41 protein-coding genes (1 of these 41 only partly in view) are annotated in these 44,020 nt (G+C 27.4%); 20 read left to right on the top strand and 21 right to left on the bottom strand.

The annotated features are described in order from the left end of the window. Positions 1 to 181 precede the first annotated feature (181 nt). The 5 genes from CRU91_RS03600 to ruvA are packed head-to-tail and all read right to left on the bottom strand — an operon-like array spanning position 182 to position 4,444. Positions 182 to 670 carry an HIT family protein gene (locus CRU91_RS03600; RefSeq protein WP_113893466.1) on the bottom strand — a complete coding sequence of 163 codons (489 nt, stop codon included), beginning with the start codon at positions 668 to 670 and terminating at the stop codon, positions 182 to 184. A gap of 9 nt (positions 671 to 679) precedes the next feature. Beyond that, positions 680 to 2,116 (bottom strand): Mur ligase family protein, encoded by a 1,437-nt coding sequence (locus CRU91_RS03595; RefSeq protein WP_113893464.1) that lies wholly within the window; start codon positions 2,114 to 2,116, stop codon positions 680 to 682. Beyond that, positions 2,103 to 2,822 (bottom strand): alpha/beta fold hydrolase, encoded by a 720-nt coding sequence (locus CRU91_RS03590; protein ID WP_113893462.1) that lies wholly within the window; start codon positions 2,820 to 2,822, stop codon positions 2,103 to 2,105. Before CRU91_RS03590 ends, CRU91_RS03595 begins: the two co-directional genes overlap by 14 nt. A 4-nt stretch (positions 2,823 to 2,826) precedes the next feature. Continuing rightward, the gene (locus CRU91_RS03585) at positions 2,827 to 3,867 is read right to left on the bottom strand and encodes a D-alanine--D-alanine ligase (RefSeq protein WP_113893460.1); all 1,041 of its coding nucleotides are present in this window, start codon (positions 3,865 to 3,867) and stop codon (positions 2,827 to 2,829) included. Positions 3,868 to 3,886: 19 nt separating this feature from the next. Next, a complete protein-coding gene (gene ruvA / locus CRU91_RS03580) occupies positions 3,887 to 4,444 on the bottom strand; it encodes a Holliday junction branch migration protein RuvA (RefSeq protein ID WP_113893458.1) in 558 nt (185 codons plus the stop codon). A 107-nt stretch (positions 4,445 to 4,551) separates the two neighbouring features. On the opposite strand from ruvA, the gene CRU91_RS03575 reads away from it, so the two are divergent. Then, positions 4,552 to 6,738 carry a methyl-accepting chemotaxis protein gene (locus CRU91_RS03575; protein WP_113893456.1) on the top strand — a complete coding sequence of 729 codons (2,187 nt, stop codon included), beginning with the start codon at positions 4,552 to 4,554 and terminating at the stop codon, positions 6,736 to 6,738. A gap of 11 nt (positions 6,739 to 6,749) precedes the next feature. Here the strand turns inward: CRU91_RS03575 and CRU91_RS03570 are convergent, their stop codons facing one another. From CRU91_RS03570 to ppnP, 4 genes are all read right to left on the bottom strand, one after another. Beyond that, complete coding sequence (locus CRU91_RS03570; protein ID WP_113893453.1) at positions 6,750 to 7,100, bottom strand: hypothetical protein; 351 nt, start codon at positions 7,098 to 7,100, stop codon at positions 6,750 to 6,752. 54 nt (positions 7,101 to 7,154) lie between these two features. Further along, positions 7,155 to 8,216, bottom strand: coding sequence for a tRNA pseudouridine(13) synthase TruD (truD, locus tag CRU91_RS03565; RefSeq protein WP_113893451.1), 1,062 nt, complete (start codon positions 8,214 to 8,216; stop codon positions 7,155 to 7,157). Between the two features lie 9 nt (positions 8,217 to 8,225). After that, positions 8,226 to 9,068: a thiamine-phosphate kinase gene (locus CRU91_RS03560; protein WP_113893449.1), complete on the bottom strand. Its 843-nt coding sequence runs from the start codon at positions 9,066 to 9,068 to the stop codon at positions 8,226 to 8,228. A gap of 112 nt (positions 9,069 to 9,180) precedes the next feature. Then, complete coding sequence (gene ppnP, locus CRU91_RS03555) at positions 9,181 to 9,495, bottom strand: pyrimidine/purine nucleoside phosphorylase (protein ID WP_113893447.1); 315 nt, start codon at positions 9,493 to 9,495, stop codon at positions 9,181 to 9,183. Positions 9,496 to 9,596: 101 nt separating this feature from the next. On the opposite strand from ppnP, the gene CRU91_RS03550 reads away from it, so the two are divergent. Next, positions 9,597 to 9,866: a hypothetical protein gene (locus CRU91_RS03550; RefSeq protein ID WP_113893445.1), complete on the top strand. Its 270-nt coding sequence runs from the start codon at positions 9,597 to 9,599 to the stop codon at positions 9,864 to 9,866. A 3-nt stretch (positions 9,867 to 9,869) separates the two neighbouring features. Then, on the top strand, positions 9,870 to 10,484 hold the full coding sequence (gene recO / locus CRU91_RS03545; protein WP_113893443.1) for a recombination protein RecO: 615 nt from the start codon (positions 9,870 to 9,872) through the stop codon (positions 10,482 to 10,484). On the opposite strand, the gene CRU91_RS03540 is transcribed toward recO, so the two are convergent. Further along, positions 10,479 to 11,309, bottom strand: a complete 831-nt coding sequence (locus CRU91_RS03540) for an HDOD domain-containing protein (protein WP_113893441.1) — start codon at positions 11,307 to 11,309, stop codon at positions 10,479 to 10,481. The two genes, recO and CRU91_RS03540, sit on opposite strands and share 6 nt — an antisense overlap. A gap of 21 nt (positions 11,310 to 11,330) precedes the next feature. After that, complete coding sequence (gene ychF / locus CRU91_RS03535; RefSeq protein ID WP_113893439.1) at positions 11,331 to 12,434, bottom strand: redox-regulated ATPase YchF; 1,104 nt, start codon at positions 12,432 to 12,434, stop codon at positions 11,331 to 11,333. A 170-nt stretch (positions 12,435 to 12,604) separates the two neighbouring features. On the opposite strand from ychF, the gene CRU91_RS03530 reads away from it, so the two are divergent. Together CRU91_RS03530 and kcuS are read left to right on the top strand one after the other, a co-directional pair. Next, positions 12,605 to 14,704 (top strand): carbon starvation CstA family protein, encoded by a 2,100-nt coding sequence (locus tag CRU91_RS03530; protein ID WP_113893437.1) that lies wholly within the window; start codon positions 12,605 to 12,607, stop codon positions 14,702 to 14,704. 2 nt (positions 14,705 to 14,706) lie between these two features. Then, positions 14,707 to 14,904, top strand: coding sequence for a KCU-star family selenoprotein (kcuS, locus tag CRU91_RS03525; RefSeq protein WP_113893435.1), 198 nt, complete (start codon positions 14,707 to 14,709; stop codon positions 14,902 to 14,904). A 127-nt stretch (positions 14,905 to 15,031) separates the two neighbouring features. Here the strand turns inward: kcuS and CRU91_RS03520 are convergent, their stop codons facing one another. Then, on the bottom strand, positions 15,032 to 16,246 hold the full coding sequence (locus tag CRU91_RS03520; RefSeq protein ID WP_113893433.1) for a PepSY-associated TM helix domain-containing protein: 1,215 nt from the start codon (positions 16,244 to 16,246) through the stop codon (positions 15,032 to 15,034). Positions 16,247 to 16,257: 11 nt separating this feature from the next. After that, complete coding sequence (locus CRU91_RS03515; protein WP_113893431.1) at positions 16,258 to 16,923, bottom strand: DUF4198 domain-containing protein; 666 nt, start codon at positions 16,921 to 16,923, stop codon at positions 16,258 to 16,260. 143 nt (positions 16,924 to 17,066) lie between these two features. Between CRU91_RS03515 and CRU91_RS03510 the strand changes: the two genes are divergently transcribed. The 6 genes from CRU91_RS03510 to CRU91_RS03485 are packed head-to-tail and all read left to right on the top strand — an operon-like array spanning position 17,067 to position 22,682. Next, the gene (locus tag CRU91_RS03510) at positions 17,067 to 17,192 is read left to right on the top strand and encodes a FeoB-associated Cys-rich membrane protein (RefSeq protein ID WP_113893429.1); all 126 of its coding nucleotides are present in this window, start codon (positions 17,067 to 17,069) and stop codon (positions 17,190 to 17,192) included. Beyond that, a complete protein-coding gene (locus CRU91_RS03505) occupies positions 17,158 to 18,027 on the top strand; it encodes an ABC transporter ATP-binding protein (RefSeq protein WP_113893427.1) in 870 nt (289 codons plus the stop codon). Before CRU91_RS03510 ends, CRU91_RS03505 begins: the two co-directional genes overlap by 35 nt. Continuing rightward, positions 18,027 to 19,640 (top strand): DUF4857 domain-containing protein, encoded by a 1,614-nt coding sequence (locus CRU91_RS03500; protein WP_113893425.1) that lies wholly within the window; start codon positions 18,027 to 18,029, stop codon positions 19,638 to 19,640. Before CRU91_RS03505 ends, CRU91_RS03500 begins: the two co-directional genes overlap by 1 nt. Before the next feature lie 10 nt (positions 19,641 to 19,650). Then, a complete protein-coding gene (locus CRU91_RS03495; protein WP_113893423.1) occupies positions 19,651 to 19,875 on the top strand; it encodes a FeoA family protein in 225 nt (74 codons plus the stop codon). Beyond that, positions 19,872 to 22,328 carry a ferrous iron transport protein B gene (gene feoB / locus CRU91_RS03490; RefSeq protein ID WP_113893421.1) on the top strand — a complete coding sequence of 819 codons (2,457 nt, stop codon included), beginning with the start codon at positions 19,872 to 19,874 and terminating at the stop codon, positions 22,326 to 22,328. The genes CRU91_RS03495 and feoB overlap by 4 nt, the downstream gene beginning before the upstream one ends. Positions 22,329 to 22,376: 48 nt before the next feature. Further along, positions 22,377 to 22,682, top strand: coding sequence for a hypothetical protein (locus tag CRU91_RS03485; protein ID WP_113893419.1), 306 nt, complete (start codon positions 22,377 to 22,379; stop codon positions 22,680 to 22,682). A 221-nt stretch (positions 22,683 to 22,903) separates the two neighbouring features. On the opposite strand, the gene CRU91_RS03480 is transcribed toward CRU91_RS03485, so the two are convergent. The 6 genes from CRU91_RS03480 to ispG form a co-directional block, all read right to left on the bottom strand. After that, complete coding sequence (locus tag CRU91_RS03480) at positions 22,904 to 24,940, bottom strand: TonB-dependent receptor (RefSeq protein ID WP_257118822.1); 2,037 nt, start codon at positions 24,938 to 24,940, stop codon at positions 22,904 to 22,906. 306 nt (positions 24,941 to 25,246) lie between these two features. Then, complete coding sequence (locus CRU91_RS03475) at positions 25,247 to 25,492, bottom strand: hypothetical protein (RefSeq protein ID WP_113893415.1); 246 nt, start codon at positions 25,490 to 25,492, stop codon at positions 25,247 to 25,249. 18 nt (positions 25,493 to 25,510) lie between these two features. Further along, positions 25,511 to 26,908, bottom strand: coding sequence for a class II fumarate hydratase (fumC, locus tag CRU91_RS03470; protein ID WP_113893413.1), 1,398 nt, complete (start codon positions 26,906 to 26,908; stop codon positions 25,511 to 25,513). An 85-nt stretch (positions 26,909 to 26,993) separates the two neighbouring features. Then, a complete protein-coding gene (locus CRU91_RS03465; RefSeq protein WP_113893411.1) occupies positions 26,994 to 27,389 on the bottom strand; it encodes a type II secretion system protein in 396 nt (131 codons plus the stop codon). A gap of 65 nt (positions 27,390 to 27,454) precedes the next feature. Further along, a complete protein-coding gene (gene dnaB / locus CRU91_RS03460) occupies positions 27,455 to 29,926 on the bottom strand; it encodes a replicative DNA helicase (RefSeq protein ID WP_113893409.1) in 2,472 nt (823 codons plus the stop codon). Continuing rightward, the gene (gene ispG, locus CRU91_RS03455; RefSeq protein WP_113893407.1) at positions 29,926 to 30,987 is read right to left on the bottom strand and encodes a flavodoxin-dependent (E)-4-hydroxy-3-methylbut-2-enyl-diphosphate synthase; all 1,062 of its coding nucleotides are present in this window, start codon (positions 30,985 to 30,987) and stop codon (positions 29,926 to 29,928) included. The genes dnaB and ispG overlap by 1 nt, the downstream gene beginning before the upstream one ends. A gap of 113 nt (positions 30,988 to 31,100) precedes the next feature. Between ispG and CRU91_RS03450 the strand changes: the two genes are divergently transcribed. The 8 genes from CRU91_RS03450 to CRU91_RS03415 are packed head-to-tail and all read left to right on the top strand — an operon-like array spanning position 31,101 to position 40,679. Continuing rightward, entirely contained in the window at positions 31,101 to 33,164 is a 2,064-nt protein-coding gene (locus tag CRU91_RS03450) for a sensor histidine kinase (RefSeq protein ID WP_113893405.1), read from the top strand. Between the two features lie 58 nt (positions 33,165 to 33,222). Continuing rightward, on the top strand, positions 33,223 to 33,927 hold the full coding sequence (locus CRU91_RS03445; protein WP_113893403.1) for a CvpA family protein: 705 nt from the start codon (positions 33,223 to 33,225) through the stop codon (positions 33,925 to 33,927). 12 nt (positions 33,928 to 33,939) lie between these two features. After that, entirely contained in the window at positions 33,940 to 35,454 is a 1,515-nt protein-coding gene (gene lysS, locus CRU91_RS03440) for a lysine--tRNA ligase (RefSeq protein ID WP_113893401.1), read from the top strand. 21 nt (positions 35,455 to 35,475) lie between these two features. Next, positions 35,476 to 36,480: an SPOR domain-containing protein gene (locus CRU91_RS03435; protein ID WP_113893399.1), complete on the top strand. Its 1,005-nt coding sequence runs from the start codon at positions 35,476 to 35,478 to the stop codon at positions 36,478 to 36,480. Between the two features lie 10 nt (positions 36,481 to 36,490). Further along, on the top strand, positions 36,491 to 37,903 hold the full coding sequence (locus CRU91_RS03430; RefSeq protein ID WP_113893397.1) for an anthranilate synthase component I family protein: 1,413 nt from the start codon (positions 36,491 to 36,493) through the stop codon (positions 37,901 to 37,903). Positions 37,904 to 37,912: 9 nt separating this feature from the next. After that, complete coding sequence (locus CRU91_RS03425; RefSeq protein WP_113893395.1) at positions 37,913 to 38,695, top strand: pyridoxine 5'-phosphate synthase; 783 nt, start codon at positions 37,913 to 37,915, stop codon at positions 38,693 to 38,695. Further along, the gene (gene pdxA / locus CRU91_RS03420) at positions 38,692 to 39,615 is read left to right on the top strand and encodes a 4-hydroxythreonine-4-phosphate dehydrogenase (protein WP_113893393.1); all 924 of its coding nucleotides are present in this window, start codon (positions 38,692 to 38,694) and stop codon (positions 39,613 to 39,615) included. Before CRU91_RS03425 ends, pdxA begins: the two co-directional genes overlap by 4 nt. Further along, a complete protein-coding gene (locus CRU91_RS03415; RefSeq protein ID WP_113893391.1) occupies positions 39,612 to 40,679 on the top strand; it encodes an AAA family ATPase in 1,068 nt (355 codons plus the stop codon). The genes pdxA and CRU91_RS03415 overlap by 4 nt, the downstream gene beginning before the upstream one ends. Before the next feature lie 85 nt (positions 40,680 to 40,764). Here CRU91_RS03415 and CRU91_RS12200 read toward each other — a convergent pair whose 3' ends face one another. After that, positions 40,765 to 41,472: a flagellar hook-basal body complex protein gene (locus CRU91_RS12200; protein ID WP_257118823.1), complete on the bottom strand. Its 708-nt coding sequence runs from the start codon at positions 41,470 to 41,472 to the stop codon at positions 40,765 to 40,767. Positions 41,473 to 41,604: 132 nt separating this feature from the next. Then, the gene (locus CRU91_RS03405) at positions 41,605 to 43,893 is read right to left on the bottom strand and encodes a flagellar hook-basal body complex protein (RefSeq protein WP_113893389.1); all 2,289 of its coding nucleotides are present in this window, start codon (positions 43,891 to 43,893) and stop codon (positions 41,605 to 41,607) included. Between the two features lie 123 nt (positions 43,894 to 44,016). Between CRU91_RS03405 and CRU91_RS03400 the strand changes: the two genes are divergently transcribed. Further along, positions 44,017 to 44,020: the beginning of a helix-turn-helix domain-containing protein gene (locus CRU91_RS03400; protein ID WP_113893387.1), read on the top strand. Its footprint extends 470 nt past the window's final position; the window shows 4 of its 474 coding nt (coding positions 1–4); the start codon lies at positions 44,017 to 44,019; the stop codon falls past the right edge of the window.

The following is a 44,020-nucleotide window of genomic DNA, read 5'->3' as shown; positions in this document are numbered from 1 at the left end:
ATCATTGATGCTAAAGCTGAAATGAAAATCTTTCTTTTCATCTTAAATCCTTTGTATTAATTTTGAGAATTTGTTTCTCTATATAGTAAGACGATTTAAATGAAAAAAATGGACAATTTTTACAAAATAATTTTCAAATTTGTTAGCTGGAGTTACTTTTTGTAACAAAAAATGGATAAAATTAGATAAAATATTTTATTGAATTTATTTTTAGCTTCTCAAATATTTCATCAAAATTTGCAGGATATACTCTAGTTCCACCAATTGTTGAGATAAAATTTGTATCTCCTACCCATCTTGGTAAGACATGATAATGTACATGTTGTTCTATACCTGCACCAGCAGCCTTACCCAAATTCATACCAATATTTACACCTTCACAAGGCATAATCTCTTTTAGAAGTTTAACTGCTTGTCTTGCTCTAATACTCATTTTTAGCCAAGTAGTTTCATCTAAATCTTCAACATTGCAAGTATGAAAATGTGGAATAACCATAAGATGTCCAGGGCTATACGGAAATTTATTCATCACAACATAACAATAGTCATCTGAAAATAGAACTTGAAGTTTTTTATCATCTAAATTCTTACTAATATGACAAAAAATACAACCTTCAATTTTTTCTTCTACTACATAATTATATCGCCAAGGTGCATATAAATGTTCCATATTAAAGCCTTAAATAAAATTTGGTGCATCATTTGCAAAAAGGATTAAATCACCATTTCTTGTAGTTCTTGCCAAAGTTGTTTCAAGCATAGTTTTATCTTTTAGTACAAATACTTTCTCTTCATCTATATTTGCTTTTAAAATATTTGCATTTAAACTTCCAGTTATTATGACAAAATCAAAAACTTTATCTATTTGTTTTGCTAAAAGTATATTTGCACTATCAGTTGATTCTACAAGCCCTGGAGTTATGATAACTTTTCTTCCTATATAACTTGAACATATATTTACAGCTTCTAACATACCTTCTAAATTTCCATTAAAAGAGTCATCTATTATGATTTTACCATTTGCTTCTATTTTTTGAAGTCGATGTTCAACTTGTGGTAAAGTTGTAAATGCTTCATTTATCTCTAAAACACTCATTCCTAAATAGTTTGCTGTTAAAACAACTGCTGCTAGATTTATAGCATTGAAGCTTCCTAAAATAGGAGCATAAAAATGCTCAATTTGTCCATTTAGTTCCATATCAAACCAAAGTCCAGACAAATCACTCTTTACTATATGTAAATTATTTGGGAACTCTTCTATTTTTTCATTTAAAGTTGCACTTGCACTATTATGAACAAATGCTTTTTGAAGTTTAGAAGACAATAAAAGCTCTTTTTTTGTATTTTTTATATTTTCTAAACTCTTAAAATACTCAATATGTTGTTCTCCAACACTTCCTATGATAGCTATTTGTGGTTCTAAAAAATTTGCTATTGTTTTTATATCACCTTTTACTCTTGCACCTGCTTCTGCTATATATATTTGCGTATCACTTGGTAAATCTTTATTTACATCAAGGACAAGCCCTGCAATAGTATTTACACTTCTTGGTGTTTTATATGTTTTAAATCTATTTTTCAAGACATGATATAAAAAGTTTTTTATCGATGTCTTACCGTAAGAAGCTGTAATGGCAACTATTTTTAAATTTTGATTTAAAGCTAATTTGTTTTTTGCTCTATTTTTATATATTAAAAAAAATAGTTTTTCTAAGCTATTTGACAAAATTAAAGCTACAAGAATAGTAAAAAACAAAGATACATCTGTACAAAAACTATCATCTAAACAAACAGATATTTGTACGAAAACAATCAAAAGTAAAATAGCTAAAAATCTTTTCACCCTTGAAGTTAAAACCAATTGTCTATCCAGTTTTTTATTCCATAAAATAAAACTTACTAAATATATAACAAAGAAATATATCTCAAAATATGGACTTGGAATAAGATAAAATAAAACTATTGGTGATAGAAAAAATGTTATGTGCCACTGCCATTTGTGGTGTTTAAATATAACTCTACCTAACTTATAATTATACCACTGCAAATTGGTAATCAAATACCAACCCAAACTCATAACTAAAACTATTTTTGTAACAATACTAAGATATTCCATTTTCTATTCTTTCAGATATATTTTTTGAATTCTTTAAAAAGAAATAGTGGTCACCACTATATGAAGTAAATTTTGAATTTTTTATCAAACTTGCTATTTTTTTGCCAGATTCTAAAGAAGTTGCAGTATCTTTTTCTCCCCAAAAAATTAAAGCATTATTTTGAAAATTTGAAAAATATACTGAAAAATCTTCATTTACAACATTTTTAAAAGTTGCATACATATTTTCACTCATTTTATCCACATCTTTGCTTCTAAAAACTTTTGTAAAGTTTTTTAAACCAAAAATATTTAAAAGTTTTGCAAAAAATATTTTTAATTTTACACTTAAAGGTTTTTTTTCTAAAATACCTGCACTACTAAGCAAAACTAAATTCTTTGGATTCAGCAAAGTCGCCACTTTCCCACCAAAAGAGTGACCAGCGATAATATCTTTTGAACTATCAATAAGTGTTAAAAACTCTTCACAAATTTTTGCATAATCTTGAGTTGTTAAAACATATTTATTTTGGCTTTTTCCAAAACCTGACATATCAAGATATATATGCCTAAAATCTTTTAGATAACTTGAAAAAGCACTTTTCATGACTTCTTTATTCGAACCCCAACCATGTAAAAATACTATATCTTTTTTTGCATTTGCATTTACAATATCATAAGATATTTCAAAATTTCTATTATCTAAAGTAAAGCTTTTTAGTGCCAAAAGACTATTTTCCTTTAGTTGCTTGGATTTTGTTTACATATTCATAAGTTATAGGAATATGTTTTTTTGCTGGTAAATTTTTTACTAAATTATTGAATATTGTATTGAAATCTTCAAATAGATAATTTGCCATTGAGCCAGGAATTGAATTAATCTCATTTAAATAAACTTTATCATCTATTACAAAGAAATCGCATCTTATGATTGAACCTTCAAATAAAGTATTGTAAAGTCTTTTAAAACTCTCTTTTATTTCATTATTTAACTTTTCACCCAAATCAACTTCTTTTGCTTTTGAAGTTCTTGAAAAATCAAGATATTTTTTATCAAAATCTAAAAATTCAGCTTTTTGTGGTTCTTCTATAATTGAAAAAACAAACTCTCCATTTATTTTTGTACCAGCTAAATTGTACTCTTTTACTCCACTTACAAATGGTTCGATAATAATTGCATCATCAAATTCAAAAGCTACATCTAAAGCATATTGTAATTCATCTTGATTTTTTACAATAGATACTCCAATAGAACTTCCCAATTTTACAGGTTTTAGAATAACTGGAAACATATCAACTTTTATATTATCATTTTTTGTAAAATATTTATAATCAAGTGTATTTACTTGAACACTTGTAGCATAACCTTTTGTAATAAATTTATTTGAACTAACAACACAAGCTTCAGTTCTTGGAGCAATAAAAGGAATATTGTAAAAATCTAAAACAGAAGATAGTATCCCATCTTCTCCATCTCCACCATGAGAAAGATTTAAAACAACATCAAAATCTATATTTTGCTCTTTTTTAAATAAACCAGAAATCTTATAAAATCCACCTTTTTTTAAAAAAGCTTTATCAAATTTTTTATATTCACCACTACTAAAAAGTTTTGAATTTATTTTTGAAGATGGAATTTCATATAAATCTCTATCTTTATCTATAAAAATATATGCTAATTCATTTTTTAAAACATCTTTCATCGCAATCGAGCTAACTATTGAAATTTCATGTTCAAAGCTAACACCACCAAAAACTATTGCTATTTTCATTCATCTTCCCTTTTATAATCTATTTTTGTAATTTTTTCAATGCTTCTCGTACAAGTTCACTAGTAGTTGTAGAACTACAAGTTTTAAGTACATTAGATACTAAATCTTTTTTAAATCCTAATGATTCTAAAGCTAAAGATGCTTCTAAATTTGTATTTGAGAATTCATCATCTAAGTTATTATCCACTATAAATCCACTTAACTCAACCAAAATTCTACTTGCACCTTTTGGTCCAATTCCTGGAACTCGTTTTAACATATTTACATCATTATTACTTACAATCTGTGCAAAAGAAGTAGGAGTAAAAGTTGAACAAATAGCAAGTGCTACTTTTGGTCCAACTCCATTTATTTTAATCACTGTATCAAAAAGCTTTTTTTCATTTATATCCAAAAATCCATATAAATTTTGTGCATCTTCTCTTATGATATGAGTGATTTCAAGTTGTACATCATCTGAAATGATTTTTGAACTACAATTTAGAGATACAAAAACTTCATAAATAACTCCATTTACATTAACCTGAAGTTGTGTTGGTTCTTTTTTTACTATTTTTCCTATTAATCCTACAATCACGTTACTATATTCCTAAAAAATAATTTATTAAATTTATTTTGTTTTCTTAATACATTTTAAATAAAGTTCATTATATAATAAATCCACTTAAAAAATAAGGGTAGGATATGTTTAACTTTATCACAAAAAGAATTAGCAATAAAATAATATTTGCACTATTTTTATTGATGTCTGTTAGTAGTTCAATAATTGTATATTCAACAACAACAAAAGTTACAAAAGATTCTATAGCAAATGCTAAAGATAGTTTAGAAATGTTAAATGCATCCATATTCCAAACCTTAAGAAATACTATGAATACAGGGGATCCAGCTTTAATAGCACAAGCAGAAGAAGAAGCTAGACAAATAAAGGGCGTAAGTAATCTTACAGTTGCTAAAAGTAAAGCTTTGTTAGAACTATATCCTTCAGATATTCCGTTTACTAATAATAAAGAAATTTTAGATAGTTTTAATTCTAAAGAGAACCAAATAATACAGAAAAATGATGAAAATGGTCATACAATTAGAATGATAAAACCAATGATTGCAACAGCTGAATGTATGATGTGTCATGCAAATCAAGAAGTTGGAGATGTTATTGGAGTTATGGACTTAACATTTTCTTTAGAAGAGACAGATAATAGAATAGCTGGTTTACTAAAAGAAATTTCATTAGCTTCAATTATTTTAGGTTTAATTACTATTGGATTAATTTTTATCATTGTTAGAAAAGCTACAAGCCCTATATCAAATTTAAAAGATGGATTTGAAAACTTACTACATTCAAATGATGCAAATATTACTTTAAGCGTAAAATCAAATGATGAAATAGGAGAAGTTGCTGATTTATTTAATTCTTATATGGATAAAGTTAGAGAAGGATTAAAACAAGATGAAATAGTAATAGATGAAGCAAATGATGTAATAGAAAAAACTGCAAATGGATTTTTTATTTATAAAGTTCGCAATACAGCTTCAAATCACCATGTTGAAGATTTAAAAAATAAACTAAACATTATGATAGAAAAAACTAAAGAAACACTAGATAAGATAAATGATACATTAAGACACTATGCTGAATCAAAATATGACTATATTTTAAAAGATGATAATATATTTGGAAATTTAGGTTCTTTAGCAAATGGAATAAAACTTGTAGGAAATAATACTTCAGAACTTTTAGCAATAGTTATGAATACTGGTAATGCTTTAAAAAATAGTACTCAAACACTTTCAGATGCTTCTGGTAAATTAGCTAGCTCTTCAAATGAACAAGCTGCTTCTTTAGAAGAAACTGCTTCTGCACTTGAAGAGATAACAGCTACTATTCAAGCAAATACTAAATCAACTATTCAAATGTCTAAATTGGCTCAAGATTTGAGTGATTCTGCTAAAAAAGGGCAAGATTTGGCTCAAGAGACTGCGAAATCTATGGATGATATAAATGTTCAAGTTAGTTCTATAAATGAAGCTATTGAAGTTATTGATCAAATTGCTTTCCAAACAAATATTTTATCTTTAAATGCCGCAGTAGAAGCAGCAACAGCAGGTGAGGCAGGAAAAGGATTCGCCGTTGTTGCACAAGAAGTAAGAAACCTTGCATCAAGAAGTGCAGAAGCAGCTAGAGAGATAAAAAATATAGTAGAAAAAGCAACTTTAAAAGCTAATGAAGGAAAAAATATTGCAAACAATATGATAGAAGGTTATTCGGAATTAAATAACAATATTTCAAATACTTTAGTAACAATTGAAGGTGTTGCAAATGCTTCTAAAGAGCAAGAAGTTGGTATTTTACAAATAAATGATGCTATTAACTCTTTAGATTCATCAACACAAAAAAATGCTCAAGTAGCTGATGAAATATCTAATATGGCTACTTCTATTGCTTCAATGTCTAGTTCACTTGTAACAGCAGCTTCAAGAGCTTCGTTTATTGAAGATAGTTTAAATAAAGTTTCTGATGTAGATTTAGTATTTGATACAGCTTTATTAAAAGTGAATCTTTTAAAGAGTAAAGATGAAATTTATTCAAAACTTGGTAATTATCAATCATTTACTATAAATGATAATAGCTTTATAAAAGATTGGTTAAATAACAATCAAAATTCTAATAAAATAAAAGATAATGACACGATAGAAAATATTAAACATTTAGATACTATATTTAATAAAAGTTTACAAGAGCTAGTATATTCAAACTCAAATAGAGAAAAAAATGAAATATTAAATAGCAAAGCAAGTAAAGTTGAAAAAAGTACAAACGATATCTTTAATAGTTTAGATAGTATAAAAGTTGGTAATAAAAAAGGTTAAATCCTTTTTTATTATTGCATACTTTTTATCAGTTCCTCTAATTCATCAGCATTTAAACTATCTTCTTTAGCATATATAGTTTTTCCACTACAAGCAAAATTATACTGTGATTTGTCAATATTGTTATTATCACATACAAAATTTACAACTTTTTCTAATGTTTGTCTATGCAAATCTTGTCTTTGTAAAAGTCCAAAAATATTAGATACAAATTCTTCTATTTTTTCTCTTTTATGAATTGGCATGTCCAAATCATCAACTATTTTAGAAATATCCTCTATATTATTAAAAATTGAGATAGAATCATTCTCTGTCTCTTTTATGACTTCACATAATTCTGTAATAAGCTCTTCATATTTCATTCTTTTCCCTTGTTGTAAATATAAATTCATATTAACTAAATATATCTTAATTAGTTAGTGTATAATCTCTGCAATTAATTCTGTTGCATAAGAGCCTTTTGGAAGATAAAACTGTAATTCCATCCAATTTTTATCCTCTTTATAATTACTTTCACAATTTTCAGGAAAAATCCAAGCAAATCTTCTAGCTCCATCTTCTGGTATTTCAACTTGAAACTCTTTTTCTATTTCAAAAGCTAAATTTTCAGATATTTTTACTCTTTTACCACTAAGAAGTCCCGTTGGAACTCTATCACGAAGTAAAAATTTTTCACCCTCTTCTTCAACATTCTCTATTGTAAATATTTTTCCAAATGGATAATGAGATAATAAATCTCCATTTAAAAGTTTAAAAGGATGTTTTTGAGTTTTAGCTCTTTTTACATCTTCAAGAGTAAAATTTAGCTTTTCATAAATTTCTTTTGGTTCAAATGTATCTATTAATTTTGAAATTTCTATTCTTTTTGAAAGCCAAGAATTAAACAGATAACTTTGATAAGCATTTATATACATCTGCTTTAGGTTTCTATTTCTCTCTTTCAATTTTCCTTCAACTATATCTTTTCCTTTTAAATAATTATCCCCATTGATCCCAAATCTTTGAAATCCAAAGTAATTAGGCATACCAAAATTTACAATTTGACTCAAAGCTTCTTCAATTTTTCTTTTTTCTACCAGCCCTACCCTTTTAAGTCTTATAAAAAAACTATTTCCTTTTAAATGCCCTATTTTTATCTTATTGTTATGATATGTTGTTTCAAGTATTTTGATATTTTCATGAGAAAAGTCTTTTAAAGCTTCTTCAAATTTTCTATGTATTGAAATATGCTGTATTGTCATAGCATTTTTATCTTTCAATCCTGCATATCCAAACTCTCTTGTACTAGAATTTAAAAATCTAGCCAATATCTCTATTGCATCCCAAGTTGCTAAATCTTTTTTTCTTAATTTTATTATCAAGTGTTCTCCACTTCCACTAAATTCGTAAAGTGGTACTTCTGTAACAACAAAATCATCTTTATTTTGTTTAAATACAACATCTATTTTTGAATGATTTAAATATCTCTGTAATTGCAAATTTTTTCCTTATTCTTTAAAATGGTGATTTGAAAAACTACTTCTGTAGCTTCCTTTTATTGCTCTTGCAAAAATATTTATCTTTGTTTTATGTTTTTTTGCAATATCTTCTATCTTTTTTAAGTTTTTTTGAGAAACACAAAATAGTATCTCATATTCTTCTCCTGAAGTTCCAACTTCTTCTTTTATTTTTTTAAATATTTCAAATCCAACATTTGAAGCAATAGAAAACTTTTCTAAATCTAAGAAAAGTCCATCTGAAATATCCATAGAAGCGTTTATATATTTTGAAGCTTCATAAAAAAAATCTGATCTCAAAATAGGTTTTATAAACTTTGAATTTTTTTTAATTTTTTTACCACTCAACAAGCTTTCTAAATCTTTTTTAGAATTACCAAGCTTTCCAGTATAAAAAATATAATCACCTAATTGGACACCTCTTCTATATATTGGATTGTTTGTTTTTGAAATAATTGTAATAGAAATATCAAGTTTAGAATTCTCAATAGTATCTCCTCCAATAATTTCAATATTAAAATCCTTTGCAGCTTTTTTGAATCCATTTGCTAATTCTTTTAAATCATTTTCGTTGAAACTATTTGGAATTGCAATGCTTATAAGAGCATATTTTGGTCTTGCATTCATCGCTATTGCATCTGAAATATTTACAATCATTGATTTATAAGCAATTTGTTTTAGGCTTATAAAACCTTTGTCTATCCACTCTTTTTTAAAATGTACATTTTCAAAAAAAGAATCCATAGAGTAAACAAATCCATCTATAAAAGCCCCATCGTCACCAATATATTTACTATTTGAAATATGTTTTATAAAATAATCTTCTTTATTCATAAAAAGATTATATCAAAGCTAAACAAAAAATTTGAGATTTTTAAAATATTGAAGTATAAAAATTTAAAAGCCTACTCTACAATGCGACTTTTCGCATTGTTAGTAAGAAATATTAAGCTTTAACAAAAGAGCAACAATAATCAACTAAACTATTTACTTTTAGTTTATATTTAGAGTTCGCAGGAATTTCAAAAGATGCAGGTCCTTCGAATACTTGCCACTCTTGTGCAGGTAAAAGTAGTTCTAAATTTCCTCTTTGTATATCAATAATTGATTTATTTACAGTATTTAATTCATATTCACCATCAAGCATTATTCCTAGAGTTTTTTTAGAACCATCTTCAAATGTAATCGATCTACTAGTGATATTTCCACCATATAAAATATTTGCAGCTTTAGCTATTGAAACGCCTTTAAAATCTGCCATTTACTCTCCTTAATTGAATTACTAATAATTATATCAATAAAATATTAAAAAAGTAGTATTCTTTTGTTATAATCAAAAAAAATTTAACAAAAGGGTGTAAAATGAGTATTCAAAAAGAGTTAGAAACATTAATAAAAGATGATGTTTTAGTTGAAATTGAAGATTATATTGATGATTTATTTGAAATTATAGCTTCAAAAAAAGATGATGATGAGATTAAAGCAGAATTATTAGATATGCAAGAAATGAAAAAAGAGTTTGAATCTTTGCTTGTAGAGTTAGAAAATGGTGAATTATCTGATGAAGAGTGTGAAGAATTAATAGAAGAAATTAATACTATGAAAGAGGATAATTTGATAGAAGAAGATTGATGAATGCAAGGATATATAATCGATATAAAACCTGTAAAAGATGATGATTTGATAGTTACAATTCTTTGTGAAAATGAACTTGTAACATCGTATAGGTTTTATGGAGCTAGACATTCTAATATAAATATTGGATACAAAATTGATTTTGAATTAGAAAAAACTAAATCAAATATTTCAAGACTTAAAGATGTTATGCAATTAGGATTTCCTTGGATATTAAACATTCAAAAAATGTATTGTTGGCAAAGGTATCTGAAACTTTTTTACGCACATTTAAAAGATTTAGAAGAATTAGATGGATTCTATTTCTATGTACTTGAGAATTTAGTTAAGAAAATAGAAAAACAAAATGTTTTAAGAGCAATAATTGAGTCATACATATATATTTTGGAATATGAAGGACGTCTACATTTTGATTTTGAATGTTTAATTTGTGAAGTAGCAATAGAAAATGAACTTTGTTTGATAAGAGGATTTATTCCTGCACATATAAGTTGTATAAAAGCAAAAAGTTTTAATTTAGAAAAAATTAAAGAGCTTTTTTCTACAAAATCATCAATTAATTTAAGTGATGAAGATATAGAAAAGTTATGGGACATAATCTTACTGGGATTATGATATAACCTCATCTATTCTAGTTCTCAATATATTTATAGCATCTTGTAGACTATTTGCATCTAAATTATATATTTTTGCTTTTTTTATAGCCTTTTCTATACTTTTTTGACTTAAAGGTTCTATGATATTTGATGCTGTTTTGATTACATCTAATATCTGAGCTCTTTTTTTAAAATTTTCTTGTACATTACTTATATCATCTATAAATTCTATTGAGTTAATTAAATTTGTGCTAAGTTTCCAATGTTTAAATACTTGAGCCGTAACGTAAGATGTTGTAACTCCTAAAAACTCTCTTTCTATATCTTCTAAACTATCATCTTGTTCTTGTATTCTTTTCTTAAAATCTGTATCTTTATTTTCACTTTTAATAAAATCTGCTAAAATAAATTTTCCTATATCTTGTAGTAGTGCAGGTAAAATTATCTCTTCTTTTAAAGATGGGTCAAATTTATTAAGCCAAAGATTAGCTAAAACTGAAGAAATATTTGACGATTTCATAAAATCATTATTTGTTACACCATAAGGTTCCAAACTAGATTTTAGAAGCTTTTGAGTGCTTGTTGATATGGCAATAGATACTGTAAAATTTATTCCTAAAAGGCTAATTGCTCTTAATGGAGTTTCTACTTTTGAACGAAATCCAAACATAGCAGAATTTGATATTTTCAAAAGATTAGTTACTATCAAAGCATCTTTTTCTATAATACTAAGTAAATCAAGTATTTCTTTATCACTTTTTCTTCTAAATTCTTCAATTTCAGTTACAGTTCTAGGTAAAGGTGGAAGAGCTTCCACCCTCTTTAGTATAGCTTCTAGTTGCACAATCTTGATTCCTTTAATCTTCTATACATTAAATCTAAAATGCATTATATCACCATCTTGAACAACATAATCTTTACCTTCAAGTCTAAGTTTTCCCAACTCTTTACACTTACTTTCGCCACCATTTGCGACATAATCACTAAAAGATATAACTTCTGCTTTGATGAATCCTTTTTCAAAATCATTGTGAATAACAGCTGCTGCTTGTGGTGCTTTTGTATTTTTTCTTATAGTCCAAGCTCTTACTTCTACTTTACCTGCAGTAAAATAACTCATAAGTCCCAATTTATCAAAAGCTTTTTGAATTATTTGCTCCAAACCTGACTCTTGTACACCTAAATCTGATAAAAATTCACTAGCTTCTTCATCACTAAGACCTACAAGCTCTTCTTCTATTTTTGCACAAAGTACTATAACATCAGCATTAACACTATTTGCATGTTCTTTTACCATTTCAACATATTTATTTGTACCATCAGATAATGAATCTTCATCAACATTTGCTCCATAAATAACATCTTTATTTGATAAAAATCTAAGTTCTTTATCCAAAATTAAGAAAGCTTCATTATCAAGTTTTTCAAATGTTTTTACTGGTTGTAATTCTCCAATATGAGAATACAACTCTTCAGCAATTATAAGTTGAGAAGCAGCTTCTTTACTACCTTTTGCTTGTTTTTTTAGTCTTTCTATTTTCTTCTCTAATTGTGTAATATCAGCATAAATTAGCTCTGTTTCAATAATTTCAATATCTCTTAAAGGATTTACATCTCCTTCAACGTGAGTTATATTTCCATCATCAAAACATCTTACCATGTGTAAAATTACTTCAACTTCTCTAATATTTGATAGAAATTGATTTCCTAATCCTTCACCTTTACTTGCACCTCTTACTAATCCTGCTATATCCACAAAATCAATAGTTGAATGCTGAATTTTATCTGGATTTACAATTTTTGCTAATTCATCTAATCTTTTATCTGGAACAGGAACTACCGCTTTATTTGGTTCTATCGTACAAAATGGATAATTCTGTGCTTCTGCATTTTGTGCTTTTGTTAAAGCATTGAAAGTTGTTGATTTACCTACATTTGGAAGTCCTACTATACCTACTCCTAATCCCATATCTCACCTTTTATTAATATTTTAAACCATTATAATAGAATTTGTCTTATTGTTTAAGTAAATATTATATTCAAATTAATTATTTGAATTTTTTATTAAATAATATTAATTGTTTATATATATTTGTGCTATACTAAATCGTTACATTTTATTTTATGCGAGGTCGTACAATGAACAAGATTCTTTGGCTTTTAATTGCGATACTTGGGGCTGTTTGCTTTGGGTATTTAGCACTTCAACAAGGTGAGACAGTTTCTGCTATGTATTTAGTTGTTGCAGCTGTTTGTATATATATGATTGGTTATAGATTTTATGGTAGATTTATTGCTTATAAAGTTTTAGAACTTGATAAAAATAGAGCTACTCCAGCTATGATTCACGATGATGGAAGAGATTTCGTACCTACAAATAGGTCTGTTTTATTTGGACATCATTTTGCTGCTATTGCAGGAGCTGGTCCATTAGTTGGTCCTATTTTAGCTGCTCAAATGGGATACTTACCTTCTATGCTTTGGATTTTAGTAGGTGGTGTATTTGCAGGAGCTGTTCATGATTTTGTAGTTTTATTTATATCTTCAAGAAGAGATGGAAGATCTTTAGGTGAAATTATCAAGGATGAATTAGGTACTTTTGTTGGTGCAGTTACTATGATTGCTATTTTTGGTATTATGCTTATTATTATTGCAATTTTATCAATGGTTGTTGTAAAAGCACTAGCAGAGTCTCCTTGGGGATTATTTACTATTGCTATGACTATACCTATTGCAATTTTTATGGGTATTTATATGAGATACTTAAGACCAGGTAAAGTTGGAGAGGCTTCTGTTATAGGGTTTATTCTTTTAATTTTAGCTATTCATTATGGAAGTGTAATTGCTGCTGATCCAGTATGGGCGGCTAGATTTACTTTTGATGCTACAACTTTAGCATTTATTATGATGGCTTATGGTTTTACTGCTGCAATTTTGCCTGTATGGTTTTTACTTGCACCTAGAGATTATCTTTCAACATTTTTGAAAATTGGTGTTATTGTACTAATGGCCTTTGCTATTGTTATAGTTGCTCCAGATATTCAAATGCCAAAAGCAAATACGCAATATTTTGATGGAAGTGGTCCAGTTTTTGCGGGAGCTATTTTCCCTTTCTTATTTATTACTATTGCTTGTGGAGCTATTAGTGGATTCCATGCTCTAATTTCTAGTGGAACAAGTCCAAAAATGTTAGAAAATGAAACTCATGCTCTTCCTGTTGGATATGGGTCAATGCTTATGGAAAGTGCTGTTGCAATTATGGCTTTAATTTGTGCAACTATTTTACATCCTGGTTTATATTTTGCTATTAATGCTCCTGCAGCATTTATAGGTACAGATATAGTTCAAGTTGCAAGTACAATTTCTAGTTGGGGATTTAGTGTATCTCCTGAAGAGATTATTAGTTTAACTAAAAATATTGGTGAAGAGACTATTCTTTCAAGAACAGGTGGGGCTCCTACATTTGCTATTGGAGTAGCAATAATATTACATGAACTATTTGGTGGAATAGATATGATGGCATTTTGGTATCACTTTGCTATTTTATTTGAAGCTCTATTTATTTTAACTGCTGTTGATGCAGGAACGAGAGCTTGCAGATTTATGGTTCAAGATATATTAGGAAATGTTTATAAACCATTAGGGAATACTCATAATTATGCTGCTGGTGTTATCGCAACATTTTTAAGTGTTGCTGGTTGGGGATATTTCCTATATCAAGGGACTATTGATCCAAGAGGTGGAATTTACTCATTATGGCCATTATTTGGAGTAAGTAACCAAATGCTTGCTGGTATGGCTTTACTTTTAGGGACAGCAATATTATTTAAAATGGGTAAAGCAAAATATACTTGGGTTACAGTATTACCTGCAATATTTGTTTTAACTGCAACAATGTATGGTGGAATTCAAAAAGTTCTTCCTTATAAAGAAGGAGATAGAGTTCATAATGCTGTAAGTCACGTAGCAACTGCACAAATTCAAGCTAAAAAAATTGCTGATTTAGAAGCTAAACTTCCTACATTAACTGAACAAGCTGATATTGATAAAACTAATGCAGATATATCAATTGCAAATAAACTTAAAACTTCAAATATAATAAATGCTGTTTTAGCTATTTTCTTTATGTTTGCTACAACTTTAGTAATTATTGCAACTTTAGGAATTTGTTTTGGAAGAATAAAAATTCCATTAAAAGAAACACCTTATGTTAAACTAGATAGTCTTCAAAAGGCTTAAAAGTGTTAAAACAAATAAAAGCATTTTATGAAAAATCTGAAAAGTTTTTTCATCCCCTTGTGGGGCTTTCTAGCTATGAGAAATATCTTGAGCATATGAAAAGAAATCATCCTGATAAAAAAGTTTTGTCACGTGGTGAATTTTTTAATGAAGCTTTAGATAGAAGATATAATAGTGGTGGCTTTAAAAAGTGTTGTTAATTAATCTAGGATAAAGTTTTATCAAAAATATAACTCTTAAAAATTAGTTTTTTAAGAGTTATCTCTTACAAAATAAAAAATAAATCGATTTTATAATTTTAGATAAAGAATAAAAGAGTAGTTTAAACTACCCTCTTAATTTTTGCTCTTTAGCTCTTTTTTTCTTCCATCTATCATAGTAAAGCATATATCCAGTTATTACAAATAAAGACATAAGTGCAGAAGATATAAAAAATATTAATTGACCAATCCATCCAAAAAATTCTCCACTATGTAGTGGTAACATACTACTCATAATTTTCTCATTTAATTTTTTATCAGAATACTTTGCTTCTTTTAAAACTTCTGATTTTGCAATATCAATATCCATAGAGTTTGTCTCTCTAAAATGTGTTGCATCTACAAATCTATATGAAATTGTGTATATAGTATCTTTTGTTGGAGTTAATCTAATACTCGCATTTACATAATCTTTTTCAACTTTTTGGTTAAAAATATCAACAGCTTTTTGTGCATCCACAAATGAAACTGGTTTTGGAATTTCTCTTTGTGTTCCGCCACCTTGTCCCCTTTGCCCTTCTTGCCCTTGTCTAGCTTGCTGATTTTGTTGTGCTTGTTGTGGTGTTGGAGCTACATTCCTCTTAGGTTGTTCAACTCCCATAACAGTAAACATAGCACTTCTATACCAATCATAAGACCAATAAAGTCCAGTTAAACACATAAGCAAAAATGGAATAATAAGCCATAAACCAACAGCACTATGCATAGTTGATAAAAAAGCTCTTTTTTTAGTTTTAAAACTAAAAGTAAAACTTTTCAAAAAAGCATGTCTTATTCTTGGCCAATAAACAACTATCCCACTTATAACTAAAACTATACAAGCAATAGTTGAAATCGCTACAACATTTTTACCAATATATTGAATATCTCCAGAAAAAGTAAGCCATCTATGAAGTCTAAAGAAAAAATTAAAGAAATCACCACCTACTAATTCTGGTAAAACTTCAGCTGTATATGGGTTTAAATATATTGTTTCACCTCTTCTATTATTTGGATCAAGAGAAGCCAAACTCATAGAGACACTTGAACTATTGTCAGTTGAAAAAGATATGCTATTTATTTTTCTATCTGGATTTTGTTCTTGATATTTCTCCAAAATCTCTTGTACAGTTAGAATTTCTTTATTTTGTGGAATTTGCACTGTATAAGTATCTGGATTTATTAATCTCATTATCTCTTTTTGATAAGACCACACTGCTCCTGAAATTCCAATTAGGATTAAAGTTACCCCAAATACAATTCCTAAAAGCCAGTGAATCTGAAACCAAAGTTTTTTATGCATAAATTACCTTTTTACTTTTTAACTTCCCAAGGTAAACCTTGTGTTATTGTAATATTAAGAGATAATGCATGAACTGTTTTGTCAAAAGCTACACCATCTTCTTCACCCTTTGTTTCATCTTCAAAAGATGTTTGTAAAAGATAGCCACCTTTCCAAGGTGTTTCAACAGTAAATTCACCTTTTTCATCAGAAGAGAAAGTCTTTGTCCAACCAGTAGGAGAAATAGCTGTTACTTTAGTTTTTGCTAAAGGTTTATTATCAAAAACAATTTTAAAAATATTTTTACTAGCATCAACTGGAACTATATCAAATTTTGTAATAGCATCTTTACTTGTAATTCCAGCTTTTGAATAAGATATTCTTTTTGTAGTAATTCCTTCTGCTCTACTTTTTCTTGGTGCATCTTCTCTTACAACTACAACATCAGTAGCTTTTGAGAAAGTATATGTAACATTGTTATCGTTTCTTTTTACATCTTTTAGTAAATCTTTTGGATAAGCAACACCTTCTTTAATTTTTGCAAATTTTTCACCACTCTCTTTTTCTTTGATATCAAAATGTCCAAAAAATAGTTGAGCTTCATTTTTTTTACTATCTAACTCTAGCCAAACTTCATGTGCACTCGCACCTACAACTACTGCTGATGATAACATCATACTGTAAACAAATTTTTTCATAGATTACTCCTAGTTTTATTTTAGAATAGAATATTACTAAATCAACCTTAACGCTATATTAACAAATTAGCAATTATTATCAAAATTGTACTTCTTAAGGTTAATTTTGATAATCTACAACTATTTTAATTTTAGGATTTAATATGGAAAATATTTTTTTAGTAATTATTGCATTAGGAGCAGCTTATTATTTATATATAAAACTTTTTAAAAGTAGCGGTTGTAACTGTGGAAATGGAAAGAATTCTTGTAAAACAGACAAAAAATAATATTATTATGGTTGTAGAGATAAAAGATTTATCATACGCTTATGGTAACAAAAAAATATACTCAAATCTTAATATTCAAATAAAAGAAGGAACTATTTTTGGATTATTGGGGAAAAATGGAGTAGGAAAATCAACACTTATCAATATTTTAATGGGGTTCTTAAAACCACAAAATGGTAAATGTCAAATTTTTGGTGAAGATTCACACAATTTAAGTGCTAAAAATAAAAAAAATATTGCTTTATTATATGAAGGATTTATATCTTATGATTTTATGACAATCAATGAAATAGAAAACTTTTTTTCACCTTTTTATGAAAATTGGAATAAAAAAATATTTTATGATTTAATAAATCTTATGGATTTAGATTATAATCAAAAATTATCAACTCTATCTTTTGGACAAAAATCTCAGGTTGTATTGGGGCTTTTATTTGCTCAAGATGCAAAACTTTTAATTCTTGATGATTATTCTATGGGATTAGATGCTGGATATAGAAGACTTTTTATTGACTATTTAAAAGATTATGTAAAAGGAACAAACAAAACTGTTCTTATTACTTCTCATGTTATGAGTGATTTAGTTGATTTAATAGATGATATTGCAATTATTCAAAAAGGTGGAAATGTACATAAAACTACTATGAAAGATTTTATATCAAATTTTAGATGCTATAAAGTATCAAATGATGAAGAATTCAAATTAAAAAATATTCATAGAATTGAAAATTTAAAAGATTATAAAAAAATATTTACTTTTGAGAGTTTTAATAATTTAGAAGAGTTAGAAGTAGATTTTGAAGAAAAATTTTTGGGATATGTAGGAAAATATTAATGCTTAAATCAATTTTTTTAAAAGAGTTTATGAAACTCAAATATTTTTTAATATTATCTATAATATTTTATATTATATTATTGTCATATTACTATTTCAAATTAAATTTTGAATTTTCAACAATAGAGCCGGAAAGTATGATGTGGTATAAATTTGCTCAATTAGAAAATAAACCTTACTCATATTTTTTATATTTTTATATGATTTTTGGAACTACTTTTGCATTTGCACAATTTTTACCAGAAATTATTCAAAAAAGGGTAAAACTAACAATTCATTTACCGTTGAGTTTGGCTAAAATCACATTTTATCATGTAACTATTTCAATAATTATCATATTATTACTTAGCTCAATATTTTCTATTTTACTTTTAATGGTAAATAATCAATATTATCCAAAAGAGTTAGTTGAAATTATGATAAAAGATAGTTTTGCTTTTAGCTTAATATCAATTATTTCATATAGTTTAGTTTCAGCATTAATAATTGAACAAAATAAAAAAGTTTTTATTTTAAAACTAGTAATTTTTATATTATTTATTTTTTTATCTATAAAATCAAGATTCTTTATACAAGATTTTAGTCTATTCTTTGCATTAATAATATTTTCTCCATTTATTCTTCTTGACAGTTTTTATAGTATAAAACATCAAAGATTAGGCAAAATATATACAAGTGCATTTGCAATATTTTTAACTATTTTTATATATTTTTCATATGAAAACTATGAAAAAAACTACCAAAAAGAGTTTTATAAATATTATATTTTTTATTCAGATATTGAAGAAGATTTTGTATATCAAAAAAATTTTGGAGCACATCAGTTTGAATATGGAATAAAAAATAGTAAAACTTTTTCTCAAAAAGAGTATGAAGATACACTTCCTTTTGTCTATTATCGTAATTTAGAACTTCAAAACAGACTTCCAGTTGTGATAAAAGATAGAATTTTCAATAAAGATGAGATAAGAGATGCAAAACTAAGTTTTGATTATCAGCCAAGATATTTAGAAGAAAAGGAGATAGACTTTTTCCCACTCTTTAATCCTCAAAGCACTGTTGCTATGATAAAATTTGCAGAAGAATTTTTTGGTTTCTTCAATAAAGAAGTTAAAATTTATGACTTTGACAATAAATATTTAGAAGAATCTTCTAATAAACTAAGTAAAAATTTGCAAGAGTTAAACTTTGTATTTCCAGCCAAAAAGATATTTGGAAAACCTACAAATATAAAACCTTTTGATTTGGGTTATTTGATCATAGACAATGACAATAAAATGTTTAATTTGAGAAAATACGATAATAAAATAATCTTAAAAGAGATAAAAAAAGATAAAGATATAGAAGTTGAGTACATATATATTTCAGAAAATAGACAAAAAAACTTTAGTGGATATGCAATAGATAAAAATAATAACTTCTATCTTCTTACTTGGGATTTTGAGTTTTTAAAACTTGATTTACCAAAGTTTGATTATAAAAATATGAGATTAAGATTTATCTCTGAACCAACTCATTATCTTGTAAGATATGATGATGGAAAAAACTATTTTGCAGTAAGATTTTCAAAAGATAATTTGCAAAAATTAAATGAGATAAAATTTGAAGATTAAAGGAGAATTTGTGTTACTAAATGAAGTAAAAGAAAAAAGTAAAGTTAAGGTTATAAAACTCAATGCCCAAGGAAAGCTACTTTATAAACTTCTTGATATGGGATTTGTAGAAGGAACCATATTAGAGATTATAAGAGAAGCACCATTGTATGATCCAATGGAATTAAAAATACACAACTATAACTTAACACTTAGAAAAAGTGAAGCAAATTTAATAGAAATAGAGATGATATGAAAAAAATAAGAGCAGTATTAGCAGGTCAACCAAACTGTGGTAAATCCACAATTTTCAATCTTGTAAGCGGAATTGAACAACAAATTGCAAATTATCCAGGTGTAACCGTAGATAAAAAAACTGGTTTTTTTAGATATGAAGATTATAAAATAGAAATGGTAGATTTACCAGGGACTTACTCTTTTAGTTCATATTCACTAGAAGAAAAAGTTGCAAAAGAGTTTATAATCAATGAAAAACCAGACATTGTAGTAAATGTTATTGATGCATCAAATTTAAAAAGACACTTATATTTAACTTTTCAACTTTTAGAGATGGGATTACCTGTTGTTGTAGTATTAAATATGATAGATGTTTCAAACAGAAGAGGTATAAAAATAGATAGCAAAAAAATCTCTTCAATGTTAAAATGCCCTGTTATAGAAGCAAGTGGTTCTAAAAGTATTGGCGGTGATGAAATTATGAAATCTATTGTTAGTGTTTATGAGAAACAAGAAGTATTTGAGAAATTTGAACTAAATTATGAAGAATTTGAGAACTATATAAAAGAGATAGAAAATGAAATAGAAGACTCAAATTTAAATATATCAAAAAGATGGTTAGCTATCAAAGCTTTAGAGAATGATACAACAATTATTGATTATCTAAAACAAAATATTACAAATATAGATGAAAAATTAGAAAATGCAAGAAATAAATTTAAAGAACAATACAATAAAAACATAACAACATTTTTGGCAACTTTTCGATATGACAGTGCAGAAATTATATACTCAAAAAATGTAAAAGAAGAAAAAAAAGGTAAAGAAACTTTCACAGATAAAGCTGATAAAATAATACTAAATAGATTTTTAGCATTACCAATCCTATTTGCTTTGATGTTTTTAGTTTATCAAATATCAATTGTTTATGGATATAAACTTACAGATTATACATGGCCAATATTAGCAAGTTTAAAAAACTTTGTTATAGATATATCTCCAGAAGCAAATTTTACAGAAGTTCCAATGATAAGTGATTTTGCTATTTGGATGGTAAATAGTGCAAATGCATTATTAAATTATATTCCAATATTTTTTATACTTTTTGCATTAATTGCAATTATGGAAGATGTTGGATATATGCCAAGAATGGCATTTATTCTTGATAGAGTATTTAAAAAGTTTGGACTTCACGGGCAATCAACTCTTCCTTTAGTTCTTGGAGGAGCAATGGTTGGTGGTTGTGCTGTTCCAGGTGTTATGGCAACAAAAGGAATAGCAGATGATAGAGCTAGAATGGCAACAGTTTTAACTGTTCCATATATGAACTGTTTGGCAAAAGTTCCGTTTTACACCCTACTTTTAGGAGCATTTTTTAAACCTGATATGGCATTGATGATGTTTTTTATATCAACTGCAACAGTATTTACAGCATTAATTGTTGCAAAAATTTTAACAAGTACTGTTTTAAAAAATAGAGAAACAGCACCATTTGTTATGGAACTTCCACCATATCATCTACCAACTTTAAAAGGTATTGTAATTCGTTCTTCTCAAAGAGTTTGGGTATATATAAAAAAAGTTGTAACTATTGTACTTGCAGTTGCTATCGTACTTTTTGCATTATTACAATTTCCTGGACTTAGCGATGAATCAAAAATAAAATATGATGATATGTCTAATAAAGCTTTAATAGAGTTTGATTCAAAGATAAAAGATTTATCATACTATGAACATATAAATTCAAAAGAAAAAGTATCAGAACTTTTAAATATGTATGATAACTATAGAACAAAAAAAATGACAAGTTCTTCAAGTAGCATAGATGATAATTTCAAAGCTAAGAATGAACTTTTCTACTTATTTATAAACCCTGAAAAAAATGCTGAAGCAAGAAAGATAAATACAGCTTTGAGAAAATTATCAAATGATAGAAAAACTATTCTTAGAGAAATAAAAAATGAAAAAGTTGAAAATTCTCTTTTAGGAATGGCAGGAAAAGCAATAGAACCTATAAGTAAATATGCAGGGTTTGACTGGAAAATAAATGTAGCGTTTTTAAGCTCATTTGCTGCACGTGAAAGTGCCGTTGCAACTTTAGGAAGCTTATATGAAAACAACAAAGCAGATAATCAAAGAGCAGAAGAAGCAATGGCAGAAAATAGTGGATATACACCTCTTCACGCAACATCAATTATAATTTTTATGCTTTTAACTCCACCTTGTATAGCTACTATGATAGTTGTTAAAATGCAAACAAACAGTTTTAATTGGATGTTATTTGCTATCTTTTTCCCTATTGGTTTGGGACTTGTAGTATCTTCATTAATTTTTACTTTAGGAAATATTTATTTATGGAGTGGACTTGAAGCTATGATTTATTTTTACTCCTCTGTACTTCTTATAACTTTAGTTCTAGGACTTTTCCCTACTAAATTTATAAATTGGAAAGGAGGATTAAATAAATCTTAGGAATAATTTTAACTTATGCAAAATTTAATTTAATAAAAAGGATAAAAAATGATTAAAAAAACTATATTTTCAGCTGCGATACTATTCGCAACAAGTTCGGCTTTTGGACACTCAGCTTTAATGAGTTGTTTTGACAATGGTGACAACACTATCACTTGTGAAGGTGGATTTAGTGATGGAAGTAGTGCTAGTGGAGTAAATTTTAAAGTAGTTCAAGATGGTAAAACTATTCTTCAAACAAAAATTGATGAAAATAGTGAAATAACTTTTGATAAACCAACTGGTGATTTTAATGCTGTTTTAGATGGTGGTGAAGGTCACGAAGTTATTGTAAAAAGTAAAGATATTAACTAAAACACCAATTTAAAGGTAAGTGTATGTTACTTACCTTTAAAAGAGTATTCTTATTTCAATTTTAATATAAAAATATATTCTATACTCTTAAGTATGAGTTCCAAAGTACAAAAGGAAAGTATATTTTTATATCGAAATTTTAATCTCAAAATTAAATAAATACTTTGAAACCCATGCTTAAAAGTACAAAGAGAGCAAAAACTCTCTTTATATCTAGTTTTTTAAAACTCCATTTTCATAGAAAATGCAATATTTCTTGGATTTCCTAATGTATCACTTGAAGCCCAATAATTTTCATCAGTTAAATTTGCTACATTTAGATTAAAAGTTGTAGAATATTTATCTAATTTAGTTTTATATCTAAGTCCTGCATCAAATAAAGTATATGCATCAATTTTTTGAAGATTTGTATTATCAGCAAATCTACTTCCAGTATAATATGCTCCACCAGTTAAAGTTAAACCACTAATTTGTGGAATATTATACTCTGCATAGATTTTTGCCATCTTAGTTGCAGTTCCAGTTGGTTTTTTACCTTCTAATTTTGGGTCATTACTTTTATCTATTTTTGGATCTAAAAGAGTTCCTCCTGTCATAATTGTTAAATTATCAGTTATTTTTCCAGTTAATGTTAGTTCTATCCCCTCATGTATTCTTAATCCATCTTGTACATAAGTTGGTATAGGTAAAGCTTTATTAGAGTATTCATAGGGTTTTTCTATTCTAAATATTGATGAACTTAAAAGTAAATTTTCAGAAATAGAGTATTTTGCTCCAATCTCATATTGTTCACTTTTTAAAGGTTCTAAGATTTCACCTGCATTTTTATAAGTACTTCCAACTATCGTTCCTTTTTCTAAAGCTTCCATATATGTAACATAAGTTGTTAAATCTTCAAATGGTTTATAAATTAAAGATAATGTTGGAGTTAATTTTGATTTATCATATTTTGATGTTTCTTTCCCTGTTGAATTAAAAACTTTTGTTCCAATAGTTGTATAATTTGCTCCGATTAAAGCACTCCATTGTTCATTAAATGTTATATCATCACCAATTACTATATTTGTATTTTCAGATTTATTTGCCTTATACTTTTTACCATAATCACTTGTATTAAATTCTGAAGGCATAGAATAGTTTAATAAATCATCAAGAGTTAAATTAGAAGGAGTTGTAGAAGCCCAAAAAGACTCTTTTTCATATTTCTTTTGTTCTAAAATATCTCCTGAAACTCCCATCGTTAATTTATGTTTTATACTTCCCGTATTAAACTCACTATCTAAATAAGTATATGCACCTTGAGCAATATAATCAGATGGATTAACTTTACTCATCCATTGTAATTTCCAACCTGTTGTTGTAAATGTCGGAAAAGCTTGAGTGTGTTCTCTAGTATCTTTTTTATATAAGTATGCACTTCTAAGTGTAAAAATATCATTTATATTCCAAGTTGCATTTAAACCCACTCTATTTGTTTCAGTCTCATTATAAACCCAATCATTAGGAACATATGTTTTACTCATATCTAAAGAATCTGCATCAGGCCATACATTTGGTATATCTGAATAGAAAGACTGTTCTCTACCATCAGCTCTATAATATTGATAAGCAGCTTCTAATTGAAGTTGAAAATCATCTGTTACATTCCAATCAATAGCACCACTAATAAGTTTTCTTTCCACATTTTGATCATCTTTTGAAGTTTCACCATCTTGATATGAAGCATTTAATCTATATGCAAATTTACCTTTTTCATCTATTTTATCACCTAAATCAAGATGAGCATAATATTGTTCATTACCATAATTTCCTAAAGTTAGATTTGTAAGTCTTTTGTAAGTTGGTCTTTTTAACACATAGTTTGTTGTACCTCCAACATTTCCAGCTCCATACATAAACCCAGAAAGTCCATTTAAAATTTCAACTCTTTCTAATTCTTCCATACTGATTCCTGAAGAAGTAGAAGAAAGTCTTAAACCATCTATAATTCCAGTTTGTGTACCAAATCCTCTAATTACTGCATATGGTGTTCCATAAACAGAAGTCGTTGCAGCTGTTTGAGTAACTGGATTCATTTTATAAATTTGATCCATATCTCCTGATATAGAATTTTCGATAAGTTCTTGTGGGATTACTGTCATTGAGTAAGGTGTATCTTGAAGTGATTTTTCGCCCCAAAACCCTACTTGTTTTAGTTCTTTTACTACATAACCATTTTCGCTACTTCCACTTTTATGTGAAGTTTCATTTACTGAAATAGTATCTAATACTGTAGTTTCATTAGCACTTAATAGGTTACCCCCCCCCGCAAGTCAATATTGCAGCAACAGACATAGCTAGTCTTATTTTCATCTTTTTTCCTTTATATAATTATAATAACTACTACTAGTATGTAGTAGAAAGCAGTATTGTAATAAAAAAAAATGGCTAAAAAATGTCCTAAAAGTTTTATTTTTGATTATTTGTTAAATTTTAATTCAATTTATATACAAATTTGTATTTTAACTTCTTGAATTTTACAAGATATAAATAACCAAGGCTTTTGCCTTAGTTATTAAAATTTTTTAGTTAAATTTTGAGTGTTTTAAAAGGTTTACATACCAATCTTCATTTATATCATCTTCTTCTAAATCCTTTAATACAATCTCCAATTCATTGTCGATCATATTTAATTCATCTATTTTATCATCTGGTATAAACAAAACTTCAGTACAATAGTCAAATAGCTGCTCTTCACAAACATCTATCGCTTCCATCCCCCAACCTTCTTCAAACTCATCGATTAAAAAAACCTTCTCTAATTCTTTCATATATTTAATTTTCCTTGATTATAGACTAGGTTTTATCATATTTTCTGGTTTAACATATGAGTCAAACTCTTGCTCACTTAAAATTCCAAGATTTACTGCTTCTTGTTTAAGTGTTGTACCATTTTTGTGTGCTGTTTTTGCTATAAGTGCAGCTTTTTCATATCCAATGTATGGATTTAGTGCCGTTACAAGCATAAGTGAATCTTGTAAATATTTATTGATATTTGCTAAATTTGGTTCAATTCCAACTGCACAATTGTCATTAAATGCAACCATAGTATCACTTAACAATCTAATTGATTGCAATAAATTTAAAGCAATTACTGGTTTAAATACATTTAATTCAAAATTTCCTTGACTTGCAGCTATACTTATAGTTGAATGATTTCCCATAACTTGTACAGCAACCATCGTCATAGCTTCACTTTGAGTTGGGTTTACTTTTCCTGGCATTATAGAACTTCCTGGTTCATTTTCAGGAATATTTAATTCTCCTATTCCACATCTTGGACCAGAAGACAGCCATCTAATATCATTTGCAAATTTCATCAAATTTGAAGCAAGTGCATTTAAAGCTCCACTTAAAAATACTTCTCCATCGTGAGCAGTTAAAGCATGAAATTTATTTGGATGAGATTTAAAAGAATATTTTGTTTTTGTTAAATCATTTAAAGCATCACAAACCATTGGTGAAAAATCTGGATGAGAATTAAGACCAGTTCCAACAGCAGTTCCTCCAATAGCAAGTTCAACTATATATTTCATAGCATCATCAACTTGTGCTAAAGCTTTATCTAACATATCTACATACCCAGATATTTCTTGTCCTAAAGTAAGTGGAGTTGCATCTTGTAAATGTGTTCTTCCTATTTTCACAATATTTTCGAACTCTTTAACTTTTTTTTCTAAAGTAGTTTTTAAAATATTTATTGCAGGAATAAGTCTTTTTTCTACATCAAGTACAAAAGCAACCCTCATAGCAGTTGGATAAGTATCATTTGAACTTTGTCCTTTATTTACATCATCATTTGGATGAACAATTTTTTTAATTCTAAAATCTTCACCTAAAATCTCACTAGCTCTTGAAGAAACAACTTCATTCACATTCATATTTGATTGTGTTCCAGAACCAGTTTGCCAAACAACTAGAGGAAATTCACCATCAAGTTTTTTTTCAATGATTTCATCACAAGCTTGAGATATAGCTTTTGTTTTCACATCATCAAGTCTTTTTAATTTATTGTTTACAATTGCACAAGCTTTTTTCAAATATGCAAAACCTTCGATTACCTCTTTTGGCATCTTTTCATCACCAATTGGAAAGTTTTCTAAACTTCTTTCTGTTTGTGCTTGCCAATATCTATCTTTTGGCACTTTGATTTCACCCATCGTATCTTTTTCTATTCTGTAATCCATGTTATTCCTATTTATTCTAAGTTGTAATATACATTATCATTATTGTACATTTTTTCTTAAATCTTCATTAGATGAAATCTATTTTTTAATAAACTTCATATTCTTTTGAAACCAATCCACTATCTCTTATTTTCTTACAAATAGTGCTATCTTTTAGACCATCTATTTTTAAATCAATCACTACATTATTTGATACAGTTTTTACTTCCAAAGTAATACAAGCGTTTTTATCACTCATTTTTAATTTTTCAATATTCCAATTTGTACTACTTATATTCATAGTATCGTTTATATCTTCAATTTTTTGATTTAATAAATAATAACTTTGAATAGAGTTTACAGCTGTATTTACATCTCTTTTAAGAGTAGAAACCAATGCACTATCTTTTGTATCCATAAGTTTTGGAGCCGCAAAAGATACAATTATCCCTAAGATAACTATAACAAAGATTATTTCTAGCAACGAAAATGCCTGTTTCATATAATTTCCTTGAATTAAAATGGCATTTTCATTTTAAATGATTATTTCTTAATAAAATATTAATTTTAAATATCAATTATAGGTATTTCTATATTTGTTTCTTTTTGAATATCCGCTATATTTTCAAACACCACTTCAATTGGAGCTTCACCACCAAAACTATCTTTATCAATAAACTTAGTTAAAGTCTTATGGAAATCTAGTTTAACAGTACCTATTGGTCCATTTCTTTGCTTTCCAATTATAATTTCAGCTTCTTCAACAGGGCGATTTTGGAATTTTGATTTATAATCTTCTCCTTTATCTTTAGCCTCTTTTTCTTTTCGTGCTTCATCTCTTTCTTTATAAACATCATCTCTATAAACAAACATAATAATATCAGCATCTTGCTCAATAGCACCAGATTCTCTTAAATCACTTAACATTGGTCGTTTATCTGGTCTACTTTCAAGTCCCCTATTTAATTGAGATAAAGCAACAATTGGTATTTTCAACTCTCTTGCTAACATCTTTAAACCTCTACTGATATCTGAAACTTCCTGATGTCTATCTTTATTTCCAAGCCCTTGCATAAGTTGTAAATAATCAATGATTACTAAACTTATATTATTGTCTTCATTTTGTGCTAATTTCCTAACCCTTGCTCGAAGTTGGTTTATATTTATGCTTCCACCATCATCAACAAAAAGCTTTTTTGAGTTTAAATCTTCAAATGCGGCACTTAAATTTGTCCATTGATTATCATCCATATCACCTTTTCTAAGATTTTGTAATGGAATAGAAGTTTTTGCTGATAGCATCCTAAGCATCAGTTGTTCTGCTGGCATTTCAAGAGAGAAAAATATTACACCTTTTCCTTTTTCAACATTTTTTAGTGCCATATTAAGAACAAGAGCAGTATTGTGAGTTACTGTCATATCTTCCAGTAAGAATAATCTATTCCCATCTATTTCGAAACCAAAATATTCATCAACTATATCTTTTTCTATTTTTATTCCTGTTTGATTCCAAGTTCTATTACAATTCCAAGATAGTGCTTGTTTTCTTTTTATTCTCACTGGAATAGTATCAATATTTCCAAAAAATCTAACTCTATAAACCTCAACACTATAATTTATTTTTTTTATTTTTGCTATTTTTATTTTTAGAGAAGTTCTAAAACCTAAGCTATCACATAAAAATTTTAGTTGTTGTGCTAAATCTTCATCTTTAAAAGTTATTTCATAACCATTTGCCTTTTTATCATAGTGCCCATCACTATCAATCAATCCTGCTAAAAGTTCTAATCTATTTTTTCTTGAATTAATCAAATAATTTTTTGGGATATGTTTATTTCCTAAAATATTTTCATCTCTTAATAATTTTTGCAAAGAAAAAGTAGTTTTTCCATCTACACTTTTTTTATTTGTAATTGAATATTCTGGACACTTATCAATAGCTTTATAAGTTCTTAATTCTAAACCCAATCTTATAGCATAAGATTGTAAATAGTTTACAATTTCAAAATCTTCTGTATATATTGAAACTTTAGATTTTGCTCCATCTCCTAGCCAAAGACCTAAAAAGTAAGGTTCAATTTTTAAATCTTTTTCTTCAAATTCAACAGGAACTTTATATCCTTTATAATTACTTTGAAATTTTGATGATTTTTCTGTAAACTCTTTAATATTAATATTTAAAATATCTCCATTTTTATGAAAGCTTTCATTTCTACTTCTTTTTAAAGATAAAATATGAGACTCATTTACTCTATAGTCAATAGCCTTGTTTTGTCGAACCCAATACATCTGTTCTATACCAGAAGTTATTGATAATACATTTCTAGCAGTTGAATCATCTCCCATAAGTTTATCTCCAACTACTATATCTTCAACATTTTTCAAAGTTCCATCAAACATAAGAATTTTTGTACCACGACCTAAACATTTTCCCATAGCAGGACGTGCAGCAATTATTACCAAATCCCCTTCATTAAAACCTGTTGTTTTTTTATCAAGTGAGTCAAAACCTGTTGTTTGTCCTATCAGATATTTATTTCCAAGTTTTTTCATCTTTTCAATATATGCCAAAGTATCATTTGTAACGGTTTGCATATCTTTTAGTTCACTTGTAGCACTATTTGTAGAAATTTTATATAATTCACTTTGAATAGTATCAAGTGCTTCATTTGCACTAACTTCTTCTTCAATAGCAACTTTTTTGATAGTTGTAGCTAAAGTTGCTAACTCTCTTTTTACAGCACTATCTTTTATCTCTTTTACATAAGCTTGAGTATTTGTAATAGGATTTGCAGATAAAATTTCAAGTAGCACTGAATCATCAACATCTTTAGAATTTACTTTATTTCTTATAAAATCTTCATCTATTGGCATACCATCATTATGAAGTTTTATCATAGCTTCAAAAATAGATTTATGAGCAGGAAGATAAAAATCTTTTGGTTTTAAAACACCTAGAATATCTTCAAGTTCTTCTGGATTAAAAAAGATTGAGCTTAAAACTGCTCTTTCGATATTTATACTATAAATACTATCCATTATGATTTTCTTTTTGCTTCGAATTCAACTTCTTCAATAAATTTATTTATTAGAGCATCTCCACTTAATTTTGCTATTATCTCACCTTTTTTCATCACTAAACCACTTCCTTTACCAAAAGCAATAGCAACATCAGCACTTTTAGCTTCACCAATAGCATTTACAACACATCCCATAACAGATACATCAAGTGGAGTTTTTATATGTGCAGTTCGTTTTTCAACTTCAGAAACAGCATTTACCAAATCAGCTTCTATTCTTCCACAAGTTGGACAAGATATTATATTTAATCCCTCTTTTGAAATTCCAACATCTTTTAGTATTGCTCGTCCAACTTTTATCTCTTCTTCAAGTTCTCCTGTCATAGAAACTCTTAGAGTATCCCCTATTCCATCAAGTAGTAAACTTCCTAGAGCAATAGACGATTTTATTGTAGAGTGAAATTGTGTTCCAGCTTCTGTTACTCCTAAGTGAAAAGGGTAATTATTCATAGGTCTTAAAGTCCTATATGCCTCAACTGTTCTTTGAACATCAGAAGCCTTTAGTGAAATTTTTATATCTGTAAATCCTAAATCTTCAAGATATTTGATATTGTAATCAGCAGAAGCTACCATACCTTGCGGAGTTTGCCCATATTTTTGCTCAAACTGTTTTTCTAAACTTCCACTATTTACTCCAATTCTTATTGGAATATTTCGTTCTTGACAAGCCTTTACAACTTCTTGAACTCTTTTTTTATCTCCAATATTTCCTGGATTTATTCTAATACAATCTACAACTTCAGCAGCAATCAATGCCAATTTATAGTGAAAATGTATATCTGCAACTATTGGTAAACTTACTTGTTTTTTTATCTCTTTTAGTGCATTCGCATCTTCAATATGAGGAACCGCAACTCTTACAATATCTGCTCCTGCAAAATGTAATTTTGTAATTTGTTCAACAGTTGCTTTAACATCTGATGTTTTTGTAAATGTCATTGATTGTACACTTATTGGTGCATCACCACCAATTAGGACATTTCCTACTTTTATTTGTTTTGTTGGGTATCTTTTTATCATAAGTGGGATTTTATCTAAAATAAATTAAATAAAAGTGAAGTTTAATTTATTAATAAGATGTTATTCTATATGCTTATAAACGAAAGAAAAAAATTTATTATAAGTGAACAATATTGGAAAGAAAAAAGAACTTTTATTTAATTGGAATAGCATTCGTTATATCAACTATATTTGCAATTTTTTTAACAAATATCTATATAAATAACAAACAAAAAGAACTTCTAAAATCAGTATATGACTCTCAACATAAAAATATTTTTGAAAAAACTCAAAATTTAATAAGTGATAAACAAAATACATCTCTAGCTATAGCAATAGCACTATCTAAAGATGAAAATCTATACAAAAATATAGAAAACAAAGAGTTTCATAAGTTAAATTACAAAGAGATTGCAAAATTAATAGAAATCAATTCTAAATATAAAAATATTTGGATTCAAATTTTTGATAAAGATAGAAATAGTATATATAGATCGTGGACAAAAATAAAAGATGGAATTCAATTTAGAGGTGATTTACAAAAAATATCTGCTATAAAAAATATTTCAACTTCAATAAGTGCAGGATTATTTAATGTAGGAATAAAAGCACGAACTCCTATATTTGATCAAAATAACAATTTTTATGGAGCTTTAGAAGTTATTACACATTTTGATTCAATTTCAGACGATTTACAAAAAAATGGAGTTAATACTATAATTATCGGTGACAAAAAAATTAATAAAAATTTGAAATACCCTATATTATCAAATCTTTTTATTGATGATTATTATGTTGTAAATCCAAATGTAAATAAAAATATATATGATTATATAATCAACAATGGAATTGAAAAATATATAAAAATAGATGATTATATTGTAGAAAATAATTATTTAATTTCAAAATATCCCCTTTTTGATGAAGATAAGAAAGAGTTAGCTTACATACTAAATTTTATTGAACTAAGTAGCATTGATATAGAGAATATAAGATATATAAAAATACAAAGTATAATGGCTTCTATGATAGCACTTATTGTTATATTTACATTCATATTAGCCTATTACATTAAACAAATAAAATATCAAGACAAAAAAAATAAGATTTTGTTAGATTCTCAACCAAACATAATTATCATCACTGATGGTAAAAAAATAGTTGATGCAAACAATCAACTTTTTAAATTCTTTCCTTTAGTAAAAAATATAGAAGAATTTAGGAATAAATATGTATGTATTTGTAATTCTTTTGAGAATTTAGATAGTGAAGAGTACATAGTTCATAAGGATTATAATGGTAAAAATTGGGCAGAGTATTTATTTGAAAATCAAGATAAAAGCTTTAAAGTAGCTATAAAAGATTCTAATAATGAGCTAAGACATTTTAACGTAAAAACATCTCAAGTTAAGATAGACTTAACTATTGTAATTACTTTTATTGATATTACAAAAGAAATATTACAAAGAGAAAAAGAGATAAATGAACAAAAAGCTATATTTCAACAATCAAAAATAAATGCTGTAACAAATACATTGAATAATATTGCTCATCAATGGCGACAACCTTTAGGAATAATATCTACAATTGCTAGTGGAATTAAACTAAAAAACCATATGAAATCTCTAAGTAAAACCGAATTTGATGAGTCTTGTGAAAAAATTATAGAAAATACACAAAAATTATCAAATACAATAGAAAATTTTACTGATTTTTTTACAAAAGACACTAAAACTTCTAATATATCAATTGTTGAATCAACAGAACAAATAATAGAGTTTTTATCTTCGGTTTTTGAAAAAAACTCTATTATTTGTAAATTCAATCACGATACAGACTTGATGATAACTTGTAACAATGGAAACTTTACAGAAGCAATTTTAAATATCCTTGATAATTCAATCTATGCTCTTACTCAAAATAATAAAGAAGATAATAGATTTATTTTTATAAATTTAAAAAACAATAAACTATCTATAAAAGATAATGCTGGTGGAGTAGATGAGGCTATAATACACAAAATCACTGTACCATATTTTACTACAAAACATCAATCATTTGGTACAGGATTAGGATTATATATAGTTCAAGAAGTATTTGTAAAAAATCTTAACTTCAAAATTGATTTAAAAAATGAGATATTTGATTACAATGGAGTAAAAAATATAGGATTAAACTTTATTATAGATTTTAGTTAAACTTCTCTTTTGATTTTTTTAGATAAAATATTCGCATTATTGATAAAAGGACTGTTCTATGCATGATATTGCAATTTTTGATTTAGTTATTATACTTTTTACTTTATTACTTGGTATCAAAGGACTTTTTAGAGGTTTCATAAAAGAGGTATTTGGAATATTAGGGCTTGTTGGAGCTGTTTTTGTGGGTTCAAGGATTTCAGGTGAGGTTGGTGGACTTGTAGCACCTATCTTAGCTTTAGAGAACCAAGCAACTATAAAGTTAATTGGATTCATAGTTGGTTTTGTAGCTATTTTTCTTATAGTTTATGCTGCTGGTATTGTTGTAAGTAAAATATTTAGTGCAAGTGGTTTAGGAATAATTGATAGAATTTTTGGACTTGTATTTGGAATGTTAAAAATATTTTTAGTTTTTTCAATCATAGCTTACGCACTATATCAGGTTAATTCATTTAAAAAATTGATTGAAGAAAAAACAAAAGATTCTATTATGATGCCATATTTACTAGATGTTGGTTCATATATCATCAAACTTGATACTTCTGCTTTAATAAATAGTGTTGATCAAACTATACAAAATGTTACTGATGGAGAAGTTGATATATCTACAACTCAAGAAGAGATAAAAGAGAGTATTGATTCAAATTTGAATGATATAAAAGATTCAACTCAAGAGATAATTCAAGATAATATCAAAGAAAATATAGATGATGCTAAAGAACAATTAAGAGATATAGCAAATCAAAATAAAGAAAATGAATAAAGGATTTTAAAATTGTTTGAAAATAGATTTATACAACAAAGAATAGAAAAAGCAAAAAACTTAAAAGAGATAGGAGTAAATCCCTATGCAAATGATAGTCATAGAGATTGTACTATTTCTAAATATATAAATGTAAATAGTGATATATTTAAAACTGAATCAAAAAGAGATGAAAATAGAAACTATACAATTGCAGGTAGAATTAAATTTTTTAGACTTATGGGAAAAGCAAGTTTTCTAAAAATAGAAGATGAAAGTGGAATGCTTCAAGTTTATGTAGCAAGAGACAATCTTCAAGAGGGTTTTTATAATGATGTTTTTAAGAAATATATAGAAGTTGGGGATATCATTGAGGTTAGTGGATATCCATTTGTTACAGGTCAAGGAGAGTTATCTCTTCATGTTCATGATTTAAAAATTCTTACAAAAGCTATCTCTCCTCTTCCTGAAAAATTTCATGGAATTCAAGATAAAGAGCTAAGATATAGACAAAGATATTTAGATTTAATTATGAATAGTGAAGTTAGAAAAACATTTCACATAAGAAGTAAAGTTATATCTTTAACTAGAAGATTTTTTGAAAACAAAGGCTTTTTAGAAGTTGAAACTCCTATGATGCACCCAATCGCAGGGGGAGCAAATGCTAAACCATTTGTTACTCATCACAATGCTTTAGGTATTGATAGATTTTTAAGAATTGCACCTGAGTTATACTTAAAAAGATTAATAGTTGGTGGATTTGAAGCAGTTTTTGAAATAAACAGAAACTTTAGAAATGAAGGAATGGATGCAACTCATAATCCAGAGTTTACATCTATTGAATTTTATTGGGCTTATAAAACTTATAAAGATTTAATTGAATTGACAATTGAATATTTTGAATATTTATTTGAACATTTAAATCTTCCTACAACATTGCCTTATGGAGATTTAAAAATAGATTTTACAAAGTTTAGTGAAATTCCACTAATTCAATCTTTATACGAAATTGGTGATGTTCCAAAAGATATAGTTGAAGATAAAACAAAAATTTTAGAGTTTTTAAAAGCAAATAAACTTGAAGCAAATGATAAATTAAATTTAGGGCAACTTCAAGGAGTTCTTTTTGATGAATTTGTTGAAAGTAAACTTATAAATCCTACATTTATCACGGAATATCCCGTTGAAATTTCACCACTTGCAAGAAGAAATGATGAAAAACCACATTTAACAGATAGATTTGAATTATTTATTGCAGGTCGTGAAATAGCGAATGCATTTAGTGAGTTAAATGACCCACTAGATCAACTTCAAAGATTTGAAGGGCAAATGGCTGCAAAAGATAGTGGAGATGATGAAGCACACGAGATGGACGAAGATTTTGTAAATGCACTATCTTATGGTATGGCTCCAACAGCTGGACAAGGAATAGGAATAGATAGACTTGTAATGATGCTTACAAATCAACATTCAATAAGAGATGTTTTATTATTCCCAGCTATGAAACCAATAAAACAAGAAATAGATCTTCTAGCAGATGAAGAGTAAAATTTAATTCAAGGATACGCTATGCAAATAAGTGGAGATGATTTTTTAAAAAAAGTTCAACTAAAACAAGAAAAAGATGAACTAGAGAAAAAATTAAATGAACTTGATGAAACGAGGATATCTATGGGTAATATAAATCTTACAAACAACCTGAACAATGCATATAAGGGTATGAATAACAATGATATAGATGAGATGGATAGATTACAAAGAAATATTGAATTTGATGAAAGCAATCATGAATTTGATAATATTATGTTAAATCAGCCATTAGGCAATCAAGAAGATAACAAGAAAAAATACTTAATATTAGGTATTGTACTTGTAGTATTATTTTTACTAACAATTATTATTATAAGACTTTTATCTGGTGATAGTAAAAAAGAAGATTCATTTACATCAAATAATACTGATTCCTCTCAAATGAAAACATTATCTGAAAATAGTAATAGTATAGAAGATAGATATCAAAGAATTCTTGATGATAGAGCAAAAAAAGATGGTGATAATATAAACTCTACTAGCACTTCAACAGATAAATTAGATGCAATGAAAGAGCAAGAAAACACAACAACTTCTTCTATACAAGCACCTTTAAATGAGATAAAACAAGAAGATGGAATATCAAATGAAGCTATTGAAGATACTATTAAAAAAATAGAAGAAAAAAAAGCTTCAACTCCAAAAACTGTAGAAACACCAAAACAACCAACTACTAAAACTACAACTGAACCTAAAAAATCTATTAGAGATTTGGTTGAAGGGAAAGCTGGTTCAGAGGTATCTTCATCTGCAAGTGGTTTCTTTGTGCAAATTGGAGCATTTTCAAAAAGACCAAATGATAGTTATCTGCAAAGTATTTCTAAAAATGGTTTTTCATACAAGATTATTCAAGATACTGTAAATGGAAAAACTTTCAATAAAGTGTTAATAGGTCCTTATAACTCAAGAACAGCAGCACAGAATGAAGTTTCATCTATAAAAAGTAGATTAAATATACAAAATACTTTTATAGTAAATCAGTAAGAATAGTTTTATGAATTTTTATAATAAAACCCTATTTTTAGACCAATTTACTCCTGTATCAATATATGAAAAAGTAAAAAACATCTATAAAGATGAAATTACTTTTTTATTTGAAAGTACTATAAGCTCTTCAAATAATGGTAATTTTTCTTATATTATCATAGGAGCAAGAGAGCGAATTTGGTACAAGGATAATACTTGTTATTTTCTAAATGAAAATGGGCAAACAAATATTGTAGAGAGTAATCCTTTAAAATTTTTACAAAAATATTATAAAAATTTTGATAAAGAGATTTACAAAAATAAATCAAATGAATTAGGAATTGGTCTAATAGATGGATTTATAGGGAATGTTGGTTATGACATAAGTAAAGAGTTTGAACCAAAGCTAAAAGTTTCTATGCAAAATTTAAAAGATGAGTTTAATATTCCTGATTTGGATTTAATTCGTCCAAATATAATCCTAGCCTATTCACATAAAACTTCAAAATTAGTTATTTTAACTTCTGTTGAAAAATATAAAAATGAGATAGAAAAAATAGAAAATGAACTTTTAAAACCATACTCTTATACTTCAGTAAAAAAAGCACAAATTTTAGATGAAGGTAAATTTAACTACTCAAAAGAGCAGTTTTTTTCTATGGTTGAAAAATCAAAAGAGATGATAAAAAGTGGTGACGTTTTCCAGATATTGATGTCAAATAGATTTATTCAAGGTGCTATTGTTGATCATTTTAGTTTTTATAGAGCATTAAGAAGTAAAAATCCTAGTCCATATTTGTATTTTCTTGAGTTTGAAGATTTTTCTATTGCAGGAAGTTCTCCTGAATCAATGGTTAGATTAAATGATGGTCAAATACTTTTAAGTCCAATTGCAGGAACTAGAAAAAGAGGTTCAACACCACAAAAAGATTTAGATATGGAAGATGAACTAATCAATGATAAAAAAGAGCGTGCAGAACACTTGATGCTTGTTGATTTGGGAAGAAATGATGTAGGAAGAGTAGCTCGTGCTGGAAGTGTAAAAGTAACAGATTTAATGAGAATAGAAAAATATTCTCATGTTATGCATATAGTTTCAGATGTAGAAGCAATACTTGATGAAAAGTATGATATGTTTGATTTATTTATGGCAACTTTCACAGCTGGAACTATGACTGGAGCTCCTAAAATAAGAGCAATGGAATTAATAGCATACTTTGAAGGAATAAAAAGAAGTTTTTATTCTGGAAGTGTGGCTTACTTTGGATTTGATGGAAATATGGATAGTGCTATAACTATTAGAACAACAATGCTTACAAAAGATAAAGTAATTTTTCAAGCAGGAGCTGGTGTTGTTGCAGATTCAAAGAATGAAGATGAATACTTAGAAGTTCACAATAAACTTGCAGCAAATATTTCAACATTAAAAGATTTATCATAAAGGAAAATTATGCTTTTAGGTGTAAACATAGATCATATTGCAGTTTTAAGAGAAGCTAGAAAAATAAATGACCCAAATCCAATTGATGCTTTGAGTATTTGCAAGTTAAATGGTGCTGACCAAATAACTATACATTTAAGAGAAGATAGAAGACATATTCATGATAATGATGCAAAAGCTATAATTGAACAATCAAGCCTTCCAGTTAATTTAGAATGCTCTATAAATGAAGACATAATAGATATAGTTTGTAAACTTAAACCTTATAGAGCAACTTTAGTTCCTGAAAATAGAGATGAAGTTACAACTGAAGGTGGACTTGATTTAGAAAAAAATTTTGACAAAATAAATAAAACAATAGAAAAGTTAAAACAACACGAAATTGAAGTCTCTTTATTTATAGACCCAACTATAAAATCAATTGAGTTATCAAATATGCTAGAATCTGATTTTGTAGAACTTCATACTGGAAGTTTTGCAAATATTTATGCTATGCTTTATACAAATATAAAATCAACTCATCATAGTATAAAAGAGTTAGAATTAAGTAAAGAAGAGTTAAAAAACAGACTTGATAAAAGTTTAGAAGATTTGAGAAGTGCTTCAAATTTTGCTTCAAATCTAGGATTAAAAGTTGCAGCTGGACATGGATTAAACTATCAAAATGTTAGTTTAATTTGTCAAATTCCAGAAATTATAGAGTTAAATATAGGACAAAGTATCATAGCAAAATCAGTTTTTACAGGTTTAGCAAGTGCTATAAAAGATATGAAAGAGATTATTTCAAAGTGAACTTACCAAAAATTGCTATAAGCATAGGAGATTTAAATGGTATTGGTATAGAAATAGTTCTAAAATCACACAGTGAAATATCTCATATTTGTAAACCAATATATTGTATAAATAAAAATATGCTTCTTCAAGCTTCAAAACTATTAAATATTGAAATTCCAGAAAACTTTGAACTTTTTGAAACAAAAGGTGAATTCGATATAAAAGCTGGAACTGTTTCAAAAAAATCTGGTAAATACTCTTATAATTCATTTATGGATGCTATAAAATTAGCAAGTAAAAAAGAGGTAGATGCTATTTGTACTCTTCCAATAAATAAAGAGTCTTGGAACAAAGCAGATATAAGATACAAAGGTCATACAGAAGTTTTAAGAGATTATTTTGGAAAACATGCAATTATGATGTTAGGATGTGAAAAAATGTTTGTTGCACTTTTTACAGAACATATCCCTTTAAAAAAAGTATCAAAAAAGATAGAAACTGAAGATTTAACAAAATTTTTAGTAGATTTTTACAAAAATGTAAAAGGTGACAATATAGCTGTTTTAGGATTGAACCCTCATGCTGGAGATAATGGTGTTTTAGGGGATGAAGAAGTAGAAATTTTTAAAGCTATAAAAAAAGCAAATAAATATTTTGATAAAAATATATTTAAAGGTCCTTTAGTACCTGATATAGCTTTTTCTCCAATGTCAAGAAAAAACTTTAAATATTTTGTTGCGATGTACCACGACCAAGGATTAGCTCCACTAAAAGCTTTATACTTTGATGAAAGTATCAATGTAAGTTTGAATTTACCAATTATAAGAACAAGTGTTGATCATGGAACAGCATTTAATATAGCTTATAAAAATGAGAAAATAAATACTCAAAGCTACATAAACGCAGTAAAAGAGGCTATAAATTTAAGCAAAAGATGAAACTTTTAGAAGAAAATTATGAAATAAACTTCTCAAAAATAAACTTTTTAGAAAGAAAAGAGAAGATAACAAAAAATAAAACTATAATTTGTGGAGCTTGGAAAACAGGGAAAAGCTATCTAATTTATGATTTTTTATCAAACTTCAAAACAGATGAATATCTTTATATTGACTTTAATGATTTAAAAAATAGCCATATAAAAAATGAACTACAATTTCTACAAGAATTTATAGCTAAAAATAGTATCAAAGTTTTAGTTTTAGAAAATATCGATGATATTTTTAGCTTACCAAATTGCGAAAATATTATCATATCATCATCAAAAAATATTCAAATAGAAGGTTTTTCAAATATAAATTTATTTGCTTTGGATTTTGAAGAGTATTTACTTTTTGACAATAAACACCAAAATATAACACAAAGTTTTAATAGCTTTTTAAAATATGGAAATTTTGCAGAACTGATAAATATAGATGAACAAAAAAGAAATCAACGACTTCAAGAGATAATAAAATTAGGAATAAAAGATAGTGTAGATTATGAAATATTTAAAATTCTAATAGAGAATATAGATGAGAAAAAATCAATATTTCAACTTTTCAACTCTTTAAAAACAAAAATAAGAGTTTCAAAAGATAGATTTTATGAAGTATGTAAAGAGTTTGAAGATAAAAAAACAATATTTTTTATACCAAAGTACAACCAGGATAAATCACTAAAAAAAATATACTCCTATAATCATGCTTTTTTCAGTGCAATAAGCTTTACAAAAAGATTTAAAAATGAGTTTACAAATATGGTATTTTTAGAACTCTTAAAAGAGCAAGATATTTACTATTTGGATAATGTAGATTTTTATATAAAATCACAAAATCTTTTTGTTATAGCTATACCATTTTTCAACTCAAATCTAAATGCAAATTTACTCAAAAAAATTATCAAAAGTGCGTTAGAACTACAAGTTAAAAAAATAGAAATAGTAACCATTTCAAACCAAGAAAATATCAAAAATAGTGATATAAAAATAGATATTATTCCATTTTATGAGTGGGCTTTAGGGTGAAATTAAGATAGATTTTAAAATATTTTGATACTATTTCAGCTTAAAGCAACTCTTTGGTCAAGGGTTGCTTTTTTTATGCTAAAAATTATCTTTTTAAGTTGATAAGAGTACTTAATAACTCATCTGAGGTTGTAATAGACTTTGCATTTGCTTCAAAAGCTCTTTGGAAAACCATCAGATTTACTAAGCTTTCACTTAACTCTGCTTTACTTAACTCTAAAGCTTGTCCTTTTACACCTGAAGTATTATTGTTGTTTGTACTAAATATTGCATTTCCAGACTCTTGAGTTTGTTTAAAATTATTCTCTCCAACTGCTTCAAGTCCACGATTGTTTGTAAATCTTGCAATTGCCAATTGACCAACTGCATACTCAACTCCACCATCTTTTATAGTTATAAGTCCCGTTTCATCTACTCTAAATGATCCAAATTTACTATCTGAGATGTCTAATTTATCAAGTCTTAACTGTAAACTATCATGAGTTGAAGATTGATCTACTCTAGTAGTTATTTCCATAAACTCTGCACCTGCTCCTTTTCTTCCAGAGTAATCAGGGTTTACCTCTATAAATTTCTTATCCAAAGGCCATTCAGGTACAGGTAAAGCTGCATATGTAATTGCTGGTGTATTAGAAAATCCTACATAACCAGTTTCTCCAGCTTTTTCATTTATTCTAACATTTCCTGAATCTACAGTTATACTATATCTATTTGATAATGTACTATTTTTATCTAATTCAGCTTGTAATTTACTAGCAATTTCACTAGCAGTTGCATTTTCACTAGTAGTTATAGTTAATGGTGTACCATCAAGAATTAAAGAAACTTCTGTTTTAGATTTATTTGCTCCTAAATCTATTTCAAAACTTATTCCTTGTGGAATTCCAATAGCAGTAGTTCCAGTAGATGTAAATGTTCCACTACCTTATACATTTCCATTTAAAAGCTTTGTAGCGTTTACAGGATCAAATGGAGCTTGTATTCTTACTTGGTTAATGCTAATAGTATCTGCTCCACCAGCAGTTACCGTAATCAAATTTGATAAAACAGTATCAGCACTTATTCTTGATATAAGATTATCTCTTATATCAGTAATTCCTCCTGAATATGCTGGTGTTGGAACAACTGTTCCTGTATATGGTGGTGTTGTATAACTAATACTTCTTCCTGCAAAAGCAAATGTATATGTTGTATTCCAATTTGCTGCAGTAGTTATTTGGAAATTTCCTTCATCTAAATCAGTTGCAGTTAATGGAAAATTATTTGTATTCAATGTACTTAAAATATCTGAAGGTGTTGTAATAGCCAAATTACTTTCTAGTTTTCTCTCTTTTAAAGAAGTTATTGTAAAGTTACCATTAGTATCCATTGCACCTAGTTCTAATTCAAATCCTAAATTATTTGGATCAGTATTAAAATTATCTATTGCAGTTTGAAAATCTTGATAAATATTAGCCATACTTCCACTAACAGTATTTCCTACATTAAAAGGTATTGTTACAGTTTTTCCACTACCAGCATCAATAGTATATTGATAACTTGTATTATCTACTAAGGTATTTAAACTTACTGTTGGTGTTACAATTATCTTTGGATCAAACTCTATATCATAGTTTTTATCATTTGTTTCAATAACCAAATATTTATCATTTAAAACTTTTGCTGTTATATAATCACCCAATTGAACACCTGTTGTAGTTGTACTATTATTTATAGCTTGAGCTATTTGTTCTATTGTAGAACCTGCTGGAATTGTTATAGGCATTGCATTTGGTGGTGTATTTCCATCATTTGGTACTGGAATAACTTGTTCTAAATCTTTATCATATATATCAATAGTAAAAGTAAAAGCATTACCTGGAAGTCCAGCACTTCCATATAAATCCTGTGTTGTATATACACTTTGTTGATTTCCACTAACCAATTGTGAAAGAGCATCTCTTGCATTTTCAAGAGCAGCTTTTCCTGAACCTTCAACTGCTAATGCTGTTGATTGGAATGTTCCTCTTACTGTTGTTTCTGTACCACCTAATATCTCACTAACAGAAGTTATTTTAAACTCTTTTCCAGGGATTAATGATTCTATTTGAATAACACCTTGAAGCATATCTGATATTTTTGTTGATTCATCATATTGTGCATTTATATCCAAAATATCTGATGTAGGATCTGTAGTATTTTTAGCCATATATGCTACAAGTCCACCATTTCCAGAATTTGATATTTTATCTGCTAAAGCTTTATATGTCTCTATTTTACCTGCAACTTTATCATAATAAGATATTGCAGTTTCTTGATCCAAACTAGGTAATGAATCTATAGTAGCAGGATCTACTAAATTATGAAGAGTTCTCTCATCAGTACCTAAAGAGTCCCAAATTTCTTGTCTATATATTTCTGTTGTTTTTGTTACTTCAAATTTTTGATTATATACATTTCCATCTATAGTAACCTCTATAGAATCACCTTGTTTTCCTATAAGAGATGTTGGAGGAAGTCCTGTCCTAAAGTTTACTTGTGATATTTGTGAAGATGATCCTTTTGATAATGCTTCTGGATCTTCTTGATATTTTTGAAGCCATTTATCATAGTTTTCTTGTGCTAAATAAATATCTTTTAACTTTGAAGATTGTGTTTTTTGCCCTGCTCCACTAAATACTGCAACAGCATCTGATTTAGCAGTTTCATTAAAATCTGTAGTTTTTCCAGCTATTGTTTCTATATAATCTTTGTGTCTTACTATGACATTTCCAACATTTTTTATATAATCATCTGTAAATCTTGTGGCATTTTGATTTGTACTTTTTACATCATTTTTTGGATCAATTCTACTCATAGACCAACCTTGAACTTCATCTCCTCCAGCTGTTTGTAAAGTACCACTTTCTCCCATTCTAAAATTTCCAGCTCTTGTATAGAAAGTTTCAGCTGTTCCTAGAGTGTTTTTATTTGTAACTTTAAAAAATCCATCACCTTGAAGCATAATATCATAACTAGCTCCAGTAATTTTCATAGAGCCTTGTTCAAAAAGTTTTTCTGCATCTTGTACAAAAGAACCTTTACCAATACTATTTTGGTAAACTTGGTCTGCAAAAGAAACTCTTCCTGATTTATATCCAACTGTATTAACATTAGCTATATTATTTGATTCATTGTCTAAAGCTGTTTGATGTGAAGCTAATCCTGATATTCCAGTCCATAATGCACCTATCATAATTTATCCTTTATTTTTTAGATATCTATAATAATTGCAAAATTTATTGGGCTATAAAGCAAATATAGTTTTATTAATAAGCAAATTTATTTTATTAATATACTTATAAAAATAGGGTGTAAAATGG

The sequence above is a fragment of the Aliarcobacter vitoriensis genome (assembly GCF_003316695.1).
Lineage (GTDB): Bacteria > Campylobacterota > Campylobacteria > Campylobacterales > Arcobacteraceae > Aliarcobacter > Aliarcobacter vitoriensis.
This window is presented reverse-complemented; position numbering and strand designations above follow the sequence as displayed.

What these genes read in the sequence shown, in the direction of transcription:
- CRU91_RS03510 (WP_113893429.1), top strand. Translation starts at nt 17,067, where the DNA reads ATGGAAAATATTTTTTTAGTAATTATTGCATTAGGAGCAGCTTATTAT.
- feoB (WP_113893421.1), top strand. Translation starts at nt 19,872, where the DNA reads ATGAAAAAAATAAGAGCAGTATTAGCAGGTCAACCAAACTGTGGTAAA.
- fumC (WP_113893413.1), bottom strand. Translation starts at nt 26,908, where the DNA reads ATGGATTACAGAATAGAAAAAGATACGATGGGTGAAATCAAAGTGCCA.
- CRU91_RS03530 (WP_113893437.1), top strand. Translation starts at nt 12,605, where the DNA reads ATGAACAAGATTCTTTGGCTTTTAATTGCGATACTTGGGGCTGTTTGC.
- ispG (WP_113893407.1), bottom strand. Translation starts at nt 30,987, where the DNA reads ATGATAAAAAGATACCCAACAAAACAAATAAAAGTAGGAAATGTCCTA.
- CRU91_RS03485 (WP_113893419.1), top strand. Translation starts at nt 22,377, where the DNA reads ATGATTAAAAAAACTATATTTTCAGCTGCGATACTATTCGCAACAAGT.
- CRU91_RS03465 (WP_113893411.1), bottom strand. Translation starts at nt 27,389, where the DNA reads ATGAAACAGGCATTTTCGTTGCTAGAAATAATCTTTGTTATAGTTATC.
- CRU91_RS03575 (WP_113893456.1), top strand. Translation starts at nt 4,552, where the DNA reads ATGTTTAACTTTATCACAAAAAGAATTAGCAATAAAATAATATTTGCA.
- CRU91_RS03425 (WP_113893395.1), top strand. Translation starts at nt 37,913, where the DNA reads ATGCTTTTAGGTGTAAACATAGATCATATTGCAGTTTTAAGAGAAGCT.
- CRU91_RS03585 (WP_113893460.1), bottom strand. Translation starts at nt 3,867, where the DNA reads ATGAAAATAGCAATAGTTTTTGGTGGTGTTAGCTTTGAACATGAAATT.
- CRU91_RS03560 (WP_113893449.1), bottom strand. Translation starts at nt 9,068, where the DNA reads ATGAATAAAGAAGATTATTTTATAAAACATATTTCAAATAGTAAATAT.
- CRU91_RS03430 (WP_113893397.1), top strand. Translation starts at nt 36,491, where the DNA reads ATGAATTTTTATAATAAAACCCTATTTTTAGACCAATTTACTCCTGTA.
- CRU91_RS03520 (WP_113893433.1), bottom strand. Translation starts at nt 16,246, where the DNA reads ATGCATAAAAAACTTTGGTTTCAGATTCACTGGCTTTTAGGAATTGTA.
- dnaB (WP_113893409.1), bottom strand. Translation starts at nt 29,926, where the DNA reads ATGGATAGTATTTATAGTATAAATATCGAAAGAGCAGTTTTAAGCTCA.
- CRU91_RS03435 (WP_113893399.1), top strand. Translation starts at nt 35,476, where the DNA reads ATGCAAATAAGTGGAGATGATTTTTTAAAAAAAGTTCAACTAAAACAA.
- CRU91_RS03550 (WP_113893445.1), top strand. Translation starts at nt 9,597, where the DNA reads ATGAGTATTCAAAAAGAGTTAGAAACATTAATAAAAGATGATGTTTTA.
- CRU91_RS03595 (WP_113893464.1), bottom strand. Translation starts at nt 2,116, where the DNA reads ATGGAATATCTTAGTATTGTTACAAAAATAGTTTTAGTTATGAGTTTG.
- CRU91_RS03475 (WP_113893415.1), bottom strand. Translation starts at nt 25,492, where the DNA reads ATGAAAGAATTAGAGAAGGTTTTTTTAATCGATGAGTTTGAAGAAGGT.
- recO (WP_113893443.1), top strand. Translation starts at nt 9,870, where the DNA reads ATGCAAGGATATATAATCGATATAAAACCTGTAAAAGATGATGATTTG.
- CRU91_RS03500 (WP_113893425.1), top strand. Translation starts at nt 18,027, where the DNA reads ATGCTTAAATCAATTTTTTTAAAAGAGTTTATGAAACTCAAATATTTT.
- CRU91_RS03570 (WP_113893453.1), bottom strand. Translation starts at nt 7,100, where the DNA reads ATGAAATATGAAGAGCTTATTACAGAATTATGTGAAGTCATAAAAGAG.
- ppnP (WP_113893447.1), bottom strand. Translation starts at nt 9,495, where the DNA reads ATGGCAGATTTTAAAGGCGTTTCAATAGCTAAAGCTGCAAATATTTTA.
- CRU91_RS03415 (WP_113893391.1), top strand. Translation starts at nt 39,612, where the DNA reads ATGAAACTTTTAGAAGAAAATTATGAAATAAACTTCTCAAAAATAAAC.
- CRU91_RS03515 (WP_113893431.1), bottom strand. Translation starts at nt 16,923, where the DNA reads ATGAAAAAATTTGTTTACAGTATGATGTTATCATCAGCAGTAGTTGTA.
- CRU91_RS03445 (WP_113893403.1), top strand. Translation starts at nt 33,223, where the DNA reads ATGCATGATATTGCAATTTTTGATTTAGTTATTATACTTTTTACTTTA.
- ychF (WP_113893439.1), bottom strand. Translation starts at nt 12,434, where the DNA reads ATGGGATTAGGAGTAGGTATAGTAGGACTTCCAAATGTAGGTAAATCA.
- CRU91_RS03405 (WP_113893389.1), bottom strand. Translation starts at nt 43,893, where the DNA reads ATGATAGGTGCATTATGGACTGGAATATCAGGATTAGCTTCACATCAA.
- CRU91_RS03600 (WP_113893466.1), bottom strand. Translation starts at nt 670, where the DNA reads ATGGAACATTTATATGCACCTTGGCGATATAATTATGTAGTAGAAGAA.
- CRU91_RS03505 (WP_113893427.1), top strand. Translation starts at nt 17,158, where the DNA reads ATGGAAAGAATTCTTGTAAAACAGACAAAAAATAATATTATTATGGTT.